The organism is uncultured Microbacterium sp., assembly GCF_947489255.1.
Lineage (GTDB): Bacteria > Actinomycetota > Actinomycetes > Actinomycetales > Microbacteriaceae > Microbacterium > Microbacterium phycohabitans.
The window spans coordinates 113939-169686 of sequence record NZ_CANLCY010000001.1 but is presented as its reverse complement, the minus strand read 5'-3'; the positions used below and the strand labels follow the sequence as shown (position 1 = coordinate 169686).

The 55748-nt window shown below is 71.7% G+C and carries 55 protein-coding genes (2 of these 55 running past the window's edge); 25 read left to right on the top strand and 30 right to left on the bottom strand.

Annotated features, from left to right (window positions below; all coding sequences use genetic code 11):
• Nucleotides 1-516 carry the 5' portion of a hypothetical protein gene (locus tag Q0818_RS00815; RefSeq protein WP_298870301.1) on the bottom strand. The gene continues 6 nt to the left of window position 1, outside the view, so the window shows 516 of its 522 coding nt (coding positions 1-516); its start codon is at nucleotides 514-516; the stop codon falls past the left edge of the window.
• 95 nt (nucleotides 517-611) lie between these two features.
• On the opposite strand from Q0818_RS00815, the gene Q0818_RS00810 reads away from it, so the two are divergent.
• Nucleotides 612-1499 carry an AraC family transcriptional regulator gene (locus Q0818_RS00810; RefSeq protein ID WP_298870299.1) on the top strand — a complete coding sequence of 296 codons (888 nt, stop codon included), beginning with the start codon at nucleotides 612-614 and terminating at the stop codon, nucleotides 1497-1499.
• 413 nt (nucleotides 1500-1912) lie between these two features.
• Here the strand turns inward: Q0818_RS00810 and Q0818_RS00805 are convergent, their stop codons facing one another.
• Both Q0818_RS00805 and Q0818_RS00800 read right to left on the bottom strand, forming a co-directional pair.
• Complete coding sequence (locus Q0818_RS00805) at nucleotides 1913-3112, bottom strand: MFS transporter (RefSeq protein WP_298870297.1); 1200 nt, start codon at nucleotides 3110-3112, stop codon at nucleotides 1913-1915.
• A 504-nt stretch (nucleotides 3113-3616) separates the two neighbouring features.
• Entirely contained in the window at nucleotides 3617-4702 is a 1086-nt protein-coding gene (locus Q0818_RS00800; protein WP_298870295.1) for a citrate synthase, read from the bottom strand.
• Between the two features lie 52 nt (nucleotides 4703-4754).
• On the opposite strand from Q0818_RS00800, the gene Q0818_RS00795 reads away from it, so the two are divergent.
• From Q0818_RS00795 to Q0818_RS00785, 3 genes are read left to right on the top strand one after another with little or no spacing between them, the layout of a single operon-like run.
• Complete coding sequence (locus Q0818_RS00795; RefSeq protein ID WP_298870293.1) at nucleotides 4755-5930, top strand: citrate synthase; 1176 nt, start codon at nucleotides 4755-4757, stop codon at nucleotides 5928-5930.
• A gap of 39 nt (nucleotides 5931-5969) precedes the next feature.
• On the top strand, nucleotides 5970-6215 hold the full coding sequence (locus Q0818_RS00790; protein ID WP_298871678.1) for a type II toxin-antitoxin system Phd/YefM family antitoxin: 246 nt from the start codon (nucleotides 5970-5972) through the stop codon (nucleotides 6213-6215).
• Nucleotides 6212-6607: a PIN domain-containing protein gene (locus Q0818_RS00785; protein ID WP_298870291.1), complete on the top strand. Its 396-nt coding sequence runs from the start codon at nucleotides 6212-6214 to the stop codon at nucleotides 6605-6607. The genes Q0818_RS00790 and Q0818_RS00785 overlap by 4 nt, the downstream gene beginning before the upstream one ends.
• Nucleotides 6608-6610: 3 nt before the next feature.
• Here Q0818_RS00785 and Q0818_RS00780 read toward each other — a convergent pair whose 3' ends face one another.
• From Q0818_RS00780 to glp, 3 genes are read right to left on the bottom strand one after another with little or no spacing between them, the layout of a single operon-like run.
• A complete protein-coding gene (locus Q0818_RS00780; protein WP_298870289.1) occupies nucleotides 6611-7048 on the bottom strand; it encodes a YkvA family protein in 438 nt (145 codons plus the stop codon).
• Nucleotides 7033-7863, bottom strand: a complete 831-nt coding sequence (locus tag Q0818_RS00775) for an NTP transferase domain-containing protein (RefSeq protein WP_298870288.1) — start codon at nucleotides 7861-7863, stop codon at nucleotides 7033-7035. The genes Q0818_RS00780 and Q0818_RS00775 overlap by 16 nt, the downstream gene beginning before the upstream one ends.
• Nucleotides 7857-9044 carry a gephyrin-like molybdotransferase Glp gene (gene glp / locus Q0818_RS00770; RefSeq protein WP_298870286.1) on the bottom strand — a complete coding sequence of 396 codons (1188 nt, stop codon included), beginning with the start codon at nucleotides 9042-9044 and terminating at the stop codon, nucleotides 7857-7859. Before glp ends, Q0818_RS00775 begins: the two co-directional genes overlap by 7 nt.
• A 125-nt stretch (nucleotides 9045-9169) precedes the next feature.
• Between glp and Q0818_RS00765 the strand changes: the two genes are divergently transcribed.
• A complete protein-coding gene (locus Q0818_RS00765; protein WP_298870285.1) occupies nucleotides 9170-9655 on the top strand; it encodes a DUF1990 family protein in 486 nt (161 codons plus the stop codon).
• A gap of 419 nt (nucleotides 9656-10074) precedes the next feature.
• Here the strand turns inward: Q0818_RS00765 and Q0818_RS00760 are convergent, their stop codons facing one another.
• Genes Q0818_RS00760 through Q0818_RS00735 form a run of 6 tightly spaced genes read right to left on the bottom strand, consistent with a single transcriptional unit; the run spans nucleotide 10075 to nucleotide 13235 of the window.
• Nucleotides 10075-10998: an Asp23/Gls24 family envelope stress response protein gene (locus Q0818_RS00760; protein ID WP_298870284.1), complete on the bottom strand. Its 924-nt coding sequence runs from the start codon at nucleotides 10996-10998 to the stop codon at nucleotides 10075-10077.
• A gap of 18 nt (nucleotides 10999-11016) precedes the next feature.
• Nucleotides 11017-11604 (bottom strand): hypothetical protein, encoded by a 588-nt coding sequence (locus Q0818_RS00755; protein ID WP_298870283.1) that lies wholly within the window; start codon nucleotides 11602-11604, stop codon nucleotides 11017-11019.
• Nucleotides 11604-12182 (bottom strand): DNA/RNA endonuclease G, encoded by a 579-nt coding sequence (locus Q0818_RS00750; RefSeq protein ID WP_298870282.1) that lies wholly within the window; start codon nucleotides 12180-12182, stop codon nucleotides 11604-11606. Before Q0818_RS00750 ends, Q0818_RS00755 begins: the two co-directional genes overlap by 1 nt.
• Nucleotides 12182-12574, bottom strand: coding sequence for a hypothetical protein (locus tag Q0818_RS00745; RefSeq protein WP_298870280.1), 393 nt, complete (start codon nucleotides 12572-12574; stop codon nucleotides 12182-12184). The genes Q0818_RS00750 and Q0818_RS00745 overlap by 1 nt, the downstream gene beginning before the upstream one ends.
• A complete protein-coding gene (locus tag Q0818_RS00740; protein ID WP_076673182.1) occupies nucleotides 12571-12759 on the bottom strand; it encodes a DUF2273 domain-containing protein in 189 nt (62 codons plus the stop codon). The genes Q0818_RS00745 and Q0818_RS00740 overlap by 4 nt, the downstream gene beginning before the upstream one ends.
• The gene (locus tag Q0818_RS00735; protein ID WP_298870274.1) at nucleotides 12756-13235 is read right to left on the bottom strand and encodes an Asp23/Gls24 family envelope stress response protein; all 480 of its coding nucleotides are present in this window, start codon (nucleotides 13233-13235) and stop codon (nucleotides 12756-12758) included. Before Q0818_RS00735 ends, Q0818_RS00740 begins: the two co-directional genes overlap by 4 nt.
• Before the next feature lie 307 nt (nucleotides 13236-13542).
• Here Q0818_RS00735 and aqpZ point away from each other — a divergent pair, with 307 nt between their 5' ends.
• From aqpZ to Q0818_RS00720, 3 genes are all read left to right on the top strand, one after another.
• A complete protein-coding gene (gene aqpZ, locus Q0818_RS00730; RefSeq protein WP_298870273.1) occupies nucleotides 13543-14355 on the top strand; it encodes an aquaporin Z in 813 nt (270 codons plus the stop codon).
• 111 nt (nucleotides 14356-14466) lie between these two features.
• Nucleotides 14467-15345, top strand: a complete 879-nt coding sequence (fdhD, locus tag Q0818_RS00725) for a formate dehydrogenase accessory sulfurtransferase FdhD (protein WP_298870272.1) — start codon at nucleotides 14467-14469, stop codon at nucleotides 15343-15345.
• Between the two features lie 61 nt (nucleotides 15346-15406).
• Complete coding sequence (locus tag Q0818_RS00720) at nucleotides 15407-17728, top strand: FdhF/YdeP family oxidoreductase (protein ID WP_298870270.1); 2322 nt, start codon at nucleotides 15407-15409, stop codon at nucleotides 17726-17728.
• A gap of 317 nt (nucleotides 17729-18045) precedes the next feature.
• Here the strand turns inward: Q0818_RS00720 and Q0818_RS00715 are convergent, their stop codons facing one another.
• From Q0818_RS00715 to Q0818_RS00675, 9 genes are all read right to left on the bottom strand, one after another.
• Nucleotides 18046-19488 carry a GH1 family beta-glucosidase gene (locus tag Q0818_RS00715; RefSeq protein WP_298870268.1) on the bottom strand — a complete coding sequence of 481 codons (1443 nt, stop codon included), beginning with the start codon at nucleotides 19486-19488 and terminating at the stop codon, nucleotides 18046-18048.
• Nucleotides 19485-21698, bottom strand: coding sequence for an alpha-xylosidase (gene yicI / locus Q0818_RS00710; RefSeq protein WP_298870267.1), 2214 nt, complete (start codon nucleotides 21696-21698; stop codon nucleotides 19485-19487). The genes Q0818_RS00715 and yicI overlap by 4 nt, the downstream gene beginning before the upstream one ends.
• Nucleotides 21695-23734 (bottom strand): beta-galactosidase, encoded by a 2040-nt coding sequence (locus Q0818_RS00705; RefSeq protein ID WP_298870265.1) that lies wholly within the window; start codon nucleotides 23732-23734, stop codon nucleotides 21695-21697. Before Q0818_RS00705 ends, yicI begins: the two co-directional genes overlap by 4 nt.
• A gap of 37 nt (nucleotides 23735-23771) precedes the next feature.
• A complete protein-coding gene (locus Q0818_RS00700; RefSeq protein ID WP_298870263.1) occupies nucleotides 23772-24671 on the bottom strand; it encodes a carbohydrate ABC transporter permease in 900 nt (299 codons plus the stop codon).
• Nucleotides 24671-25600 carry a carbohydrate ABC transporter permease gene (locus Q0818_RS00695; RefSeq protein ID WP_298870262.1) on the bottom strand — a complete coding sequence of 310 codons (930 nt, stop codon included), beginning with the start codon at nucleotides 25598-25600 and terminating at the stop codon, nucleotides 24671-24673. The genes Q0818_RS00700 and Q0818_RS00695 overlap by 1 nt, the downstream gene beginning before the upstream one ends.
• Before the next feature lie 56 nt (nucleotides 25601-25656).
• Entirely contained in the window at nucleotides 25657-26940 is a 1284-nt protein-coding gene (locus Q0818_RS00690) for an extracellular solute-binding protein (RefSeq protein WP_298870261.1), read from the bottom strand.
• A 181-nt stretch (nucleotides 26941-27121) separates the two neighbouring features.
• Entirely contained in the window at nucleotides 27122-28291 is a 1170-nt protein-coding gene (locus tag Q0818_RS00685; protein ID WP_298870258.1) for an ROK family transcriptional regulator, read from the bottom strand.
• Between the two features lie 210 nt (nucleotides 28292-28501).
• Nucleotides 28502-29509 (bottom strand): glycerate kinase, encoded by a 1008-nt coding sequence (locus Q0818_RS00680; protein ID WP_298870256.1) that lies wholly within the window; start codon nucleotides 29507-29509, stop codon nucleotides 28502-28504.
• Between the two features lie 9 nt (nucleotides 29510-29518).
• Complete coding sequence (locus tag Q0818_RS00675; protein WP_298870255.1) at nucleotides 29519-29899, bottom strand: hypothetical protein; 381 nt, start codon at nucleotides 29897-29899, stop codon at nucleotides 29519-29521.
• Between the two features lie 190 nt (nucleotides 29900-30089).
• On the opposite strand from Q0818_RS00675, the gene purL reads away from it, so the two are divergent.
• The 3 genes from purL to Q0818_RS00660 all read left to right on the top strand — a co-directional run bounded on the left by purL (nucleotide 30090) and on the right by Q0818_RS00660 (nucleotide 33129).
• Nucleotides 30090-32429, top strand: a complete 2340-nt coding sequence (purL, locus tag Q0818_RS00670; RefSeq protein ID WP_298870252.1) for a phosphoribosylformylglycinamidine synthase subunit PurL — start codon at nucleotides 30090-30092, stop codon at nucleotides 32427-32429.
• Nucleotides 32430-32534: 105 nt separating this feature from the next.
• A complete protein-coding gene (locus tag Q0818_RS00665; protein WP_276606268.1) occupies nucleotides 32535-32669 on the top strand; it encodes a hypothetical protein in 135 nt (44 codons plus the stop codon).
• Nucleotides 32670-32688: 19 nt separating this feature from the next.
• A complete protein-coding gene (locus Q0818_RS00660; protein WP_298870247.1) occupies nucleotides 32689-33129 on the top strand; it encodes a hypothetical protein in 441 nt (146 codons plus the stop codon).
• A gap of 7 nt (nucleotides 33130-33136) precedes the next feature.
• On the opposite strand, the gene Q0818_RS00655 is transcribed toward Q0818_RS00660, so the two are convergent.
• Together Q0818_RS00655 and Q0818_RS00650 are read right to left on the bottom strand one after the other, a co-directional pair.
• Entirely contained in the window at nucleotides 33137-33832 is a 696-nt protein-coding gene (locus tag Q0818_RS00655) for a TrkA family potassium uptake protein (RefSeq protein ID WP_298870246.1), read from the bottom strand.
• Nucleotides 33825-35195: a potassium transporter TrkG gene (locus Q0818_RS00650; RefSeq protein WP_298870245.1), complete on the bottom strand. Its 1371-nt coding sequence runs from the start codon at nucleotides 35193-35195 to the stop codon at nucleotides 33825-33827. The genes Q0818_RS00655 and Q0818_RS00650 overlap by 8 nt, the downstream gene beginning before the upstream one ends.
• Nucleotides 35196-35286: 91 nt before the next feature.
• Between Q0818_RS00650 and Q0818_RS00645 the strand changes: the two genes are divergently transcribed.
• Both Q0818_RS00645 and Q0818_RS00640 read left to right on the top strand, forming a co-directional pair.
• Nucleotides 35287-36276: a hypothetical protein gene (locus Q0818_RS00645; protein ID WP_298870244.1), complete on the top strand. Its 990-nt coding sequence runs from the start codon at nucleotides 35287-35289 to the stop codon at nucleotides 36274-36276.
• 34 nt (nucleotides 36277-36310) lie between these two features.
• Nucleotides 36311-37048 (top strand): hypothetical protein, encoded by a 738-nt coding sequence (locus Q0818_RS00640; protein ID WP_298870243.1) that lies wholly within the window; start codon nucleotides 36311-36313, stop codon nucleotides 37046-37048.
• A 108-nt stretch (nucleotides 37049-37156) separates the two neighbouring features.
• Here the strand turns inward: Q0818_RS00640 and Q0818_RS00635 are convergent, their stop codons facing one another.
• Nucleotides 37157-37417 (bottom strand): DUF3253 domain-containing protein, encoded by a 261-nt coding sequence (locus Q0818_RS00635; protein ID WP_298870242.1) that lies wholly within the window; start codon nucleotides 37415-37417, stop codon nucleotides 37157-37159.
• A gap of 47 nt (nucleotides 37418-37464) precedes the next feature.
• Between Q0818_RS00635 and Q0818_RS00630 the strand changes: the two genes are divergently transcribed.
• From Q0818_RS00630 to Q0818_RS00620, 3 genes are all read left to right on the top strand, one after another.
• The gene (locus tag Q0818_RS00630) at nucleotides 37465-38196 is read left to right on the top strand and encodes a DUF2071 domain-containing protein (RefSeq protein ID WP_298870241.1); all 732 of its coding nucleotides are present in this window, start codon (nucleotides 37465-37467) and stop codon (nucleotides 38194-38196) included.
• A gap of 152 nt (nucleotides 38197-38348) precedes the next feature.
• Nucleotides 38349-39011, top strand: a complete 663-nt coding sequence (locus Q0818_RS00625; RefSeq protein ID WP_298870239.1) for a hypothetical protein — start codon at nucleotides 38349-38351, stop codon at nucleotides 39009-39011.
• A complete protein-coding gene (locus Q0818_RS00620) occupies nucleotides 39008-39310 on the top strand; it encodes a hypothetical protein (RefSeq protein WP_298870237.1) in 303 nt (100 codons plus the stop codon). Before Q0818_RS00625 ends, Q0818_RS00620 begins: the two co-directional genes overlap by 4 nt.
• A 70-nt stretch (nucleotides 39311-39380) precedes the next feature.
• Here Q0818_RS00620 and Q0818_RS00615 read toward each other — a convergent pair whose 3' ends face one another.
• The 4 genes from Q0818_RS00615 to Q0818_RS00600 form a co-directional block, all read right to left on the bottom strand.
• The gene (locus Q0818_RS00615) at nucleotides 39381-40283 is read right to left on the bottom strand and encodes a glycine betaine ABC transporter substrate-binding protein (RefSeq protein ID WP_298870235.1); all 903 of its coding nucleotides are present in this window, start codon (nucleotides 40281-40283) and stop codon (nucleotides 39381-39383) included.
• Nucleotides 40284-40406: 123 nt separating this feature from the next.
• On the bottom strand, nucleotides 40407-41411 hold the full coding sequence (locus Q0818_RS00610; protein ID WP_298870233.1) for a proline/glycine betaine ABC transporter permease: 1005 nt from the start codon (nucleotides 41409-41411) through the stop codon (nucleotides 40407-40409).
• A complete protein-coding gene (locus Q0818_RS00605) occupies nucleotides 41411-42745 on the bottom strand; it encodes a glycine betaine/L-proline ABC transporter ATP-binding protein (protein WP_298870232.1) in 1335 nt (444 codons plus the stop codon). The genes Q0818_RS00610 and Q0818_RS00605 overlap by 1 nt, the downstream gene beginning before the upstream one ends.
• Before the next feature lie 384 nt (nucleotides 42746-43129).
• Nucleotides 43130-43435, bottom strand: coding sequence for a chorismate mutase (locus Q0818_RS00600; RefSeq protein WP_298870230.1), 306 nt, complete (start codon nucleotides 43433-43435; stop codon nucleotides 43130-43132).
• Nucleotides 43436-43525: 90 nt separating this feature from the next.
• On the opposite strand from Q0818_RS00600, the gene Q0818_RS00595 reads away from it, so the two are divergent.
• Complete coding sequence (locus Q0818_RS00595) at nucleotides 43526-44650, top strand: AI-2E family transporter (protein WP_298870228.1); 1125 nt, start codon at nucleotides 43526-43528, stop codon at nucleotides 44648-44650.
• Between the two features lie 126 nt (nucleotides 44651-44776).
• Here Q0818_RS00595 and Q0818_RS00590 read toward each other — a convergent pair whose 3' ends face one another.
• Nucleotides 44777-45976, bottom strand: coding sequence for a beta-propeller fold lactonase family protein (locus Q0818_RS00590; RefSeq protein WP_298870227.1), 1200 nt, complete (start codon nucleotides 45974-45976; stop codon nucleotides 44777-44779).
• Nucleotides 45976-47262, bottom strand: coding sequence for an adenylosuccinate synthase (locus tag Q0818_RS00585; protein ID WP_298870226.1), 1287 nt, complete (start codon nucleotides 47260-47262; stop codon nucleotides 45976-45978). The genes Q0818_RS00590 and Q0818_RS00585 overlap by 1 nt, the downstream gene beginning before the upstream one ends.
• 117 nt (nucleotides 47263-47379) lie before the next feature.
• Between Q0818_RS00585 and Q0818_RS00580 the strand changes: the two genes are divergently transcribed.
• From Q0818_RS00580 to Q0818_RS00545, 8 genes are all read left to right on the top strand, one after another.
• Nucleotides 47380-49506: an adenylate/guanylate cyclase domain-containing protein gene (locus Q0818_RS00580; RefSeq protein WP_298870225.1), complete on the top strand. Its 2127-nt coding sequence runs from the start codon at nucleotides 47380-47382 to the stop codon at nucleotides 49504-49506.
• Complete coding sequence (locus tag Q0818_RS00575) at nucleotides 49506-50882, top strand: mechanosensitive ion channel domain-containing protein (protein WP_298870222.1); 1377 nt, start codon at nucleotides 49506-49508, stop codon at nucleotides 50880-50882. The genes Q0818_RS00580 and Q0818_RS00575 overlap by 1 nt, the downstream gene beginning before the upstream one ends.
• A gap of 99 nt (nucleotides 50883-50981) precedes the next feature.
• The gene (locus tag Q0818_RS00570; RefSeq protein ID WP_298870221.1) at nucleotides 50982-51674 is read left to right on the top strand and encodes a Pr6Pr family membrane protein; all 693 of its coding nucleotides are present in this window, start codon (nucleotides 50982-50984) and stop codon (nucleotides 51672-51674) included.
• 192 nt (nucleotides 51675-51866) lie between these two features.
• Nucleotides 51867-52541, top strand: a complete 675-nt coding sequence (locus Q0818_RS00565) for a peptidylprolyl isomerase (protein ID WP_298870219.1) — start codon at nucleotides 51867-51869, stop codon at nucleotides 52539-52541.
• An 81-nt stretch (nucleotides 52542-52622) separates the two neighbouring features.
• Nucleotides 52623-54065: an argininosuccinate synthase gene (argG, locus tag Q0818_RS00560; protein ID WP_298870217.1), complete on the top strand. Its 1443-nt coding sequence runs from the start codon at nucleotides 52623-52625 to the stop codon at nucleotides 54063-54065.
• 243 nt (nucleotides 54066-54308) lie between these two features.
• On the top strand, nucleotides 54309-54914 hold the full coding sequence (locus Q0818_RS00555; protein ID WP_298870215.1) for a helix-turn-helix domain-containing protein: 606 nt from the start codon (nucleotides 54309-54311) through the stop codon (nucleotides 54912-54914).
• Nucleotides 54911-55519, top strand: a complete 609-nt coding sequence (locus Q0818_RS00550; protein ID WP_298870214.1) for a hypothetical protein — start codon at nucleotides 54911-54913, stop codon at nucleotides 55517-55519. Before Q0818_RS00555 ends, Q0818_RS00550 begins: the two co-directional genes overlap by 4 nt.
• Nucleotides 55516-55748, top strand: the start of a protein-coding gene (locus Q0818_RS00545; RefSeq protein WP_298870212.1) for a YhgE/Pip domain-containing protein. It continues 1705 nt past the right edge of the window; only the first 233 of its 1938 coding nucleotides appear in the window; the start codon lies at nucleotides 55516-55518; its stop codon lies off the right edge, out of view. Before Q0818_RS00550 ends, Q0818_RS00545 begins: the two co-directional genes overlap by 4 nt.

Below are 55748 nucleotides of genomic sequence, written 5' to 3'. Positions count from 1 at the left end.
GGCGCACTCCATGCTGAGCTCGGTCAGCATCCACGACCCGCTCGAGCGGTCGAGGTGGACCGTGCCGCAATCGCCACCGGCGTAGGTGACGTCGAGCACCGCGTCCGACGCCGTCTCGGAGACGACCTGCACATCGACGTCGGCAGACATTCCGGTCGCGGCATACAGCGCCGAGGTCTGCGCGATGAGCGTGGCGCAGTCGGTGATCCCGGCACCGATGGTGTCGTTGTACTCCTGGATCATGCGCTGCTGCAGGGGCTCGGTGAGGGCGCCGCAGGCGGCCACCGTGTCGGCGGCGCGCACCGCCGTCCACCACGACTCGAACCGTTCGACGGGGCCGGGTTCGGGGGATGCCGAGGCGGTGGCGGTGGGAGTGGGGACCGCGGTCGGCGAAGCGGGGGCCGCCGAAGCGGCGTCGACGGGACCGGTCTCGGATGCCGTCGGACCGGTGCAGGCGGACAGCACGAGACCGGCGCCGAGGAGCGTGGCGAGGAGCAGCGGGCGGGGGGATCGCATGCGTCCATCCTCGGACAGGTGGCTTCGGGGTGCCAGTCGGGTGAGGCGCGCGTCGCCGTGGAATAGCCGAACCGGGCTCGGGGTTCGACCGTGACATGACGCCGTCGCACGCCCTCGAACGCGCCTTCTCGCGCATCGACGTGTCGCCCGGTCACGCCCGGCGGCAACGCCTCGACGCCGGAGAACGTTTCACCCTGGCCCGCGGCGACGCCGCGCTGGTCTACTTGCGCGCCGGCGAGCTCACGGGCCGCGCCTCGCAGCGGTCGGTCTGTGCGGTCGACGCCCCCTCCGGCTCAGCGGCGGCCATCGAGGGAGACCGCACGCTCCTCGCCGGCGACGCCGTCGTCGCGCTCGGATGCCACGCCCTCACCCTGACGTCGCAGTCCGGAGCCGAGGTCACCGTGGTGCCCCTCACTCTGACCCCCACGAGCGACACCCGGGCGCTGCCGCCCGTCGTGTTCGTGAGCGAATTCGCGCGCGCCGAGCCCGCCGCCGCGGGCCTGGCCGCGCATCTCGGCATCCCGACTCCCGGAGCGATGGGTCCGCGGGGCGGCGACACCACGATCTGCAAGCTCATGGTCACGACGGTGCTGCTCTCGGCCCTGCGCGCGTGGGCGGCGACCGCGCACGAGCAGACCTGGCCGCCCCGCACCGACGACCCGTTCCTCGCTCGGGTGGTCTCGGCGGTCATCGACGACCCCGGCCGCGAGTGGACCATCGATCACCTCGCAGCCCTGGGCGCGATGTCGCGATCGGTGTTCGCGGCGCGGTTCCGACAGGTCTTCGGCACCTCGCCCGCGTCGTATGTGACCGAGGTGCGCATGCGCCGGGCGAAAGAGCTGCTGGATGCCGGGACCGGCGTCTCCGAGACCTCTCGCGCACTGGGCTACGCCTCCGACGAGGGCTTCCGGCGCGCGTTCCGGCGTCACGTCGGTGTCGCCCCCTCGGCGTGGCGGGCGGGTCGGCGCGAGCTCGCGGTCTGACCCGCGCGGGACGAGCGGCGGGGTCCGGGACGTGATCCCGCAAGCCCCGGCCGGGTTTGGGGCGCATTCCGCGGACCCGGCGGGGTCCGGGGCGCGATCCCGCAAGCCCCGGCCGGGTTCGGGGCGCATTCCGGCGTTTGGGGCGCGAAACTGCCGCCCCGAACGAAGGAACGCGCCCCAAACCCAGGACGTCGCTGCGGCCCTCCCGGCGGCCCCCACGCGGCCGCGACCCCGGGCCGGTTCGAGGCGCGTTTTGCGGACCCGGCGGGGTCCGGGACGCGATCCCGCGTCCCTGGCGGGATCCGTGCGATCCCGCAAGCCCCGGCCGGGTTTGGGGCGCATTCCGGCGTTTGGGGCGCGAAACTGCCGCCCCGAACGAAGAAACGCGCCCCAAACCCCACCCCGCCCGCGGCTCAGCCCCGGACGGACCGCCGCTCGCGCAGCGAGACGCCGAAAAGCACGGCGCCGATGACGAGGAGCGCGATGCCGATGGCATCCACCGTCTGCACGCTGGTGGCGTCGACGAGGATGCCGCCCACACCCGCCGCGATGGTGATCGCGAGCTGGAACCCCGTGACGACGAGGCTGCCCCCGGCCTCGAGGCGGTCGGGCATGCGGTGTCCGACCCACGTGTTGACGATGATCAGCCACGACGAGAAGAAGAAGCCCCACACCGAGACGGCGATCGCGACGACCACGAGCGACCCGGGCAGCAGCATGACCGCAGCGATCGCGAGGGCGATGGCGAGCGGTCCGACGACGGAGAGACGGGCGAAGGCGCGGTCGACGACGAGGCCGACGAGGATGTTGCCCCCGAATCCTCCCACCCCGAACAACGCGAGCAGCAGCACGATCGTGCCCGCGCCGACGTCGGGGATGCGCTCGAGCGACAGGCGCACGTAGGTGTACGCGACGAAGTGCCCCAGCACGACGAGCACGTGCCCCACCATGCCTCCGGTGTTGCCGGGCCGCCGGAGGGTGTCGAACAGGATGCCGAGGCTCGACGCCGCGGCCGGCGGCACCGGGGGCAGCGCCACGCGCACGCCGATACCCACGGCCGCGGTCGCGACGGCGATGAGCAGGAAGGCCAGGCGCCAGTCGAGCGCCTCGCTCAGTGCCACCCCGATCGGCACGCCCGCGACCGTGGCCAGCGAGAGTCCGGCCGAGCCGAACATCATCGCGCGACCGATGCGGTCGGGGCTCGACAGGCGGGCGGCGACCGTGATCGACATGGACCAGAACGCACTGATCGCGGCTCCGAGCAGGAAGCGCGCGACGAGGATCGCCGGCAGGCTCGGCGCGATGGCCACGACGAGGCTCGAGACGGTGGCCGACGCGGCCGCTCCGATCAGCAGCGTGCGGCGGTCGAGACGCGGGAGCAGCAGCCCCACGGTCGGTGCGAAGAAGAGCCCCGCGAGCGCGGTGACGGTGACCGTCTGACCGGCCTGCCCCGCCGTGACGCCCAGTGAGGCGGCCATCTCGGTGAGGACGCCGTTGGGGAGGAACTCCGCGGTGACGAGCAGGAAGCTCAGCAGCATGACGACGACGAGGCCGCCGTAGCGCATCGTGGACGGCCCGACGACGGGCGTGGGAACGGGAGCGGTGGTGGTCATCCTCCGATGCTCGCGGGCGACCGCGGTTCGCGCCGGGCCGTTCGTCCGCGGCATCCGACCGATCGTCCGCGGAGGCGGGCCGGGCGCCGAGGGGCCGTGCCGCCGTGCGGAGGCGGGCCGGGCGCCGAGGGACCGTGCCGCCGTGCGGAGGCGGGCCGGGCGCCGAGGGACCGTGCCGCCGTGCGGAGGCGGGCCGGGCGTCGAGGGGCCGTACCGTCGTGCGGAGTCGAGCGTCGCGCCGCGCCGCGCCGCGCCGCGGGACCGTGCCGCCGTGCGGAGGCGGGCCGGGCGTCGAGGGGCCGTACCGTCGTGCGGAGTCGCGATCCGACACGCCGCCGCGCGGCGGCGGCGCTCGGCGCGTCGCCGGTCGACTCCGCACGACGGGACACGACCGTGTCGGGGCCACCGCCCGCCGCAAGGCCCCGGCGAGGACCCCGCCCGCCACACGACCGCTCGAGCCCGCCGCCCGCCGCACGGCCGCGCCGCGGGCCCGGCGGCCCCGCGTCAGCGGATCGATCCCGGCCCCACGTACCGCGCCGCGGGTCGGATGATCTTCGGGTCCCGCGCCTGTTCGAGCACGTGCGCCGTCCAGCCGATCGTGCGGGCCAGAGCGAAGGTCGGGGTGAACATCTCGCGCGGGATGCCGCACTGCTCCATCACGACCGCGGCGTAGAACTCGACGTTGGCCCGGAGGGGGCGCTCCGGATGCCGGACGGCGAGCTGCCGCTCCGCCTCCGCCTGGAACGCCAGCGCCTGCACCACCCGGTCGCCGCCGAGGCCCCGCGCGACTTCGCGCAGCAGCTCCGACCGCGGATCGGCCGTGCGGTACACCGCGTGCCCGAAGCCCATGAGGCGTCGCCCGGCGGAGAGCTCGCCCGCGATCCACGCGGCGGGATCGTCGCCGGCGGCGTCGAGGCTGTCGAGGGCCCGCGCCGGGGCTCCCCCGTGCAGCGGTCCCGAGAGCGCGCCGAGCGCGCCGGTGAGGCAGGATGCCATGTCGGCGCCGGTCGAGGCGATGACCCGGGCCGTGAACGTCGAGGCGTTGAAGCCGTGGTCCATCGCCGCGACGAGGTAGGCCGACAAAGCGCGGACGTGCGCCTCGTGGGGGGTGGCCCCCGTGACCCGCTCGAGGTAGTCGGACACGACGCCGCGGCCCGCCGGCATCCGTTCCGCTGACGGTGCGAGGGCGAGCGGTGCCATCGCGGCGAAAGCGATCGCCTCGTCGAGCCTCCCGGCCTCGTCGAGGTCGTACAGCGCTCGGGAGCGACGGAGGGATGCCGCGAGCGTCCACACCGCGCGCAGCACCGCGAGCGGCTGGTCGCTCTGCGCGCGCACGGCGGAGAGAAGGGGCGCCAGCCGGTCATCGGACTGCGCGGCGGCGATCCGCTCGGCGAAGGCGCCCGGGTCGTCGGGCAGGGCGCCGACGACGAGGAGGTGCCAGACGTCTTCGAAGCGGCGCGTGCGCGCGAGGTCGACCGCGGAGTGGCCGCGGTAGTGGTAGAAACCGGCGTCGCCGTCGACGTCGCTGATGGCGGTTTCGGCCGCCACGACGCCGTTGAGTCCGCGGGGCACATCGATCAGGTCGCTCATGCGCTCAGTGTGCGAACATGACGTCGAAAGCGTCAACGTTGATCGGATCAAGATGACAGCGCCCCTCCCCCGCCTCACCGCCGCGCAGGCCGCCGCCCGACTCGGCGTGAAGCCCGAGACGGTCTACGCCTACGTCTCCCGCGGGCTGCTCGGCCGCGAGCGCGACGCGCGCGGCTCGACCTTCGACGCCCTCGAGGTCGAGGCCTTCGCGACCGGGAGGCGACGCGCGGCCGCGCAGGCACCGACCCACCCCACCACCGGGATGCCGTTGGGGGTCGTGCACACCGACATCGCCGACATCGAGGACGACGAGCTGCTCTACCGGGGGCGCCGTGCCCGCGACCTCGTCGAGCGTCCGTTCGCCGAGATCGTCGCGTGGCTCTGGGACGCGGAGCGCGTCGACGCCCCCGACCCCGCCATCGGGAGCGCCCGGGAGATGGTGGCGGCGCTGCCTCCGCACGCCGGGGCCATGGACCGCCTCCGCGCCGCCCTCACCGGCTTCGCCGCCGACGATCCCCTGCGGCACGACGCATCACCGGCCACGCTGCACCGCATCGGATGGACGCTGCTGACCGGACTCCCGGTGGCCCTCGGCGGAGACCCCGACCCCGACATCGCGCTGTCGCTGACGCGCGCGTGGAACGCCCCGGCATCCGTCGGTCCCGCCGTCAACGCGGCTCTGGTGCTGCTCATCGATCACGACCTCGCCGTGTCGACCTTCGCCGCGCGCGTCGCCGCCTCGGCGCGCGCCGACGGATACGCCGCCGTCAGCGCCGCGCTCGGCGCCGCCGACTCCCCCCTGCACATCTCGGCGGCCACCCGCACCGCGCGCCTTCTCACGCGCGTGCGACGAGGCCTCGACCCCGAACGGGCCCTGGCCGAAGCGCTGCAGGACGGCAACGGCATCCCGGGCTTCGGCCATCCGCTCTATCGCGGCGTCGACGACCGCGCCGACGCCCTGTTCCCGTTCATCGCGGCGCTTCCCGACGGGGCGGGGACGATGGATGCCGTGCACCGGCTCTTGGAGGTCGTCGGCGCGCGGGCGCGGCTGCGGCCCAACGTGGATCTGGCGCTGGCCGCGCTGGCATCCGGGGCACGCCTGCCCGAGGACGCCGCCAGCACGATCTTCGTCATCGGCCGGCTGGCGGGGTGGATCGCGCACATTGCCGCGGAGTATGCCGAGCCCGCCATGCGGCTGCGCCCGCGGGGTGAATACGTGGGGCGATGAGGTCGATCTAGCCAGGTAGGTGGCTAGGGTGCCGCCGTGATGTACAACGTCGTGGAGGCGCGCAACAACCTGTCGCGGCTGATCGCCGACGTCGAATCGGGCGCCGAGGTCACCGTTGCTAGACGGGGGGTGCCGGTCGCGCGGATCGTGCCGTTCGCCGTGCCGGAACAGCCTCGAAACCCCTTCGCGACGTGGCTGCGGGAGAACCCGTTGACACCCGAGCTGACGCGCCCCATCGACGAGATCGAGAAGATCGTCGCCGAGAACCGGTGCGCCGGAGCGTGATCTATGTCGACAGCTGCGTGGTGATCTACGCGGTCGAGCGCGGCGACGACCTTGGCGACCGGGCTCGTCACGCACTCATCGGAGCGGACTCTCCTCTGGCCGCGAGTCCGCTCGTCATGCTCGAGTCGATGGTCGGACCGATGCGCGACGGGCACGCCGAGCCGCAGCTGCGCATGTGGAGCGTCTTCGACCGGTTCGAGATGCTGTCGGCAGGGCCCGACGCGTATCTGAGCGCAGCGCGCCTCCGGGCGAAGCACCCGGGCCTGGGAACATCGGACGCCCTTCATCTCGCCATCGCGCAGCACGCGGGATGCACGCGCCTGTGGACGAACGACGCGCGCCTCGCCGCGATCGCGCCGGAGTTCGCGATCAACGTTCTCGAGACGGCCTGACCCTCACCGCGCGGCGCCGACCAGCGCCAGCACGCTCCGCAGCCCCTCGGGTGTGCCGGGCCAGTGGCGCTCGATCGCCGGCATCCCCGCGTGACGGATCGCGAAGCGCAGGGCGATGACGACCACGATCGCGTCGTCGGCGTAGCCGATGACCGGCAGGAAATCGGGGATGAGGTCGATCGGCAGCAGCAGGTAGACCAGCAGCCCGCCCAGCCACCACCGGGTGGCTCGCGACACCGTGCGGTCGGCCGCCAGTCGGCGGATCAGCCGCACCACGTCGGGCGCCAGGCGCATCACGGCGCGCCAGTCGACCGCCTCACCCGACCGCTTCTGCTGCACCCACAGCACCACCACGAGCGCGAGCCACAGGATGACGAGCCCGGCGACGACGCCGAGCACGACTACGAGCCCTTCCGGAATCGGGCTCAGCGGTTCTTCCACTCGCGCGCCATCTCGACGACGGCCGCGACGGCGGCCTCGGTGTCGGCGGCGGACCCTCCCGCCCGACCCGCGACGAGGCCCGCCACGAAGGCGCTGAGGGGAGCCGCGGGGCGCGCGACGCCGTTGGCGACGTCGCGGGCGAGGTCGAGGATGAGCGAGATGGGGATGTCGCCGTCGTCGAGGCCGAAGCGCTCGGCGAGCGCGGCGCTCCACTCGTTCAGCGCCTCGGGGGGCAGGGTGCGGTTCTCGGTCATGGCTCCTCCTCGGGCTCTCCGGAGATCGTCCCACGTGTCGATGTCGCGCGTCTCCGTCGCGGGGGCCGCGATCGCGGCGATGGACAGGCCGCCGAGCAGCGCCCGCATCGACGCGTCGCGGCCCGCCGCGGGGAGACCGGATGCCGCTGCCCGCAGCGCCGCGGTGCGGTACCGGCCGATGAGCCACTGGCGTCGGCCGTCGTCGAGACACACCCCGTCGGCCCCGGGCGGGATGGGCGCGGTGAGCCGTCGGACGGCCGCGGCCGGTGCGGCGAGGTCGCAGGCGATGACGTAGACCTCGTCGGCATCCACCGCCGGCAGCGCAGCGACGACGGCGGCGACCGGGCCGCCGAAGGGCGGATCCTCGCGTACCCAATCGACGTCGAGCGCGGCGTCGAGCATCGGTGCGACCACGACGACGCGTCCCGTCCCGCCGGCCCGCACGGCGTCGATCGCCGCGGCGAGCAGCGTCGATCCCCCGACCTCGAACAGCGGCTTCGCGGCGCCGCCCACCCGCGACCCGCGACCGCCGGCGAGCAGGATCGCGTCGACGCTTACCACAGGGCGACCGTCACGAGGGCATCGGGGTCGAGGTCGTCGTCGCGCGAGGGGATCACGGCCAGTCCCTCGGCCTGACCGAGGCCCCGCGTGCCGCGCGGCGTCGGGGTCGCCCGCCAGCGTTGCGGATCGGAGCGGTCGAGCGACACCGGCACGTACTGCGTTCTGCCCGGTCGCGCCCGCCACCCCCCGGCGAGCGCCACCCGCACCTGCGCGCGCCCGAGCTCGACGTCGCCCTCCAGCGCGCGCAGTGCCGGACGCACGAACAGCTCGAACGACACCGCGGCGCTCACGGGATTGCCCGGGAGCCCGAACAGCAGGGTGCCGGCGGGGGTGCGCCCGAAGCCCTGAGGTTTTCCGGGCTGCATGCGCACGCGGTCGAAGCGCATGAGGTCGCCGAGCGTGTTCTTCACCACCTCGTACGCCCCGGCGCTCACGCCCCCGGAGAAGACGACGACGTCGGCCCCCGCTGCCTCCGCGGCCGCGATCGCACGGCGCGGACCGTCGCCCTCGTCGTCGACGCTCGTGCGCAGCACGACGTCGGCCCCGGCCTCCTCGGCGAGACCGGCGAGCAGCACGCTGTTCGACTCGGGGATCCGGCCACGACGCAGCTCCGCGCCCGGCGCGACGAGCTCGGACCCGGTCGACACCACGGCGACCCGGGCGGCGCGCGACACCTCGACGGTGCCGACTCCGGATGCCGCGATGGCACCGATCCGGGCGGCGGTCAGGCGCACGCCGGCCTCAACGACGAGATCCCCCTGCTGCACGTCCGAGCCGCGGCGGCGGATGTGCGCCCCCGGCGCCCGCGGGGAGACGACGACCTCGACGGGCTCGAGGCCCCCGGCCAGCCCCCGCGCGGTCTCCTCGAAGGGGACGACGGCGGTGGCGTCGGTGGGTACGGGCGCCCCGGTCATGATGCGGACGGCGTCACCGGCATCCATCGGCGGGTCGAGGTCGGTGCCGGCGGGGAGGTCGGCGACCACGCGCAGGGTGGCCGGCGCGTCGAGGTCGCGCACGGCGAAGCCGTCCATCGCGGAGGAGTCGAAGCCCGGCACGTCCACGGCGGCCGAGACCGGATGCCGGAGCACCCGGCCGCGCGCGGAGGCGACATCGCGCGATTCGGGGACGAGGGGCCGTACCGCCTCGAGGATCGCCGCGAGGTGCTCGCTGACGTCGATCACGCGAGGAACCGGGGACGGGACAGGGGCATGTGCTCAGCGTAGGCGCGGCGGCACCGGCTCGGACGGGCGTGGCGCCGCGGCGCAAGCCGTGCGTCACGGCACCGCACGTTGGCTACCGTGTCCGCATGGATGCCCTGACCTACGCCGAGGTCGGCGCGACCGCCGGCGAGATGCCCGCGGGCTACCACCACGTGCGCGCCCGCCGGGTGATCGGTCGCGGCCGGGAGGTCTTCGAGCGCGCCGCCGATGCGCTGCTCGCGGGCGACGCGCAGCGCCGCGCGGGAGCGCGCGTCGAGCTGAGCGAGACGCCGATGCGCGAGGGTACCCGCGTGACGATGCGGCTGGGGGTCGGCATCCTGAGCTTCCGCATCCCGTGTCTGGTGGTGTGGGCCGAACGCACCGAGACCGTGGCGGGATTCGCCTACGGCACGCTGCCCGGGCATCCCGAGCGCGGCGAGGAGAGGTTCACGCTCACCTTGGAGCCGTCGGGCGAGGTCGCGTTCGACATCGCCGCGTTCTCCCGCCCCGGCCGGTGGTTCACGCGTGTCGGCGCTCCACTCGGGCGCCGCGTGCAGGCGTGGATGACGCGGCGGTACCTCCGCGCGCTCTGACGCCGCCCGGGGCGCCGGGGTGCCCGGCCGAAGTGCCACGATCCGGGGGAGCACGCGCCCAGATCACCGCGCGATCACACCGATCGCTCGTCCCCGGCGCGGTGTCGGCTCCGCCGTTCGCACAACTCCGGAAGAACCGATCGCGAAGGTCCGGCCTTCCGCGTCATTCCGGGGCCGCGGAACCGGCCCCGCTCGGTTTCGCAGGAGTTGTGCGCGCGCCGCGGGGCGCCGCAGGCTGTCGCGCGCCGCGGCGCGGTGTCCGCTCCGTCGTGCACAACTCCGGAGAAATCGACCGGCGAAGCCGGGCGGGCCGCGTCGATCCGGGGCTGCGGAAGCGGCCCCGCCCTGATTTCAGGAGTTGTGCGCGCGGGGTGAGACAGCGCAGGGCCCCGCCGAAGCGGGGCCCTGTCTTCGAACCATCAGTTCTGCGGTCGCTCGTCCTCCACGACCGACTGCACGCTGTCGGTGGCCGGCGTCTCGTCATCGGCGCGCACCTCGTCGGCCGCGATCGCGATGTCGACCGCTGCATCCTCGAGCGCCTCGGCGACGACGTCTCGCACATCGCCGCGGTCGTCATCCGCCGTCGGCGCGGGGGTGTCGAGGGCCGAGCCCTCGTCGGTCGGCTCGAGCTCGCGCGCTGCGTGCTCGGTGTCGGCCTCCGCCTGCTCGCGGCGCGTGGCCTCGGCGTTCTGACGAGCGAACTCGCCGGCCGCGGCGGCCGCTCCGGCGGCGAGGTCGGAGGCGGCGTCCTTCGCGTCGCCGAGGGCCTTCGCGGCGTCGTCGGCCTTCTCGCGCACGACGGCGGCAGCGTCGGCCGTCCTCTCGCGCACGGCCGCCGACGCGGCATCCGTCCGCTCCTTGACGTCTCCGGCGATCTCGCGAGCGCGGTCTCCGGCGGCATCCGCCTTCTCCTTGACGTCACCGGCGATCTCGCGCGCACGATCCTCGGCGGCATCCGCCTTCTCTTCCGCCTCCTCGACGATGTCGCGGTCGAAGGGGCCGAAGACACCGGTCACGACCACGTCGACGTCGATTCGTCCCCGCCCGAGGGGCTCGAGGGCCGTGCGGACGGCGGTGCGCACGGCATCCGACACCTCGTGCAGCTTGTGCGGATAGTCGACGACCAGCGAGATCGTGGCCGTGACCGAGTCGGCGCGGTCGGTGTCGATCTTGACGCCGGGGGCGGTGCTGGCGAGGCCCACGCGCTCACGGACGGCGTCCGACGCGCGGCCCAGCAGGCTGCCCAGGGCGTGGACGCCCGGGACCGAACCGGCCGCGGTGGCGGCGAGGCTCGCCGCGGCATCCAGGTCGGGCGGGTCGATGGTGGCATCGATGGTGGTCATGACGGCTCCTCGTGGGGGTCAGTGCACGCGGGTGTTGTCGCGTGCGAGCTTCGCGCGCAGGCCCGAGTGGATGGAGATGTAGGCGCGCAGGTTCTGGCCCGTCAGGGCGGCGAGGTTGGTCACGAGCGTGTCGACGTGCTCGGCCACCTGGCGCGGCGAGGTGTTCTGCCGCGGGGTCACCGCGACGTGGAGCACCGACTCGTTCTTGATCTCGCCGGCCGTGATGCGCGAGGAGAGGATCTCGTCGCGCTCGGCGAGGGCGTGCTTCAGCGCCTCCGAGGCGAACCCGTCGGTGACGGTGATGCGACCGGCGTCGCTCGCGCTGCCCGTGGACTGCAGCGGCGCCTGACGGCGTCCGCGCACGGCGGCCGACGCGATGACGATGAGGATGATCGCCAGCACCACGAAGGCGGCGACGGCGCCCCAGCCCGCCGACTCACGGCCGAGCGACTCGAGCCAGCCCTGGAACCCGCCCATGACGGAGGTCCAGGTGTCGGTGCCACCGGGCAGCAGCCCGACGGCGAGCGCGAGAGCGCCCAGGCCCAGCAGCACGAGGGCGACCAGGAACAGGATGAAGCGGTTCAGACCGCGACGCGTGGCGTTCATCAGGACTCCTTGGTGTCGGGACGCTCGACGCGCAGGTGGGTGCGCACGGCGGGGGTGAGCTTGTAGGCGGCGACCTCGTCATCGACGATGCGACGCAGCTGCGCCTCGTCGACCGGGATGCCGACCGGGGGCCGCACCGTCACGTCGACGGAGCGGTGGGCGACGCCCACGACGATGTCGTCACGGGCGATGCCGGACTCGTTGCTCAGGTGCTGAGCGAGGGCGGATGCCACGACGCCGTTGTCGACGACGACGGCACGCTGGCCCCACTCCATCTCGTGGCGCGACAGGCGCCCGGGCTTCAGCGCGATCACGAGGACGATGAGTCCGAGGATCGCGAGCACGACGCCGCCGACGATGAACGCGACCGGCATGAGAGCGGTGGGGGCCGCGACGACGGCGTTGAGCGCCTCGCCGGGCGAGACCAGCAGCGGCTGGGCGCCGGTGAGGGCGAGGATGATCTCGACCGCGGCGTACGCCAGGACGAGCAGCAGCAGCACGACCACGACGAGCATGGCCACGGTGCGCGGGGAGTGCGTCTCGCGACGCACGACGGTGCGGAGCACGGCGTCAGTCATCACAGCACTCGCTTTCGCTGGGGGGCGGTGGCGCCCGAGATGGTCAGGTCGACGCGCGAGATCTCGCGGCCGAACAGCCGCGACAGGCGCGTGCGCAGTTCGCTCTGGGCGGCGGCGGCCGCTTCGAGCACGGGGGTGGCGGCCTGCACGGCCGCGGTGTCGTCGAGGCGCGGCACCGGGAACGGCGACGTCACGCGCACGGCGGCGGTGTCGCGGGCCGAGACGATCTCGACGTGGACGCCCTTGGCATCCACCCCGATGATGTCGGCGGCGGCCCGCTCGGCCGTCTTCTGCAGCACGCGGTCGGCGATGTTCACCCGGCCGGCCGGGAGGCCGGGGCCGGCAACCGCGCTGCGGCTGCCGACCCCGGGGGAAGCGGTGACGGTGGTCACGATGTGCTCCGACCCTTGAAGGCGTTGACGACGTTGCGGAAGTCGATCTCACCCGCGGTGATACGGGCGACGACCACACCGATCGCCATGAAGAGGGCGACGAGGATGAATCCCCAGAAGCCGAAGATCAGGGCGCTGAGGGCCAGCACGAGACCGGCGAGAGCGCCCTTCGTCGTGGCGCTCACTGGACGCGCTTCTCGGACTCGGCGTCGTTGTTGTCGTCGCCCGGGATGTGGACGTCGTTCACATCGACGTTGACCTCGACGACCTCGAGACCGACGAGACGGCTGATCGCACCGGCCACGCGGCCGCGGACCTGGTCGGCGACCTCCTGGATCGGGGCGCCGTACTCGACGACGATCGTGACGTCGGCGGCGGCCTGGGTCTCGCCGACCTCGACCTTGACGCCCTGCGTCAGGTCGGTCGCGTTGATGGCGTCGCGGATGGCGCCGAGGGCGCGGGCTCCGCCGCCACCGAGCGCGTACACGCCGTTGACCTCACGGGCCGCGATACCGGCGACCTTCGCGACGACGCCCTCGGCGATCGTGGTCTTGCCCTCGGTGTGGGTCTCCTGACCACGTGCGGCGAGGGGACGGTTCACGCGCGACGCCGTCTGGGGGACGTTCTGCGCAGCGGGGGTGGTGGGGGCGTTCTCAGCCATGTCCGTGCCTTTCGATGTCGTGACCCGATGTTTCGGGGTGGGCGCTTCGGCCTACACCACTAAGACGTACCGGCTTTCGGAATCGTCACGCCGGGATTGAAATTCCTTTCGCGTTGTGTATGTGAGCGAATGCGCTTACGCCGTATATCGCTGTCGTGGCAAGCCGGTCAAGCGGCACGATCCGTTCGTTTCACGTCGCCATGATTCGGAGGTTGCGGCGGCATCCGGAGAACTCGGGTGTGACACTCGCCCTGCTCGCAACGTCATCCCCCTGACACACCCGTGGGAACAGACAGAACGGAGCATCATGGGCAAGAAGGACAAGAAGCGCAACGAGCCGGTCGACATCGCGGACTCCACCTCGGAGCAGCAGCGGCAGAAGGCGGGCAGCTGGTCGTCGCCCGCGCGATACGCCGCGGAGCTGTTCGGCACCTTCCTGCTGGTGCTGGGCGGAGTGGGCACGGCGCTGTTCGCGGCGAACTTCCCCAGCGCCGACGACAACCAGGCCGGCGTGGGCTTCCTTGGTGTGGCCCTCGCCTTCGGCCTGACCCTGGTCGCGGGCATCGCCGCGGTGGGCCACATCAGCGGAGGCCACTTCAACCCCGCCGTGACCCTCGGCCTGCTGGCTGCCGGTCGCACCGACGCCCGCCACGTGCCGGGGTACATCCTCGCGCAGCTGATCGGCGGCATCCTGGCCTCCAGCGTCATCGCCCTCGTGCTCGCCGGGCGTCCCGACGGCTTCGCGGCCGCACAGGAGGCGGGCTTCGCCTCGAACGGCTTCGGCGAGGGCAGCCCGGGCGGATACGGTCTGGCGGCGGTCTTCGTGGCCGAGGCCGTGCTCACCGGCATCTTCCTCGCGGTGATCCTCTCGGTCACCGCCAAGGCCGAGTACCAGGCGTTCGCGCCGATCGGGATCGGCCTCACGCTGACGCTCATCCACCTCATCAGCATCCCGATCAGCAACACGAGCGTGAACCCCGCGCGCTCGATCGCCACCGCCGTCTACGGCGGCGCGCTGCCGCTGAGCCAGCTGTGGGTCTTCATCCTCGCCCCGATCGCCGGAGCCCTCGTGGCCGGAGCCGTGGTGCGCGTGCTGGGTCGTCGTACCGTCACCGCCTGATCGAGGGCGCTTCGGCGCCGGCCCGGGAACGTGGGGTTCCCGGGCCGGTCCGCGTCTGCCGGGCGTACGCTCGACCCATGTCCCCCCTGCTTCCGTCGGCGCGGTCCTGACATGGGCCGTCTCACCACGTCGCGCCGGGTGACGCGCATCACCCTCGAGGGCGCGAACCGCCAGCGACCGGATGCCATCGCGGTCGAAGAACCGCTCGAGATCCGCGTCGCGGGGTCGCCGCTCGCCGTCACGATGCGCACGCCGGGCCACGACGTCGAGCTCGCGGCCGGCTTCCTCGTCTCGGAGGGCGTGATCAGCCGCGGCGACCAGTTCGCCCGCGCGATCCACTGCGGGGGCCCGGGCACGGGGGGCGCCGACGGCAACACCTATAACGTGCTCGACCTGACGCTCGCGCCGGGCGTCGCCCTGCCCTCCCCCGACATCGCACGCTCCTTCTACACGACGAGCTCGTGCGGGGTCTGCGGCACGGCCTCGATCGAGGCGGTCGAGAAGGTGTCGACCTACGACGTCTCGAGCGACGAGCTGACGGTGTCCGCGCACGACGTCGCGGCCTTCCCCGACCGGCTGCGCGAACAGCAGAAGACCTTCGACAAGACCGGCGGCCTGCACGGCGCCGCCCTCTTCGACGGCACCACCGGCGAGCTGCTCGTCGCACGCGAAGACGTCGGTCGGCACAACGCCGTCGACAAAGTCGTCGGCTGGGCGCTGCTGAACGACCGCCTGCCCCTGCGCGGCACGGCGCTGCAGGTGTCGGGCCGCGTGAGCTTCGAGCTCGTGCAGAAGGCCGTGATGGCCGGCATCCCGATGCTCTCGGCCGTGTCGGCGCCGTCGTCGCTCGCCGTCGAGCTGGCCGAGCGCGCGGGCCTGACGCTCGCCGCCTTCGTGCGCGGCTCGAGCATGAACCTGTACACGCGGGCGGATCGCATCATGGCCCCGTCCACAACCCCCGTGACCGAAGAGGTCGCGGGCGTACGCTGACGAACGTGCGCGCGGTGTGTGGATGCCACCGACTCGGCGCCGGAAACCACGGAGGGTGAGCATGGGTGAGTCGTTCGGGCTGATGACCGAGGAACCGCGCCAGGGAGGCCTCGGGCCGCAGGTCGACGGCGAGTGGTCGAGCACCGGCCCCTACGAGCACCCCGCCGCCGGGTGGGGCGCCGCCCTCACCGTGGGCAAGGTGCTCTACGAACAGCGTCAGCCCCTCGCCGGCACCAAGGCGATGTTCACGATGAACCACCCCAAGAGCGGCTTCGACTGCCCGGGGTGCGCGTGGCCCGACGACAAGGGCGTCACTCTCGACATCTGCGAGAACGGCATCAAGCACGTCACGTGGGAGATGACCCACAAGCGCGTGGGCAAGGAGTTCTTCGCGGAGCACTCGGTGAGCGAGCTGTCGCAGTGGAGCGATTTCGAGCTCGAGGATGCCGGGCGCCTGGTGGGGCCGATGGCGTACGACGCCGCGACCGACCACTACGTGCCGATCTCGTGGAACGACGCGTTCCGCATGATCGCCCAGCACCTCACCGCCCTGGACTCCCCCGACCAGGCCGCGTTCTACACCTCCGGCCGCCTGAGCAACGAGGCGTCGTTCCTCTACCAGCTGTTCGCGCGGGAACTCGGGACGAACAACCTCCCCGACTGCTCGAACATGTGCCACGAGGGCTCGGGCCGCGGGCTCACGGCATCCCTCGCCACGGGTAAGGGCACCGCCGACCTCGAGGACTGGGAGGCGTGCGACGCCCTCTTCGTGCTCGGCGTCAACGCGGCCTCCAACGCCCCGCGCATGCTCACGAGCCTCGCCGAGGCCATCGACCGCGGTGCTCAGGTCGTGCACGTCAACCCGCTCCGCGAGGTCGCGGGCACCCGCACGATCGTGCCGCACGAGATCGTCGACATGGCGACCTTCCACTCCACGCCGACCAGCACGATGAACCTGCAGGTGCGCCCGGGAGGCGACCTCGCGCTCGTCCGCGGAATGGCGAAGGTCGTGTTCGAGGCGTCGGAGACCGACCCCACCGCCCTCGACCAGGTCTTCCTCGACCAGTACACCAGCGGTCTCGACGACTACCGCGCCCTCGTCGAGGCGACGTCGTGGGACGAGCTCGTCGAGCAGGCGGGACTCACCGAGGCCGAGATCCGCTCCGCCGCCGCCGTCTACCTCGCCTCGAAGGCGTGCGTCATCAGCTGGTGCCTCGGTGTGAGCCAGCATCAGCACGGCGTCGACACCGTGCGCGAGATCGTCAACCTGCTCCTGCTGCGCGGAAACGTGGGACGCAAGGGCACCGGCCCCTCCCCCGTGCGCGGACACAGCAACGTGCAAGGCAACCGCACGTGCGGCATCAACCACAAGCCCACCGAAGAATGGCTCGCGAAGCTCGACGAGGTGTGCGGCATCACCTCGCCCCGTGAGCCGGGACTCGACACCGTCCACACGGTCGCGGCCCTGCACCGCGGCGACCTCAAGGTGTTCCTCGGCATGGGCGGCAACTTCGTGCGGGCTGCTCCCGACACGAAGCTCACCGCTGAGGGAATGGGCCGGGTCGGTCTGACCGCGCACGTCAGCACGAAGCTCAACCGCAGTCACCTCACCCACGGCAAGGAGGCGCTGATCCTGCCGTGCCTCGGCCGGACGGAGCGCGACGTGCAGGAGGCGGGCCCCCAGTCGATCTCGACCGAGGATGCCATGAGCTCGGTCATGCTCTCGCTCGGCTCCCGCAAGCCCGCATCGCCGCACCTGCTCAGCGAGCCCGAGATCATCGCCCGCATCGCGCGGGCGACGATGCCCGACTCGGCCACCCCGTGGGAGTGGTACGTGGGCGACTACGACCGCATTCGCGACACGATGGCCAAGGCGCTGCCCGGCTTCGAGGGCTTCAACGAGCTCGTGCGACAGCAGTACGGCTTCCGCATCCCGCAGCCCGCGCGCGAGCGCGACTTCCGCACCCCCTCCGGCAAGGCCGAGTTCTCGCAGGCCGACCTCCCCAACGTCATCCCCGAAGAGGCCGACGTGCTGGTGCTGCAGACCATGCGCTCGCACGACCAATGGAACACGACCATCTACTCGGCCGACGACCGCTACCGCGGGGTGCGCAACATCCGCGAGCTCGTGTTCATGAACCGGCGCGACATGAAGGAACGCGGCATCGCCGAGGGCGACCTCGTCGACATCGTCGCGACCTCGCGCGACGGGTCGGTGCGCAGCGTCACCGCCTTCCGCGCCCTGGAGTACGACACTCCGCGCGGGAGCGCCGCCGGCTACTTCCCGGAGCTGAACGTGCTGCTCGGTCCCGACGACTACAGCCGCCAGAGCGACCAGCCGCTGATGAAGGACATCCGGGTGCGCATCGCGAAGACGGCCTGACGCTGCGGCCGGAGCCGGGCCGTCGCGCCTCGGCTCCGGCCCGGAGCGACGCCGCGCTGCGGCCCCCGCCCGTGTGCACAACGGCGGGCCGATCACCGACACACCGTCTCCCGGCGCGCGTGCGGCGGCGTGTCGACCGCGCCACCCGCCGTTGTGCACGGCCACCGCGCTCGACGCCGCGGCATCCTGCGTCGAGCACAACGGCGGGCCGATCACCCGACACGCCGACGCCTGCCTACCCACAGCGGCGTGTCGACCGCGCCACCCGCCGTTGTGCACAGCCACCGCGCTCGACGCCGCGGCATCCGCCCCCTGCCTCAGGCCGGCAGAACCCCCGTGCGGGCGAGTTCGGCGTACCAGCGACCGCTGTCCTTCACGGTGCGCTCGAGCGTGTCGAAGTCGACGCGCACGATGCCGAAGCGCTTCGCGTAGCCGTAGCCCCACTCGAAGTTGTCCATCAGCGACCACACGAAGTACCCGCGCAGGTCGACGCCCTGCTCGAGCGCGCGGTGGGCGGCGGTGAAGTGACGGCGGAGGTAGTCGAGCCGTTCCGGGTCGGGCACGGAGCCGTCGGCGGCCACGACGTCGTCGAACGCGGCGCCGTTCTCGGTCACCATGAGCGGCTGCTGCGGGAACTGCTCGTGCAGCGACAGCAGAAGCTCCTCGAGTCCCTCGGGAGCGATGTTCCACCCCATCGCGGTCGACGGCCCCGGCTGCGGCAGGAACTCGAGCACCTCGTCGCTTCCGGGCCACGCCGTGCCTCCCGCGGCGGCCTTGTGCCCGTCGTTGCTCTGCTTCGGCGACACCCCGTCCCAGATCTGCGCGGTGACGGTGGAGTAGTAGTTCACGCCCAGCACGTCGAGCGGTTGGCGGATGGCATCCAGATCGCCGTCATGAACGAAAGACCAGTCGGTGACGGATGCCGTGTCGGCGAGCAGGTCGTCGGGATAGGCCCCCCGCAGCATCGGGCCGGTGAAGGCGCGGTTGGCGAGGGCGTCCACGCGCCGCACGGCCTCGCCCGCCTGCTCGCCGCGGCCCCGCGGCACATGGAAGTTCAGCGTCACCGAGTACGCCGGGTCGCCGGTCGAGGTGGCCCGCAGCGCCTGCACGGCGCGGCCGTGGGCGAGGTTCAGGTGGTGCACCGCGGCGAGCGCGGCCGCCGGTTCGTGCCGACCGGGCGCGTGCCCGCCCTGGCCGTAGCCGAGGTAGGCCGAGCACCACGGCTCGTTGAGCGTCGTCCAGGTGTGGATGCGATCGCCCAGGGCCGCCCCCATGATCTCGGCGTAGCGCTCGAAGGCGTCGGCGGTCGCGCGCACGGGCCAGCCGCCGGCATCCTCCAGGGCCTGCGGCAGGTCCCAGTGGTACAGCGTTGCGACGGGACGGATGCCCCGGTCGAGGAGGCCGTCGACGAGGCGCGAGTAGAAGTCGATCCCGGCCTGGTTGACCGCACCGGTGCCCTCGGGGACGATGCGCGGCCACGCGATCGAGAAGCGGTAGGCGCCGAGCCCCAGCTCCGCCATGAGATCGAGGTCGGCCTCCCAGCGGTGGTAATGGTCGCAGGCCACATCTCCGGTGTCGCCGTTCCACACGCGGCCCGGGGTCTTGCTGAAGGTGTCCCAGATGGAGGGGAGGCGGCCGTCCTGCGCCGCCGCCCCCTCGACCTGGTACGACGCCGTGGCCGAGCCGAACGTGAAGCCCTCGGGGAAGACGAGTCCGCTGTCGCGGAAGTCGGCGGCGCCGACCGTGGGGGGAAGGGTCATCGGGGGGCCTCCTCGAGGTCGACGGGGAAAGCGGACGCGCGTCCGTCGGGGGTCGTGACGATGATCTCGCGCGTGCCGCTGCCGCCGGGGAAGACGCGCAGCTCGAGTCCGTCGAGGTAGTCGTAGTCGGGCCGGTCGACCCGCGCACCCCAGGGGATGACGGCTCCCGGCCGGGCGTAGAGCGGAAGGCTGTCGAAGCCGTGGCGTTCGCGCAGCCATCGCCCTCCCTCGACCGTCTCGCCGCTCAGCACGTGCGTCCATCGCCCCGCGGGGAGGTAGAACTCCACCTCCCCCTCGGCCGAGAACACGGGGGCGACGAGGAGGTCGGGTCCGAGCATGTACTGCCGGTCGAGGTGGGCGACGGCGGGGTCGTCGGGGAACTCCAGCATCATCGGCCGCATGACCGGTACCCCGGTGGCGGCCGCCGAGAGGCCGAGCTGGAAGAGGTACGGCATCAACCGCATCTTGAGGTTCGTGAACAGGCGCGTGATCTCGACCGCCTCCTCGTCGAACTGCCACGGCACGCGGTACGATTCCGAGCCGTGGAAGCGGCTGTGGGTGCCGAGCAGGCCGAACGCGGTCCAGCGCTTGAACACCGCGGCATCCGGGAGCCCCTCGAAGCCGCCGATGTCGTGGCTCCAGTGCGCGAAGCCGCTCATCGCGAGCGACAACCCGCCGCGCAGGGTCTCGGCCATCGAGGCGAACGTCGACGTCGAGTCGCCGCCCCAGTGCACGGGCATGCTCTGCCCGCCCGCCGTCGCCGACCGGGCGAACAGCACCGCGTCGCCTTCGCCGCGCTCCTCGACCAGCACGTCGTAGACGGCCCGGTTGTACAGCTCGGTGTAGAGGTTGTGCATGCGATCGGGGGCGCTGCCGTCGGCGTAGACCACGTCGAGGGGGATGCGCTCCCCGAAGTCGGTCTTGAAGCAGTCCACGCCCTGTCGCACGAGACGGCGCAGGTGCTCCTGGAACCAGCGGGTGGCATCCGGGTCGGTGAAATCGACCAGGCCCATGCCGGCCTGCCAGAGGTCCCATTGCCACACCGAGCCGTCGGCCCGGCGCACGAGATAGCCCGCTTCCGCCGCCTCGGCGAACAGGGGCGACGCCTGGCCGATGTACGGGTTGATCCAGACGCACACGCGCAGGTCGCGCTCGTGCAGGCGCCGGAGCATGCCGTCGGGGTCGGGGAAGACGCGGGGGTCCCACTCGAAGTCGCACCACTGGAACTCGCGCATCCAGAAGCAGTCGAAGTGGAACACCGACACCGGCAGTTCGCGGCGGGCCATCTCGTCGATGAACGAGGTGACGGTCGCCTCGTCGTAGTCGGTGGTGAAGCTCGTCGACAGCCACAGGCCGTACGACCAGGCCGGTACGACCGGGGGTCGGCCGGTGAGAGCGGTGTAGCGCGAGAGCACGTCGGCGGGGGTGGGGCCGTCGAAGACGAAGTACTCGAGAGCCTCGCCGGCGACCGAGAACTGCACGCGCTCGACCGCTTCGGAGCCCACCTCGAACGACACGTGACCCGGGTCGTTGACGAGCACGCCGTACCCGCGGTTCGACACGTACAGCGGCACGTTCTTGTAGGCCTGCTCGCTGGAGGTGCCGCCGTCGGCGTTCCAGATGTCGACGGACTGGCCGTTCTTCACCAGCGGCCCGAACCTCTCGCCGAGGCCGTAGACGAGCTCGCCGACGCCGAGGTCGAGCTGCTCGTGGACGAAGGTGCGCGGAGGGCTCGATCCCGCCGGATCGACGATCGCCCGGTCGACCTGCGCCCCCTCGTCGAGCGAGACGTAGGCCTGCGCCTTCGCGCCGCTGGATGTCAGCGTGCGACCGCCCGAGCGGAAGGTCAGCGACCACGGCGCCCCGCCGGCCACCCGCGCCTCGAGCGTCCCGGAGCGCAGGATGCCGGCATCCGCATCGACCGACCCCGCCTCGTTTCCCGCGCCGGGCAGCGGGAAGGAACAGCCGCGCCCCCGACCGGTGTGATGCTCGATCCGCACGCGCACGACCCCCTCCGCCGGCGACGACAGGGTCGTGGTCAGCACGGGCCGGTTCAGCGTGTCGCCACGGCGCTCGATCACCTTGGTCGGAGCCAGCACGCGCAGGCCCGGACCGTCGATCGTCTCGACCTCGCGGATGTCGACCGCCTCCTGCGCGTACAGCGCGCGCACCCCCGGCCGCAGCTGCCAGAACCCGTCGGTGAACTTCATCGCTCCTCCTCCACGACGACGACGGCTCCGGATGCCACCCGCACGGTGCCGTCGTGCCGCTCCCCCGTCAGGAGGTCGCGTCCCGACGCCGACGCCGTGCGCTCGGCATCCGTGTGGTTGATGAGGAAGAGGTAGGAACGGCCCTCTCCGACGCGTCGGACGACGTCGAGCCCCGGCTCGGACGCGACCACGGGGACGACCCCCGCGGCGGCGAGCACCTCAGCGAGAACGGCGTCGAGGCCTTCGGGGTCGGGCCGGGTGGCCAGGTAGGACGCGGTGCCCCGGCCGATCGTGCGGCGGGTGAAGACGGGAACGCCGGCGCGTTCGCCGCTCGTCGCGCGAGCCCGCACCTCGGCGTCGTGGGCGTCGACGTTCTCGAGCCACACCGACGCCGAGTGGCCGGTGTCGAGAGTCACGCTCTCTCCGGGCATCAGCGGGAAGAACTCGTCGACGCGGATGCCGAGCAGATCGCGGAAGGCGCCCGGATACCCGCCGGTGCGCACGCGGTTCTCGGGGTCGACGATGCCGGAGAGGTAGGTCACGAGCACGTGGGCACCGTCGTGCGCGAGCCGCTCGAGGCGTGCGGGCAGCGCGTCGTCGACGAGGTAGAGCGTCGGCACGATCACCACCGCGTACCCGTCGAGGTCGGCCGACGACGGCAGCACGTCGACCGCGACACCGCGCAGGGTGAGGGCGCGGTGCACAGCGATGGGCATGTCCATCGGGTCGACGAGGTCGCTGGGCTTGCGGCCGCTGCGCAGGGCCGCGACCGTGTCGTGGTCGAACAGCAGGGCGACGCGCGCCTTCTCGACCCGCGTCCCCCGCACGGGCGCGAGCGCCTTGAGCGTCGCGCCGAGCCGTTCGACGTCGCGGAAGATCGTCGAGTCCGCCCCGGCGTGGGGCAGCATCGCCGAGTGGTACTGCTCGGCGCCCGCCGACGACGCCCGCCACTGGAAGAACAGGATGCCGTCGGAGCCCCGAGCGACGTGGGCGAGGGAGTCGCGCGCCATCTCGCCGGCGGACTTCGCACGGTTCACCCCCTGCCAGTTCACCGCCGCCGTCGAGTGCTCCATGAGCATCCACGGGCGCCCGTCGACGAGGCCGCGCACGCGGTCGGCGCTGAAGGCCAGCTCACTGTGGCGGAACGGGTCGGCGCCGATCGTGTAGTGGTCGTTCGCGACGATGTCGACCTCGCGCGCCCACACCTCGTGATCGGTGGCGCCCGGGGTGTTCATCACCATGAAGTTGGTCGTGATCGGGATCCCGGGGGTGATCCGTCGCAGTTCGTCGCGCTCGGCGCGGTAGTGGGCGATCAACGCGTCGGAGGTGAAGCGCTCGAAATCGAGCAGGAGCCCGGGGTTGTGCCCCGTCCGCGCACCGCGCGGGGGCTCGACCTGGTCGAACGAGGTGTAGTGGTGTCCCCAGAACGCCGTGCCCCACGCGGCGTTCAGGCGCGAGACGTCGCCGAAGCGTTCGGCGAGCCAGACGCGGAACGCCGCGCCCGTCTCCTCGCTGTAGCACCGCCCGTTCTCGTTGCCGATCTCGTTGCTGACGTGCCACATGCGCAGCGCCGGGTGCGAGCCGTACCGCTCGGCGACCGCGCGCACGACGCGCAGCGCGTATCGGCGGAACACCGCCGAGCTCGGCGACCAGGCGAGGCGCCCGCCCTGCGCGGTGCGGTGGCCGTCGGCATCCACCGTCGCAATCTCGGGGTGCGCCCGCAGGAGCCAGATCGGCGGCGCCGCGGTCGGGGTGGCCAGGTTCACCCCGATGCCGCCGGCGTGCAGAAGGTCCATGATGCGGTCGAGCCACCCCCAATCCCAGACCCCGTCGGCGGTTTCGAGCAGACCCCACGAGAAGATCCCGAGCGACACCGAGGTGACCCCCGCGCGCTGCATCAGGGCGATGTCCTCGGGCCAGAGCTCCTCGGGCCATTGCTCGGGGTTGTAGTCGGCCCCGAAGGCGATGCCGTCGGCGATCCAGCCGAAGCGGGTGGGGGCGGGCAGGTCGGCGGCGTGCGAAGAGAAGTCGTTCATGGTTCTTTCGTGAGGGGAAGGCGCGAGCGGGGGGAGGTCAGCCCTTGAGGCTGCCGCTGACGAGGTCGAGTCGCCAGAATCGCTGCAGGAAGATCATCAGGAGCAGCAGCGGCACGATGGCGAGCAGGGCGCCGACGATCGCGAGCGAGTACAGCGCCGGTGTTCCGGTTCCGCGGTTCAGCAGGAGGTAGAGGCCCGTGGTCAGGGGGTAGAGCTGTTCGTTGCTGAGCATGATGAACGGCAGCAGGAAGTTGTTCCAGATTCCGACGAACTGCAGCATGAACACGGTGATGAGACCCGGGACCATCACGGGCATCGCGATCGACAGGAAGATGCGGAACTCGCTGGCGCCGTCGAGCCGTGCGGCCTCGACCGTCTCTTCCGGCACCGACGACTGCGCGTAGATCGTGGCCAGGTAGATGCCGAACGGGTTGATGATGCTCGGAAGCAGCACGGCCCAGTAGGTGTTCGCGAGGCCCAGCTCGGCCATGAGGAAGTACTGCGGGATGGCGAGGGTGATCTGGGGCAGCATCACGCCCGCCAGCAGAACGTTGAACACCACCGCGCGCCCCCGGAAGCGGTAGCGGGCGAGCGCGTATCCGGCGGCGGCCGACACGAGGGTCGACAGCACCGCACCGCCCCCGGCGTAGAGCAGGCTGTTGCCCGCCCACTTCCAGTACACGCCGCCGCCGTAGGTGGACAGGTCGACGAGGTTCTGCCAGAACCCGGTCCCGGGCAGGAACGAGAAGGTGCTGAACAGCTCTCCGCGCGACTTCGTCGAGGCCGTGATCACCCAGACGATCGGGATGAGCGTGTAGATCGCGCCCATCAGCAGCACGAGGCTGGGGATGACGCGGCCCCGGGCGGCGGGGCGCGGGCGACGCGCGGGCGGACGCGACGCGGTCGTCGTCGGGACGTCGGCGGTGAGGGTGGCCATCAGTTCTCTCCGAAGGTGCGGCGCTGCAGAAGGCGGAGGAGCCCGAGCGAGATGATCAGGGTTCCCAGGGCCAGCACGACCGAGGCGGCCGCCGCCCCCGAGGTGTTGTCGAGGTTGAAGGCGTCGCGGTAGATCTTCATGAGCGGGAAGAAGTTGAACGAGATCGAGTTCGACATCGACCGCAGCGTCGTCGGTTCGCCGTAGGCCTGGAGCGTGGCGATGATCGAGAACAGGAACGTCAGCACGAGCGCGGGCGTGAGCAGGGGCACCTTGATGCGCCAGGCGATCTGCCATTCCGAGGCGCCGTCGATCTTGGCCGCCTCGTAGAGCTCGGAAGGGATCGACCGCAGCGCCGTGTACATCACGATCATGTTGAAGCCGACGCCCGCCCAGACGGCGATGTTCGACAGCGACAGGTAGAGCCAGGAGCCGTTGAGGAAGTCGACCGAGGCCAGCCCCACGGCCTCCAGCAGGTAGGTCGCGGGACTCGTGCGGGGCAGGTAGAGGAAGCCCCAGAGCAGCGCGCCGATCACCCCGGGAACCGCGTAGGGGAGGAAGATCGCGAGGCGCGAGAAGCGGGCGAGGCGCACCCCGGGCAGATCCAGCAGCAGCGCGAACGTCAGCGCGAGACCGAGTGTCAGCGGCACCGAGATCAAGGCGAAGATCCCGAGCCGACCCAGGGATGCCACGAGCTCGGGATCGGTGAGCGAGGCGACGTAGTTGTCGAGACCGACGAAGGTCTGCCGACGGATGCCGAAGGCTCCGCCGCTGGAGCGCAGCTGCATGACGCTGAGGTAGATCGCGTACCCGATGGGCACGACGAGGAACATCGTGAACAGCGCGAGGGCGGGGGCGAGGAACGCCCACGGGGCCACACGGGGCCGGAGGGAGGTGCGCCGGGGGGCCGCGCGCGGGACGGTGGTGGTCACGGTTGGTTCTCCTGGGTGGGCGGTGGGAGGGCGTGCGCCCTCCCACCGCGGGGCGATCACTGGACCGTGAAACCGGACTTCTCGAGGTCGGCGACCACGGCATCCTGAGCCGTCTTCAACACGGCGGTGTAGGAACCGCCGTTCTGCGTGGCGGCCTTCACCCCGTCGGACCAGGCGTCGAAGGCCACCTGCACGTTCGGGCCCCAGGTGAAGGGAGCGCTGTTCTCGGCGATGCCGACGGCGAGGTCCCAGAAGTTGGCCTGATCGCTCACCAGGTCGGGCACGGGCTGATCTGCGAGCTGCGACTGGCCGGCCGAGGAGGCCGGGAACAGACCGATGTCGATGAGACCCCGCGTTCCGTCGTCGCTCGCGTTGAGCCACTGGAGGAACTCGACCGCCTCCTTCGGGTGCTCGGTGTTCTTGGTCACCATGACCGAGGAGCCGCCCATGAACCCGGTTCCGCTCTCGCCGTCCCACGTGGGCATCTTCGCGGCGGCCCAGAGGCCCGCCGTGTCGGGCGCCACCGAGAACGCCGCGGCGGGCGCCCACGCTCCCGCGGTCCAGCTGAGGATGCTGCCGTCGTTCATCTTCGTGCCCCATTCGGGGGTGAAGAAGTGCGTGGTGTCGACGAGGCCCTGCTCGACCAGCGGCTGCCAGAAGTCGACGACGCGCTGGGTGGGCGCCTCGTCGATGCCGACCTTCCAGGCGTCGCCCTCGGTGGCCCACCACTCGGCACCGAGGGGCTGCGCGTACGCCGCCATCGTCGATGCGTCGTCGGGGTAGCCGCCGAGCAGCGTCCCGGGGAGCGTGGTCTTCACCGTCTGCGCGAGAGCGGCGTACTCGTCCCAGGTGGACGGAGGGGCCCACCCGTTCTGGTCGAAGATGTCCTTGCGGTACATGAAGATCATGGGGCCCGTGTCCTGCGGCACGGCGTAGACGCCGTCTCCGACGGTCACCAGGCTCAGGGCGCCCTCCGAGAACCCGTCGGCGAACGTGTCGGAGTACTCGCTGATGTCGAGCGCGACGTCGCTGACGACCATGTTGGGCAGCTTCTGGTACTCGGCCTGTGCGAGGTCGGGCCCTTCGCCCGCGCGCTGCGCCGCGAGCAGCTTCGCGATCATGTCGTCGGCGCCCGCGGCCTCGACCACCTTCACTTGGATGTCGGGGTGCTCCTCGTTCCACACGGCGACGACGTCGCCGATGCCGGGCGCCCACGCCCAGTACTCGAGGGTCACCGGACCCGATGACTGCCCCGCATCACCGGCGCAGCCGGCTGTGGTGAGGACGGCGGCGAACGCTCCGGCGAGGGCGCCGACGCGGAAGAGACTGCTGCGCTTCACGAACTACTCCTTTGTAGGTGCGACCGGCTCCGGGCGACGGTGCGGCCGATGCTCCCCGGGGCCGACCCCCGGGTGCTCGCGTCCTACCCTCGCTGCCGCGACCTATTTTGTCAACCTGTGAAACAAAACATCGTGGCGCGCACGCGAAGGACACCCCGCGCCCGGGGTGGCGTCTGCGGGGTCAGACCGAGAGCAGCTCGCGGATCGCCGTCGCCGCGGCACCGCGCGCGTACAGGCCGAAGGCGAACGGCGGTCGATCGATGCGGACGCTCGCCCGCGGAACCTGCTCGAGATGCTCGACCAGCCCGTCGTCGAACGCGGCGGGTGCGAGGTCGAGCATGTCGAGACCCTCGCCCATCAGCGAGACCAGCTCCGGGTCGAGGAGGTTCACCGTCTCGGCCACCGCCGCCCCCAGGGCGTAGGCCGCGGAGGCGAACGCCTCCCGCTCGCGCCCGTCCGCCGCCCGCGCCCGCTCGAGCGCGGAGGCGTAGTCGCCGGGCGCCACGCCCGCGTTGGCCTCGATGGCCGGCATGCTCACGAAGCTGTGCACGCAGTCCGGGTGCCCGTTCGTGCACAGGCGCCCCGTCCGCGCGATGCGGGTGTGCCCCACCCGGCCGCTGCGCCCGTGGGAACCCTGCACCAGCTCGTCGTCGATCACGACCCCGCACCCGATGCCGGCACCCACGCCGTAGACCACCACGGAGCGATGGTCGACGCCACTGCCGAACCAGTGATGGGCCGCGGTCAACGCGTGCACGTCGTTCGCGATGGTGACGGGCATCCCCACCCGCTCGGCCAGCAGCCGCGCCAGCGGAACGGGAGCGCTCCACCCGAGCAGGGGCGAGCTCGCCACGAGCGGCTCCCCCTCGCGCCGCAGCACGTCGGCCGCGAGCCCGACGCCCAGCGCCGACATCGTGCCGTGCCGGGCTCCCAGCGTCCGGGTCGCTTCGACGATCGCGTCGACGACCTCGCCCTCGGCCGGCGCGGCGAGGGCGATCTCGAGCTCGTCGACGACGGTCGCCGCGAGGTCGGTGACCACCGCGTACACCCGCTCCGCGGTCACCTTGACGCCGACGAAGTGCGCCGCGCCGGGGCGCAGGTGCAGCTCCTCGGCCGGTCGTCCGCGCGACGCGCTCGCGAGCATGTCTCCCGGCAGGACAAGACCGCCGTCGACGAGTTCGCGTGCCACCCGCGTGAGACTCGCCCGCGAGAGCCCGAGGCGCTCGGCGATGCGGATGCGCGAGCGGGGACCGTGCACCAGCAGGTCCAGCAGCACCCGACGACCCGTCGCGCTCAGAGCCGACCACCGCAGGGGCGGGCCCGAGGCGATCTCGGCGGGGCGCGACGTCACGAGATGAGGCTACGCCCATCGACGCGCGCGACCCCCTCCTCGCACGACGCCGGCCGCGGCATCCTTCACGAGCGTCAGCGGGATGCCGTCACCGACATGTCCACGGATCGCGGCGCGTGCCGTCTCGCGACGAGGGCCCGGACGAATGGCGGCGCGCCTGCGTCGCCGCTCGAGGTCCCCCGGCGGGGCGACGCGGCATCCGGCCCGCGGTCACGAAGGGATGCCGTCGCCCCAGCGCTCCAGCATCGCCGCGGTCGCGATCCGGACGGCGGCGGCGGGCTCGTTCCGCGCCCGCTCCACGCCCACGGCGTCGACGAGCGAGACCACGCCCTCGCCCGCCACGTCCGGATGGACCACGCCCGCGACCACCGCGGCCGGCACCCCGTGGGCCGCGGCGAGCGCGAGCACATGCCCCGGACCCTTGCCCGAGAGACTCGTGGCGTCGAACGCGCCCTCGCCCGTGACGACGAGGTCGGCTCCGGCTATGGCCGTCTCGAGTCCGAGCGCGTCGGCGACGGCGGCGGCTCCGTCGACCAGCTCCGCCCCCGCCGCGCAGAGCGCCCCCGAGAGGCCTCCCGCGGCACCCGTGCGGGGAACGCGACGCACGTCGCGCCCGAATCGCGCGGCCCACTCGTCGGCATCTCTCTCGAGCCGTGCCGTGAGGCGTCGCACCATCGCGGCATCCGCCCCCTTCTGCGGCGCGAACACCCGCGCCGCGTCACCGAAGGCGGCCGTGGTGTCGGTCAGCACCACGACCCGGCCGGGCTCGAAGGGGACGCGATCGCCGAGCGCCTCGAGCGCGCCGCGTCCGCCGTCGGTCATCGCCGAGCCGCCCATGCCGACGATGATGCGCGGGGCGCCGGCGTCGAGCGCGAGGGCGAGGAGCTCCCCCACGCCCCGGCTCGTCGCAGCCCACGGATCGTTCAGCGCCGCGCCTCCGGCGAGCACGAGCCCGGATGCCGCGGCCGACTCGATCACGGCCCGCTCGGCGTCGAGGCGCCATGGTGCGCGTACGGGCGCACCGAGCGGTCCGGTGACCTCGTCGTCGCGGTTCGCGCCGCCCAGGGCGTCGAGCGTTCCGTCACCCCCGTCGGCGATGGGGACGACCTCGATCTGCGCCCCGGGCCAGCGGTCACGCACCGCGAGGGCCATCGCCTCCGCCGCCTCGTGCGCGCTGAGCGTGCCCTTGAACTTGTCGGGGGCGACGACCACACGCATGCGACGGCGTCAGACGTCGGCGCTGACGAGCACGCCCTGGCGCTGCAGGTCGGCCTCGACCTCGGCGACGACGTCTTGATACGCCTTGTGCAGCTTGAGCTGCTCGAGTCCGTCGTCGCTCCCGCCGGCCGGCTGGAAGATCGGGCGGTGCAGGTCGACGCGCACGGTGCCGCCGAGGTCGTCGAAGCGCACGTCGAGCACCTCGCGCACGTCGGCCTCGTGCGCGCGCAGCCCGAGGAACATCGTCTTGGCGACGCTGCCGTGCGCGGCCTTCCAGTGGTCCGCCTGCTCGGTCACGGTGAAGCCCGCGGCGTCGAGGGCGGTCCGCGTAGCCTGCTGGGCCGCGGCGAGGTCGCCCGAGACGACGAGGTGGAAGTTCAAGATGGCCATGCGCGTACGCCTTTCGGTCCGGTGCGGCCCAGCCTGGCGCGTCGCCCGACATCTGCACAACCTCGGTTCGTCCCGCCGCTCCTCCCCATCCCCCGGCCCGTCCACCGGCCGGGAATGACGCCCGGGCATGTCGGCCCGCCCAACTAGACTGACTCCCGTCCGGCCCCTGCGATTCTTGGAGCTCAGCCGCGTGACCACCCCGAACCCCGCCGCCCGTACCGCTCTCGCCGATACCGTCGAGAACGCGATCGCCACGCCCGAGAAAGAGCAGCCGTACGGCGCCCTCGGCCTCAAGAGCGACGAGTACGCCCAGATCCGCGAGATCCTGGGCCGCCGTCCCACCAGTGGTGAGCTGGCGATGTACTCGGTCATGTGGAGCGAGCACTGCTCGTACAAGTCGAGCAAGATCTATCTGCGCCAGTTCGGCCAGAAGGTCAGCGACGAGATGAAGACCCGCCTCATGGTCGGTATGGGCCAGAACGCCGGCGTGGTCGACGTGGGCGACGGCTGGGCGGTCACCTTCAAGGTCGAGTCGCACAACCACCCCAGCTACATCGAGCCCTTCCAGGGTGCGGCCACGGGCGTCGGCGGCATCGTGCGCGACATCATCTCGATGGGCGCGCGCCCGGTCGCCGTCATGGACCAGCTGCGCTTCGGCGCAATCGATCATCCCGACACCCCCCGCGTGGTTCACGGCGTCACCAGCGGCATCTCGTTCTACGGCAACTGCCTGGGCCTGCCCAACATCGGCGGCGAGACGGTCTTCGACGCCGTCTACCAGGGCAACCCGCTCGTGAACGCCCTCGCGGTCGGCGTCATGCGCCACGAAGACATCAAGCTCGCCAACGCCACGGGCGTGGGCAACAAGGTCGTGCTGTTCGGTGCCCGCACGGGCGGCGACGGCATCGGCGGCGCGAGCATCCTGGCATCCGACACCTTCGCCGACGGCGGACCCACCAAGCGGCCCGCGGTGCAGGTGGGCGACCCCTTCGCCGAGAAGGTGCTCATCGAGTGCTGCCTCGAGCTCTACCGCGACGACCTCGTCGAGGCCATCCAAGACCTCGGCGCGGCGGGCATCTCGTGCGCCACGAGCGAGCTGGCCGCCAACGGCGACAGCGGCATGAAGGTCGAGCTGTCGAAGGTGCTGCTGCGCGACCCCTCGCTCACGCCGGAGGAGATCCTCATGAGCGAGAGCCAGGAGCGCATGATGGCGATCGTCGCGCCCGAGAAGCTCGACGCGTTCCTCGCCGTCGTCGGCAAGTGGGACGTCGAGACGAGCGTCCTCGGCGAGGTCACCGGCGACGGCCGCCTCGTCATCGATTGGTACGGCGAACGCATCGTCGACGTCGACCCCTCGACCGTCGCGGTCGACGGCCCCGTCTACGAGCGGCCGGTCGCCTACCCCACGTGGATCGACGCCCTGCAGGCCGACTCCGCCACGAAGCTCGAACGGGCGACGGATGCCGACACCCTCCGCGAGCAGTTCACCACGCTGGTGGCGAGCCCCAACCTCGCCGACACGTCGTGGATCACCAACCAGTACGACTACTACGTGCTGGGCAACACCGCACTGAGCTTCCCCGACGACGCCGGCATGATCCGCGTCGACGAAGAGACCGGTCTCGGCTTCGCCATCGCGACCGACTGCAACGGCCGCTACAACCAGCTCGACCCCTACAACGGCGCGAAGCTGGCGCTGGCCGAGGCCTACCGCAACGTCGCCGTCACGGGAGCCGTGCCCACGGCCGTCACCGACTGCCTCAACTTCGGCAGCCCCGAGAACCCCGAGGTCATGTGGCAGTTCAGCCAGGCCGTCGAGGGCCTCTCCGACGGCTGCCTCGAGCTCGGCATCCCGGTCACCGGCGGCAACGTCTCGTTCTACAACCAGACCGGCGACCAGCCGATCCACCCGACCCCCGTCGTGGGCGTCCTGGGCATCATCGGCGACGTCGCTGCGCGCATCCCGAGCGGCTGGCAGGATGCCGGTGAGAACCTCTACCTGCTCGGCACCACCGCCGACGAGCTCGACGGTTCGCAGTGGGCCGGCACGATCCACGACCACCTCGGCGGTCGCCCGCCCAAGGTCGACCTCGCGCAGGAGCGCAAGCTCGCCGAGCTGCTGCAGGCCGCGGGATCGCAGTCGCTCGTCTCGAGCGCGCACGACCTGTCGTCGGGCGGTCTCGCGCAGGCCCTCGCCGAGGGCGTCATGCGCTTCGGCATCGGCGCCCGCGTGTGGCTGACCGAGCTCATGGAGCGCGACGGGGTGGATGCCACCGCCGCCCTGTTCAGCGAGTCCACCGGCCGCGTGCTGGTCAGCGTCCCCCGCGAGGAAGACGTGAAGTTCCGGGGGCTCTGCGACGGCCGCGGTTACCCGGTGCTGCGCATCGGCGTGACCGACGTCGAGCCGGGGACCGAGGCCGCGCTCGAGATCCAGGACGTCTTCACCGTCCCGGTGTCGGAGCTGCGCCGCCTGTCGACCGAGACCCTGCCCGCCGTCTTCGGACCGACCGTCGCCGAGCCGGTGGCCTGAGCCGGTCGCCGCGCGGGTTCCCGCCCGCGCGGCGTCGGCGGCCTCGCCCCCCCCGGCGGAGCCGAGATCCCCCGACACGACACCCCGCCCGAGAGGAGACGCGCCGTGACAGACGACGACGACATGACCGTGTTCAGCGACAAGCGTCAGAAGCGCGTGAAGATCACCGCCTGGATCGTGATCGGGGCGCTCGTCCTCACCGGTGGGGGCGCGACGGTGATCTCGCTCATCCTGGGCTGACGACGAGAGGCTGTTGCGCATGTCGCTGATCGACCCGACCTCCGAGACCGTCGCCACGCTCGACGCCCTCTCCGACGCGGCACGCGCCCAGCCCGACAGCTTCGCGGCGATGGACGCCCTCTGGCGGGCCGTCTTCGCGCTGCCGCACTGGTCGTTCATCGCCCGCGGGCCCGACGACGCCCCGTCGCCGTTCATCGGTCAGCTCCCGAACGGGCCGATGGTCTTCGCCTTCACCACGCGACAGCGGGCGCACGACGGAGCCCTCGCGAACGGACTCGACGAGGAGGCCGCCTCACGCGTGCTGAGCGTTCCGCTCCCGGGCGCTGTCGCGTGGCTGGCCGAGTTCGCGCAGCAGGGCGTCACCGGCGTCGTGTTCGACCTGCCCGGGCAGGGCTATACGGCGCCGCTGCGCAACCTCATCCCGATGCAGACGCACATCGCGAGCACTCCGCCCGCCTGACGTCCGATCACGCCAGGGCGGCGAACCGCTCGGTCTTCTCCACCGGGCCGATCACGATGAGCAGGTCTCCCTCGTCGACGACGGATGCCGCTCCCGCAGCGTGCCACTCGCCGTCGGCGTGCCGGATCTTCACGATCGTCACCCCGTGGCGCCGACGGACGGCGGCCTGCTCGAGGGTCTGCCCGACGAGCTCGCGCGGGGCCACGGTCTTCGCGACGACGAGATCGCGGTCGAACTCGACGTAGTCGAGCATCGAGCCGCGGACGAGGTGCGCGACCCGACGGCCCATGTCGGCCTCGGGGTAGACGACGTGCTCGATGCCGAGCTGCTCGAGGATCAGGCCGTGCTGCTCGCTGATCGCCTTCGCCCAGATCGAGCGCGTCCCCATGCGCTTGAGCAGCGACGTCGTGAGGATGCTCGCCTGGATGTCCGACCCGATGCCGACGACGACACGGTCGAACTCGGCGATCCCGAGCTGCTCCAGGGCCGCCTGTTTCGTCGAGTCGGCGCGGACGACGTGCGTGAGGACGCCGTTGAGCGACTGCACGATGTCTTCGTCGGTGTCGACGCCGAGCACCTCGCTTCCGCTGCGGGCGAGCTCGGTCGCGAGCGAGCCGCCGAAGCGTCCGAGGCCGATCACCGCGATCGAGGTCGCCGCGTTCCCGCGCATCCGGCGCCGGCTGAAGAACGTGTTGTTATCCAATGATCGGACGCTCCTTCGGGAGTTCGTACATGCGCTTCTCCCGCGTCAGCGCCAGGGCGGTGCCGAGCAGGACAGGACCGAGTCGGCCGATGAACATCAGCACGATCAGGATCAGCTGGGCCAGCGTCGGCAGATCCGCCGTGATGCCGGTCGACAGACCGACGGTGGCGAACGCCGAGATGACCTCGAAGAAGACCCGGTCGAAGCCGAACGGGCTCACCACCATGATCGCCAGGGTCGATCCGACCACCAGGGCGACCGACAGCAGCGCGACCGTGAGCGCCTCGCGGTGGGTCGATCGGGGGAGGCGTTTGCCGAACATGTTCACCGCGGTGTCCCCGCGCAGCTCGGCGAGCACGATGAACAACAGCACCGCGAACGTCGTGATCTTCACGCCTCCCGCGGTGCCGGCGGGGCCACCGCCGATGAACATGAGGATGTCGGTGACGAACCAGCTCTCGGGCAGCATCTGCGAGACGTCGATCGAGTTGAATCCGGCCGTGCGCGGCATCACCGACATCGTGAACCCGGCGAGCAGCCGGCCGGCCGGATCCATCGCGCCGAGGGTCGCGGGGTTCGACCACTCCAGAGCGGTGAGGGCGATCGTGCCCGCCACGAGCAGCACGGCGCTGCCGACGAGCACGGTGACGGTGTTGAGCGTCCATCGCCGCGGGAAGCGGTACTGGCGCCAGAGCTCCATGATGACCGGGAAGCCGAGGCCGCCGAGGATGATCGCGGCGCAGATCGGAAGGCAGATCAGCGGGTCGGTCGCGAACGAGATGAGGCTGTCGCTGAAGAGCGCGAAGCCCGCGTTGTTGAACGACGACACCGCGTGGAACACGCCCAGCCAGAGGGCGTGGCCGAAGGACTCGCCGTAGCCGAGCCAGAAGCGCCCGGCGAGCATCACCGCGACCACCGCCTCGGTGATCAGCGCGATGATCGCCACGCCGAGGAGCACGCGGCGCACGTCGCCGACGGCGACGGTGTGGGTCTCGCTCACGGCCGTGAGGCGCGTGCGCAGCCCGAGGCGTCGCGCGACGAGCAGGCCGAGCAGCGTCGCGAGCGACATGACCCCGAAGCCGCCGATCTGGATGAGCACCATGATCACGACCTGGCCGAACGGCGACCAGAAGGTCGGGGTGTCGACGACGATGTGTCCCGTCACGCAGACGGCGCTCGTCGCCGTGAACAGCGCCTCCATGAAGGTGGCCGGCCGCCCCTGGGTCGCCACGGGCAACGAGAGCAGTGCCGTGCCGAGGGCGAGCACTCCCCCGAACGCGAGGGCGATGACCCGCCCGGGCGTGAGCACCACGCGCCGTCGGGCGAACCCGGGGACGAGGGCCGCAGGGGTTCGCCGAGTCACCGGCCTACGATCTCACACTCGGCGGCTCACCCCGTGCGCATTCCGGCCCACCGCCCAGCCCGCTGTCGGGAGCCCGGCATAGCATGGGCACGTGGAACCGCTGATGGTCTTTCTGGCCGAGTGGTGGTGGATCGGCCCCGCGGCGGCCGGTGCGGGCACCGTCGGCTGGGTCGGCGTGCGCCGCACGCGGCGCCGCGCGCTTCCCGCGGGCACCACGACGACCGGCGATCGCGCCGCGCGGGCCTGGGCGTCCCGGCCGATGGGCAAGGCCGCCGCGCGCCGCCTCGAGCTCGACGCCGCTCTGCTCGATCTGCAGACCGCGCGTCACGCCGTCACCCGCGGACGCGCCGACGTCAAGGTCGCCGACGCCGAGGTGGTTCGCGCTCAGGCCGAGCGGGCGGCATCCCGTGTCTCGTCCGACGTCGTCTCCGCCGCGCGGGGACGCCTCACCGACGCGCAGCGCGACCTGCGCGCCGCGATGGCCGAGGTGCGCGCCCGCCGTGCCGGGGTGAGGGCCGCGAAGGCGATGCTCCCCGCCATCCGTGCGGGCAGTGCCCCGCTGCCGGTCGCCCGTCTGCTCGCCGAGCACGACGCGATCCTCGCGCGCTGGATGGCCTACGAGACCGACCCCGGACTCGCGATCGACTATCCGCAGATGAGCGATTCCCGCTCGCCCCTGCTCGCCGACTTCCTGCGCGCCCACGAGCGGGCGCAGTGGCTGCGTCCCGCGTCGGTGCAGACGCGTCTCGAGCCCGCCGACTACCTCGCCTACCGCGACGCCGTGCGGCGCACCGCCCAGGCGTTCGACCGTGCCGAGCGCGCGGCCCGCCAGGGCGCGGACCAGCCCGGCGTCGAGGGCCCCGATGCGTGGAGCCGCGTGGCATCCGATCTCGCCGAAACGGCACAGAGGGCGCTCGCCCGCTCCATGGAGTCGATGGGCCGCGCCGCCGCCCGCTCCTGGAGCGAGCGCAGCGCCCGGCGTGCTTCGGCCAGACACCCGGATGCCGCCGGGTCTCGGCCGCAAGACGGCCCGGTCTGGCCGCCTCCCGCACGGGATCGACCGCGCCCCCCGGCATCCTGAAAACGGCCGAGCCGGGCGGCGTAGCATGGCGCAGGTGCAAGAGCTCCTGAACTTCGCCGGCCAGTACTGGTGGCTCGCCTTCCCCTTCTTCGGAATGGCGATGGGTGCCGTGAACGCCCGCGCGAAGCACCGCGAGATGACCGCCCGCCGTCGCCACAAGGAGCAGCTGGAGCTCCTGCAGGCGCGGGGTCTGGCGACGGATGCCGGGGCCCCCGCCCCGGCGGCGATCACGGCTCCGGGCGACGACGCCCGCGCGCGCCTCACGTCCGCGCACGATGCGGTCACCCACCGCTGGCTGGAGTACGAGCTCGATGCCGCGAAGCTGATCTCCTACCCCGCGATGAGCGACGGCCGTCAGCCGCTCACCGCGGCGTTCCTGCGCGCGAAGAAGGTCGCCGACAACCTCCGCCCCGCCGAGGGCGAGACCCTGTCGGCTGAGCGCCTGCGGGAGTATCGCGACGCCGTCACCGATTACGAGGTCGCGTTCGACGTCGCCGAACGCGACGCGCGGCGCGTGAAAGACGCGGCGTTCACCGCCGGCGAACGCAAGCGCCTCGACACCGCGAAGCAACTGCTCACCGTCGCGACCGACCAGGCGGCGACGCCGAACGAGCGCCAGCTCGCCTACAAGCGCGTTCGCGAGGAGCTCGACGGTCTCATCTGGCTGAGCGACGAGGCCGTCGACGAACTCGAGCGCAAGGTCGCGCTCGAACTCCCGCGCGGCGCGACCGAGTCCCGCACGTCCACCACCCCGCCCGAGCCCTCGGCCTGAGGCCGTCGCTTCGCGTCACGTCCGCCCCGTCTCGCGCACCGGGTCGCGCGAGACAGAGGCGCCGGAGCACCGGTCCGCCGTCGCCATCCACTCCGAGAAACCGAGCGCTCAGCCCTTCCGGCGGATCCGCACCGGCCCCCGCGCGCGGGTCACGTCGACCACCTCGCCCTTCTGGGTGACCTCCACCTCGCCGAGGCCGACCAGCTCGTGCGCCGCATCGCGCGCCGGCTGCATGAGGTCGCGCCAGTCCTCGCCGCCCACGGCGCGCGCGGCCTCCGAGGGGCAGATCGTCTTCCCGGCGTCGCGCGCGGCGAGGAGTTCGCGAATGGATGCCACGAGTCGAGGATCCGCACCAGACGACGGGGTCATCTGTCCAGTGTCCCTCCGCGGCTCGGTGTCGGGGTCAGAATGACCCGATGATCACCGACCGCCACGCCCCCGACCTGCCCGGTCGCGCCGTCATCGCACAGCGCTGGAACCGCGCCGTGTTCGTGCACTGGCGCATCGACCCGGCCGAGGTCGCCCCTCTGCTGCCCCCGGGCACCCGCCCCGACGTCCACGACGGGTCGGCCTGGGTCGGGCTCGTGCCGTTCGTGCTGAGCGAGTTCCGGTTCCTGCCGTTGCCGCCGGTGCCGTTCGTGGGCACCTTCACCGAGATCAACGTCCGCACCTACGCCGTGGACGACGAAGGCCGTCGGGGTGTCGTCTTCCGCACGCTCGAGGCGGAGCACCTCGCCCCGGTCCTCGCGGCCCAGGCTCTGTTCGGCCTCCCCTACCGCTGGGCGCGCGCCGGTGTGCGCACCGAAGACGATCGCATCGAATATCGTTCGCGACGCCACGGGGGCCGGCATCCGGGAACGCGGATCCGCGCGAAGCTCGGCACCCGGACCGTCGACGACGACCTCTCGCGCTTCCTCACCGCCCGGTGGGGCTTCCACGAGCGTCACCTCGGGCGCACGATCTGGGCCGCGAACAACCACGAACCCTGGCCGCTCGTCACCGCGGAGCTCGAGGCCCTCGACGACGAGCTCGTGGCGGATGCCGGTTTCCCGCAGCTCTCGGGACGAACCCCCGACTCGGTGCTCGCGATGCCCGCCGACCACCCGGGCTTCATCACGCGGTTCACTGCCGCCCACGCCGTCGCCTGATCCGGCGGGGCCGGACGCGCCCCGCGAGGGCTGTTCACCCTTCCACGTATCGTTTTCATCTTCACATGTATAACTGCGCATTTCTACGTTATTCCTGGGGGCACAGCCGGTGCCTGTTCGTCGTCGCTTCGTGCGCGTTGAAAGGAAAACGTATGAGAACCCACTCCCGAACCGCGATCGCCGCGGCGTTCGTCGTCGCTTCGCTCGCCCTCGGCGCACCCGCGCACGCCGCGGAACCAGGGCCCATCGTGACGGCCGCCTCGACGACGGATCCCGAATCCGTCTTCCACGAGTTCGTCGCGGATCTCGACCTCCCCTCCGCGAAGATGCAGCAGATCGAGGACTACTTCGCCTCACTGCCCGAAGAGGCTCAAGAGGCTGGTGCGGCGGATCCGTCCACCCTCTTCACGGTCTCGGAGGTCTCGTCGACCGTCACTCCGCTGCCCACCGCGGCCCCGAGCCGTGGCCGTGTCACCACTACCACCGCCGCCGGAACCCGCACGCTGCAGGTGAACAACCGGCAGGACGTCCGGATCGGCAATGTCTCGCTCATCATCTTCACCCTGACCTACACCTACGAAGCACGGGGCAGCGCGGTCGTCCGGAATCTCGGATGCACGGGATCCGCCACCGGCGTGATCAGCGCGAGCTCCACACCCTCCTCCTGGATCTCGCAGGGGCGCGGAACCTGCGAGGTCCGTACGCAGGCGAGCGTGTTCATCAAGGGACTGCCGTTCCAGTTCACCAAGGTGCACACGGTCACGACGCAGGCGGGCAACCCGGCTCGGGTCGACGGGCGCATCTACACGGTATGACCAGTCCTGTGAGCGAGCCGGTCGCCCCACGGGCGAGCACCCTCCACTGGTGGGCGGTGGCCGCGGCCATTGCGGCGATTGCCGTGCCCTTGCCCGACGGCTGGGGGTTCACCGCACGGGTCGCGGCCCTCCTCTTCGGGATCGTCGCGCTCTGCCTCGCCCGCGAACGGGCGCCGAGATCGGTCGCGACGGTCGTCGTGGTCGTCGTCGGGGCCGTGGTCGGTCTCGAGGCCGCCGGGCAGGTCGCCGCGATCCTCCTAGAACAGTCGTTCATCGACAACGCCGTCGTCGTCCCCTGACAACGACACTCCGGCGACGGCAGCGAGACGGCCCCCTCCGCACCGGAGAGGGCCGTCATCGCGCGGGAGGTCAGTTGCGCTGCGTCGAGAACGCGTCGGGGTTCTGCTCGAGCCACGCGTCGACCGCGTCAGCTTCCTTGCCCTCGCCGTACTCGTTGACGACGAGGTCTTCGAGCGAGCCGTACTGCGCGTCGTCGAGCGTGATGCCGGCGATGAGCTCGGCGGCATCCGGGTACTTCTCCGCGAAGCCGGCGGTACCGAGGAAGTGCAGCGCCTCGGGCTCGCCCATCAGGCCCTGAGGGTCTTCGAGGTCCTTGACGTCGTAGGCGTCGTTGGCCCAGAACGGGCGCCACAGGGTCACCGCGATGTCCTTCTGGGCGGCGATGGCGTTGTCGAGCTCGGTCAGCATCGCGGCGGTCGACGAGGTGACGAGCTCGTAGCCGTCGAGGCCGTAACCCGGCATCGCGACCTCCTGGGTCTGCTTGGTCAGACCCGCGCCGGGCTCGATGCCGTAGATCTTTCCGTCGAAGCGCGCGGCGTTCGCCTGGAGCTGGTCGATCGAGTCGATGTCGACGTAGCTGGGCACCGCGATCGTGAGCTTGGCGTTCTCGTAGTAGTCGCCGAGGTCTTCGATCGAGTCGCCGTACGTCTTCATATAGTCGGCGTGCGTCAGTTCGGGCCAGGCCGAGGGGTAGATGTCGACGTCGCCCTGGGCCAGGCCGGCGTACAGCGGCCCCGCCTCGGTGAGCGTCTGCATCTCGACGGTGTAGCCGAGCTTGCCGAGCTGGTCCTCGAGAAGGTACGCGGTGCTGAGGCCGTCGGTCCACGAGGGGAGGAAGCCGAGGGTGATGGTGCCCTTGTCGCCGCCGTCGCCCGCTCCGCCTTCGGCCTGGTTGCCGCTCGCGCAGCCGGCGAGCGCGAGCGCGCCGACGGCGCCGAGGGCGAGGGCGCTGGTGAGGTGTCGTGTCTTCATTGCTGTGTTCTCTTCCTTTTCGTATGTGATTTCCGTGTGACCTCGCGCGAGGTGCCGGGATTCGTCGACCCAGCTCGTGACGAGGCGACGAATCCCGCCGACTCACGCGACGAGGAGGGGGACTCAGCGACCCGTCGAGATGGGGGCGCGGCGCGGGGAGGCCTTCTCGCGATCGGCGTCACGAGGGGCATCCTTCGCGCTCGTGTCGACGTGCGGGGCCGCGGTCGCGCCGGCCGTGACAGCCGTCGCGGGACGCGCGGCACGGCGGCGAGCCAGCAGGCCGAGCAGCGACCCGGTGTTGTCGGCGCGGTTGCCGAGGGCGGCGGTGAGGCGATCGAGGTAGACCGCGAGGATCACCACGCTGAGACCGGCCTCGACGCCCTTGGGCAGGTTGACCGTCGAGATCGACTGCACGACCTCCTTGCCGAGGCCGTCGGCGCCGACGATGCCGGCGACGACCGCCATCGACAGGGCGAGCATGATCACCTGGTTGACGCCCGCCATGATGGTGGGCATCGCGAGCGGCAGCTGGATGCCGCGCAGGATCTGCCACGGCGTGGCGCCGAAGGCGTGGCCGGCCTCGACCGTCTCGGAGTCCACGCCGCGGATGCCGAGCTCGGTCAGACGCACGCCCGGGGGCAGCGCGAAGATGACCGTCGAGACGACGCCGGGCACGACGCCGATGCTGAAGAAGGTGATCGCGGGGATCAGGTAGACGAAGGCGGGCATCGTCTGCATGAAGTCGAGGATTGGCTTCAGCACCGCACGCACGGTGCTGTTGCGCGCCGACCAGATGCCCAGCGGCACCGAGATCGCGACGGCGACGATCGTCGCCACGAGCACGAGCGCGAGGGTCTGCATCGCGGTGACCCACTGACCCATCGCGAGGATGAGCGCGAAACCGATCACCGTGCCGAGCGCGAGCTTCCACGAGCGCAGCAGCCAGGCCAGGAGCGCTGCGACGACGACCACCACGACGATGGGTGCCGACAGCAGCACGTCGCTGAGCCCGCCGACGAGGAAGCGGACGGTCACGGCGATCACGTCGAACAGGCCCGAGAGGTTGTCGCGGAGCCAGTCCACGGCGGAGTCGACCCACGAGCCGACGGGGATGCGGAAGCCATCCATCAGCGCACCCCCTCGGTCTCGGAGGCGGCGACCGGGGTGTCGAGCACCGCGTCGATCTCGGCGGAGGGCAGGGGCTGGGGCAGCACGGTGATCTCCTCGGTGGAGGTGGGCCCGGGCCCGAGGGCGGCGAGCAGCGTGACGCGCGGGATGACGCCGACGAGCCGGCCCTCCGCGTCGAGCACGGCCAGGGGAAGCGGCGATTCGACCGACGGCACGAAGAGGTTCATGAGCACGTCGTCCTCGCGCACCGCCTGGGGCAGCGGCTTGAGCCGGCTGAGCAGGGAGCTCTCTCCCGCCCGCACGAGCTTCATGGCATCCCGGTCGGTGATGATGCCGAGCGGCTTGCGGTCGCGATCGGTGACGTAGACCGCCGACATGTACGCGTCGCGCATCTGGCGAAGCGCGGTGCGCGGGCCCGCCGAGGCGTCGACGCGCGGACGCGGACGCTCCATGACGTTGCCGGCGGTGAGGACGCGCGCGCGGTCGACGTCCTGCACGAACTGCTCGACGTAGTCGTTCGCAGGGTCGGTGAGGATGTCTTCGGGGGTGCCGATCTGCACGATGCGCCCGTCGCGCATGACCGCGATGCGGTCGCCGAGGAACATCGCTTCGTTGAGATCGTGGGTGATGAAGACGATGGTCTTCTTCAGCGTCCGCTGCAGCTCGAGGAGCTGCTCCTGCATCTCGCGACGGATGAGCGGGTCGAGTGCGCTGAACGCCTCGTCCATGAGCAGGATGTCGGTGTCGGCGGCGAGCGCGCGGGCGATGCCGACGCGCTGCTGCATCCCGCCCGACAGCGCCGAGGGGAGCTTCTCGCCCCATCCCTCGAGGCCGACGAGGGCGAGGATCTCGTTCGCCTTCGCGAGACGTTCGGCCTTTCCGACGCCGCGGAGCTCGAGGGGGTAGGCGACGTTGGCCGCCACCGTGCGGTGCGGCAGCAGCGCGAAGTGCTGGAACACCATGGCGAGGCGGTCGCGGCGGAGGCCGCGCAGTCGCGCCGCGCCGACGCCGGTCAGGGCGTCGCCCTGCACCTCGACGGTTCCCGCGGTGGCCTCGTGCAGGCCGTTGAGCATGCGGATGATGGTCGACTTGCCCGAGCCCGAGAGGCCCATGATGACGAAGATCTCGCCGGGGCGGACGTCGAAGCTCGCGTCGATGACGGCGGCCGTTCCGTGATCGGCGATCTCGTCGCGCGACGAACCGGAGCGGAGCTTGTCGACGGCGGCCTGGGGCGCGCGGCCGAAGACCTTGAAGAGGTTCTTGGCGGCGAGGGCGGGCGTCTCGCTCGCGGGCGCCGCCGAATCGGGCGCCGTCGGGGCATGCGGATGTGTCACTGGTGCACCTCAGCGGCCTTCGGGTGGCCGCACAGGTCACGCCCGGGTGGCAGCCGTCGGCGCTCTCCGGGGGGTGGAGCACGTCGATGCCGGACATCGGGTCCGGCGTCCTGGCCGCCGACCGTACGCTCGCGGCATCCCCTCCCCCGAGAAGACACCGGCGACCGCGGACTGGTCGGGTGAACGGCCCTTGACGGGCCTCATCCAACGTTTCACGGTGATGGATCGGCTGGCAAATCGTCCCGCTCCTTGCGGAATCGGATGCCGTGTGGCACGCGCGCGCGCTTGGATTCCGCGGACGCCGTGAGGTGGATCGACTCGGCCGGGGATCATCCCGGGCGTGTCGTGGGGCCCTTGCGCGGCGGGGCGGGGTGTGTCAGCGACTCAGTCGTCGTGCGGCTGCGCGGCGGCCGTTCGGTGGTGGCGGATGACCTCCGCCACGACGAAGTTGAACCACTTCTCCGCGAACGCCGGATCGAGGTCGGCGTCCTCGGCCAGACGCATCAGCCGCGCGATCTGCTGCTCCTCGCGTGCGGGGTCGGATGCCGGCATCCCGTGCTTCGCCTTCAGCACACCGACCTGCTTGGTGCAGCGGAAACGTTCGGCGAGCAGGAAGATGAGCGCGGCGTCGATGTTGTCGATGCTGCCGCGCAGCCCCTGAAGGATCGTCGAGGGATCGGCGTCGGTCATGAGTCCTCCCACATCGCTCCGACCCTATCGCGCCGCGCAGCCCCGTGCGGTGCGCGGTCGTTCGCCCGGGCCGGGTCCTACAGTGTGAGCATGAGCCGATCGACGCGCCCCGACCCGACCGCCGTTGGCGCCGACGCCGGGGCCTCCACCTCCCGCGACAAGCCGGTGTGGTCGGCGATCTCCCGCCCCTACGCGGCGGGGTTCTTCCTCACGCTCGGCGGGCTCACCGCCTTCCTTCTGGCGCTCGCGCTCGGCAAGCTGTCGACGGTTCTCATCTACATCGCGATCGCGCTCTTCGTCGCCCTCGCCCTCGACCCCCTGGTGCGCTTGCTCGTGCGCCGGGGCCTGTCGCGGGCGTGGGGCATCATCATCGTGTTCGGAGGGCTCGCGGTCATCCTCGCCGGAGCGCTCTGGCTGCTCATCCCGCCGGTCGTCCGTCAGGTCGAGCAGTTCGTCGGCGACATCCCCACGTTCGTCAACGACGTCATCGACAGCGACGCGGTGCGGTGGGTGGAGCAGAACTTCGGCGACAGCCTGGGCGACGTGCTGAAGGAGGTGCAGAGCTTCGTCACGAACCCGGCCAACATCGCCGCGATCGGCGGGGGGCTGCTGCAGGTAGGTATCAGCATCGGCGAGTTCGTCTCGGGCGCGATCATCGTGCTCGTGCTGAGCCTGTACTTCCTGGCCTCTCTGCCGAAGATGAAGAACAGCCTCGTTCGCCTCACCCCCGCGCGCAGCCGCGAGACGGTCTCCGACATGACCGGCCAGATCACCGACTCCGTCGGTGGCTACCTCGCCGGCATGGTCGTGCTCGCGCTGTGCAACGCGGTCTTCGCGTTCATCGTGCTGACGATCCTGCAGCAGCCGTTCGCCGCGCTGCTCGCGGCGCTCGCGTTCGGCATCACGCTCATCCCCCTCGTGGGTTCCGTGCTGTTCTGGGCGACCGCGACGCTGTTCACCCTCATCGTCAGCCCGACCGCCGGGCTCATCTTCGCCATCGTCTACCTCGTGTACATGCAGATCGAGGCATACATCCTCACGCCCCGCGTCATGAACCGCACGATCTCGGTCCCCGGTGCCCTCGTGGTGATCGGCGCTCTCGTCGGCGGCACGCTGCTGGGCCTGCTCGGCGCGCTCGTGGCGATCCCCGTGACGGCCTCGGTCCTGCTGATCATCAAGCAGATCGTCATCCCGCGACAGGATGCCAAGAAGTAGCGACGCCCGCCCCGCGCCGGTGCGCGCACGACCCGGCGCCCTCCTGCGCGGCTCCGGGCGTTCGTCTCGACGACGCCGGACGCCGTTGCGTACCCAGCCGGTGCGTCGGCGCCGTCGCGAAGCCGCTCAGCGCCTCGCGAGCAGCCGCGTGGGCGATGGCGAGACGGTGCGATGGCGCACGCGGCCCGGCACACCCGTCCGAGCGTCGAGCGGCAGAGACACGATCTCGTCGGCGAGCTGGCCGGCCACGAGCAGGGTGTCGTCGACCACGAGATGGTGACGCGGCCAGTGCGTACCGGTCTCGGCGAGCGCGGTCAGCTGCAGGCTCTCGCCCGCGCCGCGCACGGCGAGCACGCCGACCGTGTCGCTCCCGCGCACGCCGGCGTACAGCGCCGATCCGTCACGTCCCATGCTCAGCTCGGCCGCGGTGTCGGTCTCGAGCGTGCCCAGCAGCTGCTCCCCGGAGCGCACGTGCCAACGCCCCTCGCGGTCGGGGGCGAGCACGAACACTTCGCGGCTGAGCTCGGTGACGACGTAGAAGTGCCCGGAGGGATGCCAGAGCCCGTGCCGCGGACCGCTGCCCTTCGGGAGCACCACATCTTGCACGGGTCGCAGCCCGCCGGGAACGGTGCGCCAGATCCGCACGAGGTCGAGGCCCATGTCGGTGGTCGCGACGAGACCCCCGGGGAGGAACGTGGCCTGGTGTGCGCGCGAGACGCGGGCGCCGGCGACGGCCTCCTCCGATTCGGCATCCGTCTCGGGCACGTCGTCGTACGCCGGGATGAGGTGGGCGTACTCCTCGCCGGCCGCCTCGCGCAGCGCGCGGGCCGCGGCCGCGAGGTCGGGGACGACGGCGCCCGACACCCGCGCGCCGGTGGAGAGCGTTCCCTCCTCCGCCGACGAGTCGTAGGGGTCGGTGGCCGCGGCGGCGATCACCGGTCGTGAGGGGCGGCCCGCGGCATCCAGGTCCATGCGCACCACGCGCCCGTCGCCCCAACAGCTGGCGACGAGGAAGCTTGCGTCGGGGGCGACGGCCACGTGGCACACGGCCGCACCCGCATCTATCGGCGCCCCGAGCGGAGCCAGCCGCGTGTCGGAGACGCGGCGGTAGGCCTGCACCACCCCGTCGGACTCCAGGGCGGCGTAGAGGATCTCACCCGAGGGGTGCGGCGCGATCCACGAGGGCGATCCGGGCGCGGCGACGGCCGTGCCGACCATGCCGAGCGGCCCGCCGGCGCCCGCATCATCGGCCTCCCCGGCCTGCAGGATGCCGATGCCCTCGGCGGAGCCGGCATCCGCAGCGTACGCGCCGACCCAGAGGCGCATCAGTCGATGAGGTCGTGGCGCACGATGACCTGATCGCGGGCGGGGCCCACGCCGATCACCGAGATGCGCGTGCCGCTCATCTTCTCGAGGGCGAGCACGTAGTCCTGCGCGGTCTGCGGCAGGTCGTCGAACGTGCGGGCCGAGGAGATGTCTTCGCTCCACCCCGGGTAGTACTCCAGGATCGGCTTCGCGTGGTGGAAGTCGGTCTGGTTGACCGGGAGGTCATCGTACCGCTCGCCGTCGACGTCGTAGGCGACGCACACGGGGATCTGCTCGAGACCACCGAGGATGTCGAGCTTGGTCAGCACGAGGTCGGTGATGCCGTTGATGCGGGTCGCGTAGCGCGTGATGGGGGCGTCGTACCAGCCCACCCGGCGCGGGCGGCCGGTGGTCGTGCCGAACTCGAAGCCGCGCGAGCGCAGCCAGTCGCCGCTCTCGTCGAACAGCTCGGTCGGGAAGGGCCCCGAGCCGACACGGGTCGTGTAGGCCTTGACGATGCCGACGATGCGGTCGAGGCGGTTCGGGCCGACCCCGGAGCCGGTCGCGGCCCCACCGGCGGTCGCCGACGACGAGGTGACGAAGGGGTAGGTGCCGTGGTCGACGTCGAGCATGGTGGCCTGGCCGCCCTCGAAGACGACGACGTCACCCGCCTCGAGGGCGTCGTTGAGCAGCAGGGAGGTGTCGGCGACCATCGGGCGCACGCGCTCGGCGTAGGCCAGCAGGTCGTCGACGATCTCGTCGGCCGTGATCGACCGGCGGTTGAAGATCTTCACCAGGAGGTGGTTCTTCTGGTCGAGGGCGCCCTCGACCTTCTGACGCAGGATGTTCTCGTCGAAGAGGTCTTGCACGCGGATGCCGACGCGGTTGATCTTGTCGGCGTAGGCGGGGCCGATGCCGCGACCGGTGGTGCCGATCATGCGCTTGCCGAGGAAGCGCTCGGTGACCTTGTCGAGGGTGCGGTGGTACTGCGTGATGATGTGCGCGTTGGCGCTGATCTTCAGCCGGCTGGTGTCGAGGCCGCGGGCGTTGAGCGCCTCGAGCTCGTTGAAGAGCACCTCGAGGTCGACCACGACGCCGTTGCCGATCACGGGCGTCACGCCCGGAGACAGGATGCCGCTGGGCAACAGGTGCAGGGCGTACTTCTCGTCACCGATGACGACGGTGTGCCCGGCGTTGTTGCCGCCGTTGAACTTCACCACCCAGTCGGTGCGCTCTCCGAGCAGGTCGGTGGCCTTGCCCTTGCCCTCGTCGCCCCACTGGACGCCGACGATCACGATTCCGGGCATGAGTGCTCCTCGCATGTTGTCCGGCGGTACACCCCATCCTACCGAGCGGGTCCGACACGGCCGACGAGTGACCCCGGCGACGTCGGGCGGTAACGCCGTATCGCTAGTGTGAGCGCCATGGGGGCTAACGATGCGCGCCGCACCGTCACGGGAATCGATCGTCGCGGGGGGCTGAGCGTCCAATCGAGGCTGCTGATCATGCTGCTCCTCGTGAGCCTGCTCAGCGCGGCGGTGGTCGGGGCGGTGGGATACGTCAGCGGACGCGAGTCGCTGCGCGCCGAGGTCGTCGACAAACTCACCGCGATGCGGGAGCTGCGGACGGGCGAGATCACCGCCCTCCTCGGCGAGGTGCAGCGCGAGGCGGCTCTCGCCAGCAATAATGCCAGCGCTCGCGACGCTTCGACGGCGCTGAACGCCGGCTGGGACGCCCTGCAGAACCGGCCGCTGTCGGGCGAACAGGATGCCACCCTCTCCTCCTATTACTCCGGAACCTTCCTGCCGCGGCTGGAGGGCGTGACCGGCGACGACTACGCCGACCGCGCGTTCGTGCCGACCTCGACCGCCGGCCGCAACGCCCAGTACCTCTTCACGCGACAGGACGGCGCGGCCGACCGCCCCGCGACCGACCCCGGAGACGGCAGCGCGTACTCCGCCGCCTATCTGCAGGCCGACGACTACTTCTCCGATCTCGTGCGCACGGTCGGCTACACCGACGTGGTCGTCACCGACCTGTCGGGCGACGTGGTCTACACCGCCGCGGGAGGGGTCGACCTCGGGTCGAACCTCGACGACGGCCCGTTCCGCGAGAGCCGCCTCGCGCAGGGCTATCGCGACGTCGTCGCCGCCAACTCCGTCGACACCATCGTGACCACCGACATCGAGGAGTGGACGCCCGCGCTCGGCTTCCCCGTGATGTGGGTCGTCTCGGCGATCGGCGACGACGACGGCATCACCGGCGCGATGGCCCTGCAGGTCCCCATCCAGTGGATCAACGACGTCACGACCGGATACGAGCAGTGGCAGCAGCAGGGCTTCGGGGCGACGGGTGAGACCTACCTCGCGGGGTCGGACCGCCTCATGCGCTCCACCTCGCGACGCCTCGTGGAAGACCGCGACGGCTATGCAGCGGCGGTCATCGCCGACGGCACCTCGTCGGACACGGCCGAGCGCATCACCGAAGCGGGCGGATCGGTGCTGCTCCAGCCCGTCCGCGGCACCGCCGTCGACGAGGCCATCGCGGGGCGCACCGGCACCGCGGTCTCGACCGAGTACATCGGCGGCGAGAGCATCACGGCGTACGCACCGCTCGACATCGACGGCCTCGACTGGGTCATCGTCGCCCGGATGGACGCATCCGAGGCCTTCGAACCCGTCACCGACTTCACGCGCACCCTCCTGCTGTCGACGCTCGGGCTGGCGCTGCTGGTCAGCATCCTGAGCCTGTTGCTGTCACAGTCGTTCACGCGCCCCGTGCGGCGCCTCGCCCTCGCCGTGCGCAGCGTGGCCGACGGCGACTATTCGACGCGGGTCCCCGCCCGCGGCACCGACGAGTTCGCCGATCTCGCCCGATCGTTCAACGACATGGCCGGCGACCTCGAGGTGCGGCAGGAGCTCATCGACCATCAGCGCACGGAGAACGACCGGCTGCTGCGCAGCATCATGCCGCAGAGCCTCATCGAGAAGTACCGCGAGGGCGAAGAGACCCTCGCGGAGCGGCACGACGACGTGGCGGTCGTGTTCGCCGAGCTCCTCGGTTTCGACGAGTACTCTCGCTCGCTCGACGGGCAGGCCGAGACCCTGGCCCTGAACGAGCTGATGCGCGGGTTCGACGAGGCCGCCGTCCGGTGCGGGGTCGAGTCGGTGCGCACCCTGCGCGGGGGCTACCTGGCCAGCAGCGGACTCACCGTGCCCCGCGTCGACAACGCCCGTCGCGCCGTCGAGTTCGCCCTCGGCATGCGCGAGAGCGTCCAGCGCTTCAACGCGCGGACGGGGGCGTCGCTCGACGTGCGCGCGGGCGTCGACACCGGCGCGGTGACCAGCGGAGTGGTGGCGCGGGCCAGCCTCGCGTACGACCTGTGGGGCGACGCCGTGTCGTTGGCATCCCGACTCAGACGGTCGGGCGAGGAGCCGGGGGTCTTCCTCACCGACGCCGTGCGCACGCGGATCGAGGGCCTGTTCGACCTGGAGGATGCCGGAACGGTCCACGTCGACGGCCGGGAGACCCCGGTCTGGCGGGTGTCGTGATGCCGGGCGTGTTCGACGGCACCGCGATCGGGTGGGCGATCGCCGTGGTGGTCGCCGTCCCGGTGCTGCTGGTCGTGCTCACCGAGCTGATCGGCGTCCTGCGCCGGCGCCGGAGCCCCGCCGTCAAGCCGCTCCTGCTCCTGCGCAACGGTGTCGTGCCCGTCGGCGGCCTCGTGGGCCTGCTGGTGTTCGCCACCCGCTCCGAGGGCGACCTGGTGTGGCCGCGCGTCGTGGCGACGGTCTTCGGGTTCCTCGTCATCCTTCTCCTGCTCAGCGTGCTGAACGTCGCCCTGTTCGCCACGGCGGAGCGCGGGACCTGGCGGGAGCGCGTTCCGACGATCTTCGTCGAGATCGCCCGCCTCCTGCTCGTGGTGATCGGGCTCGGATTCCTCTTCCAGTGGGTCTGGGGCGCCGACGTCGGGGGCTTGATCACCGCGCTCGGGGTCACCTCGATCGTCATCGGGCTCGCGCTGCAGCGCGCGGCGGGCGGCATCGTGTCGGGCCTGCTCGTTCTCTTCGAGCAACCGTTCCGCCAGGGCGACTGGATCGAGACGGGCGGCACGACCGGCCGCGTCGTGGAGGTCAACTGGCGCGCGCTGCACATCGACACCGGCTCGGGGCTCCAGATCATCCCGAACGCGAAACTGGCCGACGCCTCGTTCGTGAACCTCTCCCGACCGCCCGGTCCCTTCACCGCCGTCATCACCGCGACCTTCGATCCGGCCGACCCCCCGCACGCCGTGACGGCGGTGCTGCGGCAGGTCGCCGAAGACCTGCCGGCTCGCGTGCCCGGCGGCGACATCACCGTCACCAACGGCGGCGCCGGAGCCTGGGAGGTGGCGATCCCCCTCGACTCCCCGGTCTACGCCGACGACGCGCGCAGCACCTTCCGGTCGTGGCTCTGGTACGCCGCGCGGCGGCGCGGCCTGGCTCTCGACAAGATCAGACCGGATGCCGCGGCCGAGCGCAGCGAGCTCGAGCACGCCATCGATTCCTCCGCCCGCTCGCTGCACCTCGACGAGACGCTACGCGACGCCGTGATCGAGGGAGCGCGCCTCGAACGCTTCGGCGCCGGCGAGGTGCTGCTGCGGGCCGGGAGCACCCCGGGACTGCTGTCGCTCGTGGTCGAGGGCCGCGTGCTGTTCGCCTCCGCCGACGGCGAGCCCGCCGGCGTCGCCGCCGAACGCGGGGAGTGGATCGGCACCTCGGCGCTCACGCGCGAGCCGGCGGCCACCACCGCGACGGCACTGACGGTCACGACCGTGCTCGTGCTCCCCCTCGCCCTCGCCGACCGCCTGCTGCGCGCGCGTCCCGCCCTCGCCGCCGAGCTGAGCGCCGACGCCGATCGTCGCCGGGAGCCGCGCCCCTCGATCTGAGCGGCGTGCGGTCGACGTCGCCCGACACGTCGCGTGCGGTCCGCGCGCCGCGGGGCCTCGGGCCGTGCCGCCGCGCCCACGGCCCACTAGCCTGAGGCCATGCAGCGATCGCGGGCCTTCGTCACCGGCTGGAACATCGCCCGCGCGGTCGCGGCCGTGAGCATCATCGTCGCCGTGGTGGCGCAGCTCGTGTCCTCCGTCGCCGGCGCCATCGACAAGGGGCGCGACGTCGTCACGACCGTCGCCAACTTCTTCAGCTTCTTCACGATCCTCTCGAACGTGTCGGCCTCGATCGTGCTGCTGCTCCTCGCCGTGCGGTTCCTCCGGCGGCGGAGTCTCGACGTCGATCCACCCGCCCTCGCGACCGTGCTCGCGTGGGTGTCGACCTACATGATCGTCACCGGCATCGTCTACAACCTGCTTCTGCGCGGCCTCCCCCTCCAGCCCGAGACCGTCGGCTGGTCCAACGAGATCATGCACGTCTGGGGTCCGCTCTTCCTCCTCCTCGACGTGCTCCTCGGATCGGGGCGTCGGCGCCTGCCCTGGACGGCGGCCCTGGGCGCGGCGATCTTCCCCGTCGTGTGGATCGTCTACACGCTGGTGCGCGCGCCGCTCATCACCAACCCCACCACGGGGGCGCCGTTCTGGTACCCCTACCCGTTCCTCAACCCCAACGAGGGCGGCGGCTGGGGCAGCGTGGTCGTCTACATCGTCGTCATCGCGGTCGTGATCGTGGGACTCGCCTACGGCGTCGTCGCGATCGGCCGTGTGCGAGGGCGGCGCGCGATCTGAGCCGAGCGAGGCGCCTTCCCCGGGCGCAGCCGGGCACCCTCGATGCGTGACTCTGGTCGCCTTCGTCGCCGGGGAGGTCGCCGGGCCAGGCCGCTCTCCCCGGACTCCCGGCGTGAGCGCCGGGCCCTGCTCACCTGATGAGCGCCGACCCTGTGGCGCTGCGCAAGACCTGAGCGCCCTACCCTGGAACGCGTGCGCACGCGACTGATGTCCGCGGCCCTGGCCGCCTCCGCCCTGCTCCTGCTCGCCGGCTGCGCCGGGGGCACCACTCCCGACACGGCACCCGACTCGGGTGCCTCGGCCAGCGCCGGCAGCGCGGAGTGCGCGTACCCGGCTTCGGGTCAGCCCGCCGTCGACGTCACCCCGCCCGCCGCGGGCACCGACCGACCGAGCGGCGACGTCGAGGCGGTTCTGAAGACCTCGGCGGGAGACATCCCGATCACCCTCACCGGCGAGCGCACCCCGTGCACCGTCGAGAGCTTCGTCTCGCTCGCGCAGCAGCAGTACTTCTCGAACACCGAGTGCCACCGCCTCACCACCTCGGGCATCTTCGTGCTGCAGTGCGGCGACCCCACCGGCACCGGCCGGGGCGGACCGGGCTACCGCTTCGCCGACGAGCTCGACGGCAGCGAGACCTACCCCGCCGGGACGGTCGCGATGGCCAACGCCGGTCCGGGCACCAACGGGTCGCAGTTCTTCCTCGTCTACGAGGACACGCAGCTGCAGCCCGACTACACCGTCTTCGGCCGGATGTCGCCCGCGGGCCTCGCCGTCGTGCAGGGCATCGCCGCGGCCGGCGCCGAGGGCGGGTCCGCCGACGGCCGCCCGGCGACGCCCGTCACGATCACCGACGTCGTGGTCGGCTAGGGCTCCTCCCCAAGCCGCTCGACGGCCGCGCTCGTCCCCCGGAGTCGGGCCACGGCATCCCTCCGCCCTAGAATCGAGGGCATGTCCAAGGTCCTGCAGTCCCTTCCCGTCGGCGAGCGCGTCGGCATCGCCTTCTCGGGTGGTCTCGACACCTCCGTGGCCGTCGCGTGGATGCGCGACAAGGGTGCCGTGCCCTGCACCTACACGGGCGACCTCGGGCAGTACGACGAAGACGACATCGCCTCGATCCCCGGCCGCGCCACGCAGTACGGCGCCGAGATCTCGCGCCTGGTCGACTGCAAGACCGCGCTCGTCGAAGAGGGCTTCGTCGCGCTGGCGTGCGGCGCGTTCCACATCCGCTCGGGCGGTCGCACCTACTTCAACACCACGCCCCTGGGCCGCGCCGTCACCGGCACGCTGCTCGTGCGCGCCATGAAAGAAGACGGCGTCGACATCTGGGGCGACGGCTCCACCTACAAGGGCAACGACATCGAGCGGTTCTACCGCTACGGCCTGCTCGCCAACCCCGCGCTGCGCATCTACAAGCCGTGGCTCGACGCCGACTTCGTCACCGAGCTCGGCGGCCGCAAAGAGATGAGCGAGTGGCTCGTCGCCCACGACTTCCCCTACCGCGACAGCGCCGAGAAGGCCTATTCGACGGATGCCAACATCTGGGGCGCCACGCACGAGGCCAAGACGCTCGAGCACCTCGACGTCTCGCTCGAGATCGTCGAGCCCATCATGGGCGTGCGCTTCTGGGATCCCGCGGTCGAGATCGAGACCGAAGACGTCACCGTCGCCTTCGAGGCCGGTCGCCCGGTCGCGATCAACGGCACGCGCTTCGACGACCCGGTGGCCCTGGTGCGCGAGGCGAACACGATCGGCGGTCGCCACGGCCTCGGCATGAGCGACCAGATCGAGAATCGCATCATCGAGGCCAAGTCGCGCGGCATCTACGAGGCCCCGGGCATGGCGCTGCTTTTCCTGACCTACGAGCGCCTGGTCAACAGCATCCTGAACGAAGACACCCTCGCCACGTACCACGAGCAGGGTCGTCGCCTCGGTCGCCTCATGTACGAGGGCCGCTGGCTCGAGCCGCAGTCGCTCATGCTGCGCGAGTCGATCCAGAAGTGGGTCGGATCGACCATCACCGGCTCGGTCACCGTGCGCCTGCGCCGTGGCGAGGACTACACGATCCTCGACACCGTGGCATCCGGCATGTCGTACTCGCCCGAGAAGCTGTCGATGGAGCGCGTCGGCGACGCCGCGTTCGGGCCCGTCGACCGCATCGGCCAGCTCACCATGCGCAACCTCGACATCGCCGACTCGCGTGCCCGCCTCGAGCAGTACGCGGCCCTCGGCCTCATCGGCGGACCGACCGGCGAGCTCGTCGGCGACGTCGCCGCCGGTGGCGCGCAGGAGATCATCGAGCCCGCCGCTCCCCTGACGGCCGACGGCGAGCGTCTCGCCGAGGCGACGGATGCCGCGGGCGAGGGCGCCGCGTTCGACAGCGGCACCGACTGACACGCGCGCGTGACGAGCTGACGCGCGTTTTCGCGAAGCCGGTGGTCCGTCGGGCCACCGGCTTCGTCGTGTCCGGCCGGGCGCGCCGGCGTCGCGACGGGCGAGCACAGGACCCCACGCGAGAACAGGACCGACTGCCACCACCCCGCCCTGTTCCGGAACGATCGCCTGTCCTCATGGGAGCCAGAGGGCCGTCGACTATAACTTGCACACCAGTGTGCACTTTAGGCGTACACTCGACCCGTGAGCATCCCCACCCGCCGTGACGCCGTCGAGAACCGCGCCGGCATCCTCGACGCGGCCACCGCCGCGATCGGCCACGACCCCCGCGCCTCGATCGACACGATCGCGCGCCGCGCCGGCCTCTCGCGCCGCGCGCTGTACGGCCACTTCGACGACCGCAACGCGATCGTGCGCGAGGTCATCGCCGCCGGCGCCGCCCGCTTCAACGCCATCGCCGACGACGTCGACGACGCCGACTCCCGCGTCGCGCTCGCCCGCTTGGCATCCGAGCTCTGGCGCGAAGCCGCCCACGTGCAGGCCGCCGCCGCCCTCGCCCTCGACGACGCGCACCTGCCCGATACCTCGGCGGCGCTCGCGCCGCTGCGCCGCCGCATCGACGCGATCGTCCGCCGCGGTCAGGAGGCGGGCGAGCTGCGCACCGACCTCCCCGCGCCGACCCTGGCTCGCCTGCTCGAGGAGACCGGTCGCATGGTCGTCTCCCGGGTGGATGCCGAGTCCTCCACCGCGCGCGCCATCGCGGTGTGCGCCGTGCTGGGCATGGCGGGACTGTCATGGACCGAGGCGCGCGAGATCCTCGCGCAGCACCCCGAGCTGGAGGCGCAGTGAGAATCGTCGTCGACGCCGTCGCGAAGGGCCGCAGCGAGCTGCCCGCAACCACGACGGCCTACGAGACCGGCACCGCGACCCTCGTGGTCGCCGAGACGGAGCAGCGTCCCACGGTGTTGGGGCTCGTGGCATCCGGTCGCATGAAGGTCGACGCCGGCAGCGTCACGATCGACGGACGGGCCGATCGCGGCGCCATCCGCCGTCGTGTCGCCCTCGTCGATGCGCCCATCGTGTCGGAGCCGGAGCCGAACGTCACCGTGACCGGCGTCGTCGCCGAAGAACTGATGTTCGCCGGCCGCGCACCGACCCCCTTCGCGGCCGCGCGCTGGCTCGAGCAGATCGGGCTCGAGGCGATCGCGTCGCTTCCCGTGGGGAACATCGACCCCGCCGCGCGCGTACGCCTGCTGCTCGAGCTCGCCGCCCTGCGCAAAGACGTCGAGGGCCTCGTGCTGGTCGCCCCCGACCGCCACGGCGGCGAGCCCCTCGGATGGTGGCGCATCGCGCGCGAGTTCGCCGAGCGCGGCTACGCCGTGCTCGTGATCGCGGGGAGCGCGTCGCGCACCGCGATCGACCGGTTCGACGACGCCGAGGAGCCGACGCGATGAAGATCCCCCAGATGATCACGGCCGAGCTGCGCCGCCTCACCTCCACCCGCATGTCGGTGCTGGCCCTGATCGCGCTGCTCGCGGTGCCGATCCTCTACGGCGGCCTGTACCTCTGGGCCAACCAGGACCCCTACGGCAACCTCTCGAACGTTCCCGTGGCCCTCGTCGTCGACGACCGGGGTGCCGAGGTGAACGGCGCGCAGCGCGACCTCGGCGACGAGGCCGCCGA

Bases quoted from the DNA above. Each gene is read 5' to 3' on its own strand.
- Q0818_RS00810 (WP_298870299.1), top strand. From the start codon at position 612: ATGACGCCGTCGCACGCCCTCGAACGCGCCTTCTCGCGCATCGACGTG.
- Q0818_RS00805 (WP_298870297.1), bottom strand. From the start codon at position 3,112: ATGACCACCACCGCTCCCGTTCCCACGCCCGTCGTCGGGCCGTCCACG.
- Q0818_RS00800 (WP_298870295.1), bottom strand. From the start codon at position 4,702: ATGAGCGACCTGATCGATGTGCCCCGCGGACTCAACGGCGTCGTGGCG.
- Q0818_RS00795 (WP_298870293.1), top strand. From the start codon at position 4,755: ATGACAGCGCCCCTCCCCCGCCTCACCGCCGCGCAGGCCGCCGCCCGA.
- Q0818_RS00790 (WP_298871678.1), top strand. From the start codon at position 5,970: ATGTACAACGTCGTGGAGGCGCGCAACAACCTGTCGCGGCTGATCGCC.
- Q0818_RS00765 (WP_298870285.1), top strand. From the start codon at position 9,170: ATGGATGCCCTGACCTACGCCGAGGTCGGCGCGACCGCCGGCGAGATG.
- Q0818_RS00760 (WP_298870284.1), bottom strand. From the start codon at position 10,998: ATGACCACCATCGATGCCACCATCGACCCGCCCGACCTGGATGCCGCG.
- Q0818_RS00755 (WP_298870283.1), bottom strand. From the start codon at position 11,604: ATGAACGCCACGCGTCGCGGTCTGAACCGCTTCATCCTGTTCCTGGTC.
- Q0818_RS00750 (WP_298870282.1), bottom strand. From the start codon at position 12,182: ATGACTGACGCCGTGCTCCGCACCGTCGTGCGTCGCGAGACGCACTCC.
- Q0818_RS00735 (WP_298870274.1), bottom strand. From the start codon at position 13,235: ATGGCTGAGAACGCCCCCACCACCCCCGCTGCGCAGAACGTCCCCCAG.
- aqpZ (WP_298870273.1), top strand. From the start codon at position 13,543: ATGGGCAAGAAGGACAAGAAGCGCAACGAGCCGGTCGACATCGCGGAC.
- fdhD (WP_298870272.1), top strand. From the start codon at position 14,467: ATGGGCCGTCTCACCACGTCGCGCCGGGTGACGCGCATCACCCTCGAG.
- Q0818_RS00720 (WP_298870270.1), top strand. From the start codon at position 15,407: ATGGGTGAGTCGTTCGGGCTGATGACCGAGGAACCGCGCCAGGGAGGC.
- Q0818_RS00715 (WP_298870268.1), bottom strand. From the start codon at position 19,488: ATGACCCTTCCCCCCACGGTCGGCGCCGCCGACTTCCGCGACAGCGGA.
- yicI (WP_298870267.1), bottom strand. From the start codon at position 21,698: ATGAAGTTCACCGACGGGTTCTGGCAGCTGCGGCCGGGGGTGCGCGCG.
- Q0818_RS00705 (WP_298870265.1), bottom strand. From the start codon at position 23,734: ATGAACGACTTCTCTTCGCACGCCGCCGACCTGCCCGCCCCCACCCGC.
- Q0818_RS00700 (WP_298870263.1), bottom strand. From the start codon at position 24,671: ATGGCCACCCTCACCGCCGACGTCCCGACGACGACCGCGTCGCGTCCG.
- Q0818_RS00680 (WP_298870256.1), bottom strand. From the start codon at position 29,509: ATGCGTGTGGTCGTCGCCCCCGACAAGTTCAAGGGCACGCTCAGCGCG.
- Q0818_RS00675 (WP_298870255.1), bottom strand. From the start codon at position 29,899: ATGGCCATCTTGAACTTCCACCTCGTCGTCTCGGGCGACCTCGCCGCG.
- Q0818_RS00660 (WP_298870247.1), top strand. From the start codon at position 32,689: ATGTCGCTGATCGACCCGACCTCCGAGACCGTCGCCACGCTCGACGCC.
- Q0818_RS00635 (WP_298870242.1), bottom strand. From the start codon at position 37,417: ATGACCCCGTCGTCTGGTGCGGATCCTCGACTCGTGGCATCCATTCGC.
- Q0818_RS00630 (WP_298870241.1), top strand. From the start codon at position 37,465: ATGATCACCGACCGCCACGCCCCCGACCTGCCCGGTCGCGCCGTCATC.
- Q0818_RS00625 (WP_298870239.1), top strand. From the start codon at position 38,349: ATGAGAACCCACTCCCGAACCGCGATCGCCGCGGCGTTCGTCGTCGCT.
- Q0818_RS00620 (WP_298870237.1), top strand. From the start codon at position 39,008: ATGACCAGTCCTGTGAGCGAGCCGGTCGCCCCACGGGCGAGCACCCTC.
- Q0818_RS00615 (WP_298870235.1), bottom strand. From the start codon at position 40,283: ATGAAGACACGACACCTCACCAGCGCCCTCGCCCTCGGCGCCGTCGGC.
- Q0818_RS00610 (WP_298870233.1), bottom strand. From the start codon at position 41,411: ATGGATGGCTTCCGCATCCCCGTCGGCTCGTGGGTCGACTCCGCCGTG.
- Q0818_RS00600 (WP_298870230.1), bottom strand. From the start codon at position 43,435: ATGACCGACGCCGATCCCTCGACGATCCTTCAGGGGCTGCGCGGCAGC.
- Q0818_RS00595 (WP_298870228.1), top strand. From the start codon at position 43,526: ATGAGCCGATCGACGCGCCCCGACCCGACCGCCGTTGGCGCCGACGCC.
- Q0818_RS00590 (WP_298870227.1), bottom strand. From the start codon at position 45,976: ATGCGCCTCTGGGTCGGCGCGTACGCTGCGGATGCCGGCTCCGCCGAG.
- Q0818_RS00585 (WP_298870226.1), bottom strand. From the start codon at position 47,262: ATGCCCGGAATCGTGATCGTCGGCGTCCAGTGGGGCGACGAGGGCAAG.
- Q0818_RS00580 (WP_298870225.1), top strand. From the start codon at position 47,380: ATGGGGGCTAACGATGCGCGCCGCACCGTCACGGGAATCGATCGTCGC.
- Q0818_RS00575 (WP_298870222.1), top strand. From the start codon at position 49,506: ATGCCGGGCGTGTTCGACGGCACCGCGATCGGGTGGGCGATCGCCGTG.
- Q0818_RS00570 (WP_298870221.1), top strand. From the start codon at position 50,982: ATGCAGCGATCGCGGGCCTTCGTCACCGGCTGGAACATCGCCCGCGCG.
- argG (WP_298870217.1), top strand. From the start codon at position 52,623: ATGTCCAAGGTCCTGCAGTCCCTTCCCGTCGGCGAGCGCGTCGGCATC.